Raw genomic sequence first — 56,747 nt, forward strand, 5'->3', positions numbered from 1 at the left:
TATCGAGGGTTACGTAAAAGGGTTTGCCGTGCGAAGCGCAGCCAACATTTCCGTGTCTGGCAGCGATGTCTGATTGCCGCCGAGTGTTGTGACGTGCGCAAATTTAAAGCGTGGCTGTTTTGCTGCTGCGCAAATGTGAGGCACAAGTGCTGCTGATTAAAAAATGGACGGTGCACGAAAGTAAAGAAATAAAACTTTATATACAGTAACTTATTTCATTTCTTCTAAAGTGGCACGCCAATTGCTTCTCTAAAAACGCACCGGTCAACGGCGACCGGGGTGAGAGAAGCGCGTGATATGCGCTTTTAAAGACATCGACGTCGCAAGGTTTTGCTGCCCGGATCGCTCTGACGCTCCGCTGGTGCAAACACCGAGCGGCGTTTTTTTATTTCCGGCTTTTTTCGCAAACAAGAACGTCACTTCCCAAGAGTGGCCAGACAAGGGGAACATGCGGATGACCAAAATATTCTCGGGCTCCATCAGCCGCCGCACCATCTTGAGGACTACGGCCACAGCCGCCCTCGTCACCGCTGTCCGTTCAGCCTTTCCGTCCGGCGCCTTTGCCGCCACCGCTGAGCCAGAGGTGAAAGGTGCGAAGATCGGCTTCATCGCGCTGACCGATGCCGCACCGCTGATCGTGGCGGCGGAAAAGGGGCTGTTTGCCAAACATGGCATGCCCGATGTCGAAGTGCTCAAGCAGGCATCCTGGGGCGCAACGCGCGACAATCTGGTTCTCGGCGGTGCGGCAAACGGTATCGACGGTGCGCACATCCTTACCCCCATGCCCTACCTCATGCATACCGGCAAAGTGACACAGAACAATGTGCCGGTGCCGATGACGATTCTGGCGCGTCTCAACCTCGACAGCCAGGGAATTTCCGTCGCCAAGGAATATGCCGAAACGGGCGTACAGCTGGATGCCTCGAAGCTGAAGGCCGCTTTTGAAAAGAAGAAGGCCGAAGGCAAGGAAATCAAGGCCGCCATGACCTTCCCTGGCGGCACGCATGATCTGTGGGTTCGTTACTGGCTGGCAGCCGGTGGCATCAATCCCGACAAGGACGTGTCCACCATTGTCGTTCCTCCGCCGCAGATGGTTGCCAACATGAAGGTCGGCAACATGGACGTTTTCTGTGTGGGTGAGCCATGGAACGAGCAGCTCGTCAATCAGGGCATCGGCTTCACGGCCTGTACCACGGGTGAACTGTGGAAGGGCCACCCCGAGAAGGCGTTCGGCATGCGCGCCGACTGGGTGGAAAAGAACCCGAACGCCACGAAAGCCCTGCTCATGGCCGTGATGGAGGCCCAGCAATGGTGCGACAGCATGGACAACAAGGAGGAAATGTCGGCCATCCTCGGCAAACGCCAATGGTTCAACGTGCCGCCAAAGGATGTGCTCGGTCGTCTCAAGGGCAACATCAATTACGGCAACGGCCGAACTCTGGAAAACACCGGCCTGCAGATGAAATTCTGGCAGGACAATGCCTCCTATCCGTTCCAGAGCCACGACAGCTGGTTCATCGCGGAAAACATTCGCTGGGGCAAGTTTGCACCCGATACCGACATCAAGGCGCTCGTCGGGCAGGTCAACCGCGAAGATCTGTGGCGCGAGGCTGCGAAGGAACTCGGCGTTGCGGATCTTCCGCAGTCCACATCGCGCGGCAAGGAAACCTTCTTCGACGGCAAGGTCTTCGATCCGGAAAATCCTTCGGCCTATCTCGACAGTCTTTCCATCAAGGCAGCCTCCTGAGGAGGAGTCGCGGTCTCGCTCCTTCCCTGCTGATTGATGGCAGGGTGAGGGGCGAGACCTCAGCCACAACCGAAATCCAGAGGAATTGCAAATGACTGCATTGGCCCGGAAATTCAAAGAACAGCCGCAGAATCCGTCTGCGCAGAAAGCAAATGTGGTGACGTTATCGGCCAAGCCCGCACAGCGTTTTCATCTGCAAAAGTGGGCCGCTGCCGCTGCCCGCAACATCGTCCCGCCGATGGTCGTGCTGATCGTTATGCTCGGCATCTGGCAGGTGCTTTGTTCCGCCCCCGGTGCATCACTGCCGCCGCCAAGCCAGGTTTTTGAAGAAAGCTATGACCTCATCGTTTCGCCTTTCTTCAACTTCGGCTCGCAGGATATCGGCCTTGGCTGGCGAGTATTGGTGTCGCTCGAGCGCGTCGCATACGGTTTCGGGCTGGCGGCTATCGTCGGCGTCGTGACGGGCGCGATCATCGGCCAGTCGATCTGGGCAATGCGCGGCCTCGATCCGATCTTTCAGGTGCTACGCACCGTGCCGCCGCTGGCATGGTTGCCGCTTTCGCTGGCTGCGTTCCAGGACAGCAATCCCTCGGCGATTTTCGTGATCTTCATCACCTCCATCTGGCCGGTCATCATCAACACGGCTGTCGGCGTGCGCAACATTCCGCAGGATTATCGCAACGTCGCGCAGGTGCTGCGGCTCAACCAGATCGAGTTCTTCTTCAAGATCATGCTGCCATCCGCCGCACCTTACATCTTCACCGGCCTGCGTATCGGCGTCGGCCTGTCATGGCTCGCCATCGTCGCCGCTGAAATGCTGACGGGTGGCGTCGGCATCGGCTTCTTCATCTGGGATGCATGGAACTCGTCGCGCCTGCCCGACATCATCGTCGCTCTCGCCTACATCGGCGTCGTCGGCTTCGTGCTCGACAAGCTGGTGGCGGCACTCGGCAAAGTCATCACCCGCGGCGCTGCGGCAAACTGAGAGGACGGAATATTATGAACGCCTATCTCAAGCTCGATCATATCGACAAATATTTCGACAAAGGCGGCAGCCGTGCCGAGGTGCTGAAAGGGATCAACCTTACTATTGGCAAGGGCGAGTTCGTTTCCGTGATCGGCCATTCCGGTTGTGGTAAGTCCACGATGCTCAACCTTATCGCCGGTCTGACGAAGGTGTCGGCGGGTGCCGTTCTGCTGGAGAACCGCGAGGTCAACGAGCCGGGACCGGAGCGCGCCGTCGTGTTCCAGAACCACAGCCTGCTGCCTTGGCTTTCTGTTTACGAAAACGTCAATCTCGCCGTTGAGAAAGTCTTCAGCAGAACCAAAACCAAAGCCGAGCGGCATGAGTGGGTGATGCGCAATCTGGATCTCGTGCAGATGGCGCATGCCAAGGACAAGAAACCGTCTGAAATCTCCGGTGGCATGAAGCAGCGTGTCGGTATTGCCCGCGCGCTGGCGATGGAGCCGAAGATCCTTTTGCTGGATGAGCCGTTTGGCGCGCTGGATGCCCTGACCCGGGCGCATCTGCAGGATGCCGTGATGGAAATCCATGCCCGGCTTGGCAACACCATGGTCATGATTACCCATGATGTCGACGAGGCCGTGCTGCTTTCCGACCGCATCGTGATGATGACCAATGGTCCTGCCGCCCATATCGGTGAAGTGCTTGACGTGCCGTTGCCGCGGCCGCGCAACCGCATCGAGCTTGCATCCGACAAGACCTACCTCAAATGCCGCGAAGCCGTGCTGAAGTTCCTCTACGAACGTCATCGCTTCGTCGAAGCCGCGGAGTAACGCCTATGGCCCAGAAACTCGTCATCATCGGCAATGGCATGGCGCCGGGGCGCATGCTGGAAAACCTATTCGAAACGGCCCCCGGCCTTTACGACGTCACGATCTTCAACGCCGAACCGCGCGTCAATTACGACCGCATCATGCTGTCCCCGGTCCTCTCCGGCGAGAAAGCCTATGACGACATCATCATTCACAATGACGAATGGTATGCGGCAAACAACGTCACGCTGCACAAAGGCGCGAAGGTTTCGCAGATCGATCGCGACAAGAAGACCGTCACCAGCGAAAACGGCATTACCGTTTCCTACGACAAGCTGGTCATCGCCACCGGCTCCTTGCCTTTCATCATTCCGGTTCCCGGCCACCAACTGCCCGGTGTGCTACCATATCGCGACCTCGATGACGTCACGAAAATGCTGGAGATCGCCAAGGGCAAGGGCCGCGCCATCGTTATCGGCGCCGGTCTTCTCGGCCTCGAAGCCGCCTATGGCCTGAAGCGTCAGGGCATGGATGTCACGGTCATCCACCTGATGCCGACGATCATGGAGCGCCAGCTTGATCCGGCAGCAGCCTATCTGCTGGAAAAGGCACTGAACGAGCGCGGCATCGACATCATCACCAAGGCCAACACCAAGCGCATCCTCGGTGAAGACAAGGTTGAAGGTATCGAACTGGAAGACGGCCGCGTCATCAAGGGTGATATGGTCGTCATGGCAGTCGGTATTCGCCCTGCTGCCGGACTTGCCAAGGAGGCAGGGATCGCCGTTAACCGCGGTATCGTGGTGGACGATGGCATGATGACATCTGACGCTTCGATTTACGCACTGGGAGAATGCGCGGAACATCGCGGTATATGCTACGGCCTCGTCGCGCCGCTTTACGAAAGCGCCAAGGTGCTGGCCGACCGCCTGACTGGCGGTCATGCCGAATATCACGGCTCTGTCACCAATACGAAACTCAAGGTTACAGGCGTCAATTTGTTCTCCGCGGGGGATTTTGCCGAAGGTGACGACCGCGAGGAAATCGTTCTGCGCGATGCCACCGCTGGTGTCTACAAGCGCCTGATCCTCAAGGAAAACCGTATTATCGGTGCGGTTCTTTATGGCGAAACGGCAGATGGTTCGTGGTTCTTCGATCTGATGAAGAAGGCCACCGACATTTCCGCCATGCGCGAAACCCTGATCTTTGGCCAAGCCTATCAGGGAGGGTCCCCGCTGGACCCTATGGCGGCCGTTGCAGCCTTGCCGGATGATGCGGAAATCTGCGGCTGCAACGGCGTCTGCAAGGGCAAGATCACCTCGACCATTACGTCGAAGGGATTGACATCGCTGGATGATGTGCGCGCCCACACCAAGGCGTCCGCCTCCTGCGGTAATTGTACGGGCCTTGTCGAGCAGTTGATGACGCTGACGCTCGGCGACAGCTACAATCCCGCCGCCGTTCAACCAATGTGCAAATGCACGGATCTCGGCCATGACGACGTGCGCCGTCTCATCAAGGCCAAGGGTCTGAAAACCATTCCGGCCGTCATGCAGGAGCTGGAGTGGAAGACCTCCTGTGGCTGCGCCAAATGTCGCCCGGCGCTCAACTATTATCTCGTCTGCGATTGGCCGGATGAATATGCCGACGATTACCAGTCGCGTTTCATCAATGAGCGCGTTCACGCCAACATCCAGAAGGACGGCACCTATTCCGTCGTCCCGCGCATGTGGGGCGGCGTCACCAATGCGGGTGAACTGCGTGCCATCGCCGATGTCGTCGATAAGTTCGAGATTCCTCTGGTGAAGGTGACAGGTGGTCAACGTATCGACCTTCTCGGCATCGAGAAGGAAGACCTTCCCGCCGTATGGGCTGAGCTCGGCAAGGCCGGTTTCATCTCCGGTCAGGCTTATGCCAAGGGGCTTCGCACCGTCAAAACCTGTGTCGGTGAACAATGGTGCCGGTTTGGCACGCAGGACAGCACCGGGCTTGGTATCCGCATCGAGAAGTTTATGTGGGGTTCGTGGACACCGGCGAAACTGAAACTCGCCGTTTCAGGCTGTCCGCGCAACTGCGCGGAAGCGACCTGCAAGGATATCGGCGTGATCTGTGTCGATTCCGGTTTCGAAATCCACTTCGCGGGCGCTGCGGGTCTGGACATCAAGGGTACGGAGGTTTTGGGGCTGGTTCCGACCGAGGACGAGGCGCTGGAGCATATTGTGGCGCTGACCCAGATGTACCGCGAACAGGCACGTTATCTGGAACGCATCTACAAGTGGGCCAAGCGCATCGGCTACGACGAAATCCGCCGCCAGATCATGGGCGATGCGGACAGGCGCAAGGGCTATTACGAGCGCTTCGTCTTCAGCCAGAAATTCGCGCAGGTCGATCCATGGTCAGAGCGCGTATCCGGTCATGACAAACACGAGTTCAAGCCGATGGCGACGCTCGGTTTCAATCAGGCAGCGGAGTGAAGCAGATGGACAGAAACTGGATCGATATCGGTCATATTTCCGACATTCCGCTGCGCGGCGCGCGTTGCGTGAAAACCCCGATGGGCAAGATCGCCGTGTTCCGCACGGCGGAGGATCAGGTCTTTGCCATCGAAGACCACTGCCCGCACAAGGGCGGCCCGCTTAGCCAAGGTATCGTGCATGGCGCTTCGGTGACGTGTCCGCTGCACAATTGGGTCATTTCTCTGGAAACCGGCAAAGCGCAGGGAGCCGATGAGGGTGAGGTGAAAACCGTTCCCGTCCGCAATCTCGACGGGCAGCTTTCCATAGCGATCGAGGCGTTGATGATGGCGGCGGAGTGACCATGGCAAAAGAGGTCAAGACCACCTGTCCCTATTGCGGCGTCGGTTGCGGCGTTATCGCCACCGTTGCCGATAACGGTGCAGTAGCGGTCAAGGGCGATCCCGAACATCCGGCCAATTTCGGCAGGCTCTGTTCCAAGGGGTCGGCTCTGGCGGAAACCATCGATCTGGAAGGGCGGCTGCTTCACCCTATGGTCGCTGGCCGCCAGACGGGATGGAGTGAAGCGCTTGACCTCGTGGCCTCGAAATTTTCCGAAACCATTGCCGAACATGGACCTGATTCGGTTGCTTTTTATGTCTCAGGCCAATTGCTGACGGAGGATTATTACCTCGCCAACAAGCTGATGAAGGGCTTCATCGGCTCGGCCAATATCGATACGAATTCCCGTCTCTGCATGTCGTCCTCCGTTGCCGGTCACCGCCGCGCTTTCGGGTCGGATACGGTGCCGGGCACTTACGAGGATCTGGAACTGGCAGATCTGGTGATCCTGACCGGCTCCAATCTGGCATGGTGCCATCCGGTGCTTTATCAACGGCTTGCTGCTGCAAAAGCTGCCCGTCCGGAGATGAAGGTCGTGGTCATCGACCCGCGCCGGACGATGACGGTCGATATTGCCGATATACATCTTTCCATTCGTCCCGATGGCGATGTCGCGCTGTTTGCCGGTTTGCTGGGTTATCTGGCGGCTGGTTCTACGGTTGACCGGACCTATGTGAACAGCCACACGGCGGGTTTCGATGCTGCCGTGGAAGCCGCAAGCGAACACAGCCTGTCCGAAATCGCCGAAGCCACGGGCCTGACGATTGCCGAGCTTATTCGCTTTTACGAACTGTTTGAAGCGACCGAAAATGTCGTGACCTGCTACAGCCAGGGCGTCAACCAATCGTCTTCGGGCACGGACAAGGTCAACGCCATTATCAATTGCCATCTGGCGACCGGCCGTATCGGCAAGCCCGGCATGGGGCCGTTTTCGCTGACCGGGCAGCCGAATGCCATGGGCGGGCGCGAAGTCGGCGGGCTTGCCAATATGCTTGCGGCGCACATGGCGCTGGAAAATCCGCAAGATAGAGATCGCGTGCAGCGCTTCTGGCAGGCGCCGATCATTGCGGATAAACCCGGATTGAAGGCAGTCGATCTTTTCATGGCGGTGGCGGATGGCCGCATCAAGGCGCTCTGGATCATGGCCACCAATCCTGTGGTTTCCATGCCGGATGCGTCGATCGTTGAAGCAGCGATCAGCCAATGCCCCTTCGTCGTCGTTTCCGAGATCATGGCTACGACCGATACCTCTCGCCACGCGCATGTGTTGTTGCCATCGCTCGGCTGGGGTGAAAAAGACGGCACCGTTACCAATTCGGAACGGCGCATTTCTCGCCAACGCGCCTTTCTAGCTCCAGCCGGGGAGGCAAAGGCCGACTGGTGGCAATTGGCGGAAGTTGGCCGTCGTATGGGCTTCGGGAGCGCCTTTTCCTTTACGAATCCGGCAGCGATTTTCGGTGAGCATGCTGCGCTTTCAAGCTTCGAAAATGCAGGTAGTCGCGATTTCGATATCGGCGCCTGCACCAATATCGACCCCGCGTCCTACAACGATATGGCACCTTTCCAGTGGCCGAAATCCGAGGGCACGCATGCGGCGGAAACCCGGTTTTTTGCCGATGGCCGCTTTTATCATGCCGATGGCAAGGCGCGGTTCATTTCAACCGCCCTGCCGCAGCCGCGCGATGCGTCGCCAGACTATCCACTAACGCTGAACACCGGCCGTATTCGCGACCAATGGCATACGATGACACGAACCGGCAAAAGCGCACGTTTGACGGCGCACATCGCCGAACCCTTTGTCGAACTTCACCCCCGCGACGCGCAATCTCTCGGTATCGAAAGCGCCGACCTTGTGACGTTGCAAAGCCCACACGGAACGGTGCTGCTGCGTGCGCTGGTCACCGAACGTCAGGCACGCGGTTCGGTCTTCGCGCCAATGCACTGGAACGATCAGTTCGCCTCGCTGGCGCGCATCGATACGCTCGTCGCACCCGTGACCGATCCCCATTCCGGTCAGCCTGCTTCGAAAAACGTTGCGGTCAAAGCCTCCCGCTTCCATGCCGCCGCCTATGGTTTCGCGATTTCCCGCAAGCGTCCGCAAACGCTCGGTTGTCGCTACTGGGCTGTGGCGAAAGCGGAAGGAGGGTATCGCATGGAGCTTGCCTTTGAAAGCTTGCCGGAGGACTGGACCGCGTGGGCACGCACCGCTTTCGGTCTTGATGTACGGATCGAGCCGCTTGGTTACAATGACCGCCAGACCGGCGACGTGCGGCTTGCCTTTTTTGACGGCGAAACGCTGCTGGCGGCACTCTTTATTGCCAAAACGCCTGTGGCCGTTGCCCGCAACTGGGCGATATCGCAGCTTTCCGCCCGCCATGAAGATCTGCGCATGCGCTTTGCGCTGATTGCGGGGCGTCCGGGCGCGGGGCGGCCTGATCCGGGTGCCACCGTCTGCTCCTGCTTCAATGTCGGGGTGAACCAGATTACCGGAGCGATCCGGGATGGCTGCCACAGCGTCGAAGCCATCGGCAAGGCGCTGAATGCGGGAACCAATTGCGGCTCCTGCCGCGCCGAGATCAGGGGGATCATCGATGGATGCCTTAAAACCGCAGCGGAATGAACCGGCGAGAATGGAAAAGCTGGCCAAGCTTCCGGTCTTCTGGGGGCTGGAGGGTAAGCGTGTTGTTCTGGCGGGTGGATCGGACGGAGCTGCGTGGAAGGCCGAGCTTCTTGCCGCCTGTGGCGCGGACGTCCACGTCTATTGCCAGGGAACCGGACTCTCGCAGACATTCGCAGCGCTGATCGCCGCGACGCCTGCACTGACGTTGCATGACTGCCACTGGCATTCAGGGATATTTGAAAACGCCGAACTGGCGTTGGCGGATTGCGAGACGGATGAGGAGGCCGCAGACTTTTACCACGCGGCGCGCACCGCAGGCGTGCCGGTCAATGTCATCGACAAGCCAGAGTTCTGCCAGTTTCAGTTCGGCTCCATAGTCAACCGCTCTCCGGTCGTCGTGTCGATCTCGACGGATGGCGCAGCACCCATTCTGGCGCAGGCGATCCGTCGACGAATCGAAACCCTGTTGCCACACACGCTGAAACAGTGGGGCGCACTCGCTCATGCTATCCGCGAGCGTGTGAATATCCGGCTTTCACCCGGAAACGTCCGCCGTTCCTTCTGGGAGAAATTCGTCGACCATGCTTTCACCGAAAGCCCGGACGGTGATGTCGAGGCGCGGCTGCTCGGCGATATCGAACATCAGGCCCATTCCGTGCGTCCGCAACATGGGCAGGTTACGCTTGTTGGTGCAGGCCCGGGCGATGCCGAGCTTTTGACGCTAAAGGCTGTGCGTGCGCTTCAGGCCGCAGACGTCATCATGTTCGACGATTTGGTGTCGGACGACGTTCTGGAACTGGCAAGGCGCGAGGCGAAACGAATGCTGGTCGGCAAGCGCGGCGGGCGCGAAAGCTGCAAGCAGGAAGACATCAACGAAACGATGATCCGGCTCGCCAAGGCCGGAAAGCGGGTCGTGCGGCTGAAGTCCGGCGATCCCATGATCTTTGGACGAGCCGGTGAGGAGATCGCCGCGCTACGGGCGGAAAACATTAATGTCGAGGTCGTTCCGGGCATCACGGGGGCAAGCGCCATGGCCTCCCGGCTGGGCCTCTCGCTGACGCATCGCGATCACGCCCAGTCGGTCCGATTCATCACAGGCCATTCGCGGCAGGGAAAACTGCCCAGCAATATCGACTGGAAGTCACTGTCTGACCCTTCGGTGACGACGGTTTTCTACATGGGTGGACGCACGGCTGCCGGCATTCAGTCGTCCCTTCTGGCGCATGGTATGCCCGCCTCCACGCCCGTGGCGATCATGACATCAGTCAGCCGCCAGAACGAAAAGCGCTGGCAGGGAATCCTGGAGCAGCTGCCCGAGGCCGTGGAGGAGCTTGGTGTCAACGAGCCTATCCTTATCGGAATAGGTGATGCGTTCGGTGCGAAAGCTGCGGTCCCGGTCGACCTTGGCCAGCCAATATATCACCGGTCCGCATCGACGATGAGGCGATAACCAACGCCCGGCTCGGTCTGCACGATTTTCGGCTCCGCCGGATCGCGTTCGATCTTCTGCCGCAACTGGCCGATGAAGACGCGCAGATAATGCAGGTCGTCACCATGCGCCGGTCCCCAGACGGATGTCAGCAGAATGCGGTGCGTGACGACCCGTCCGGCATGGTGGGCGAGAAGCACCAGAAGATCGTATTCCTTCGGCGTGAGACGGATCGGGTTGCCGTCCCGAGAAACGAGCCGTTGCACCATATCGACCGTGAGCCCGTCCGCATGGATGACCGAGAGCGGCTTGCTATCATTGCCGCGATGGCGCATCGCAGTGCGGATACGTGCCGTCAGTTCACCTATGCCGAATGGCTTTTCGATATAATCGTCGGCGCCGAGATCGAGTGCAGCGATCTTCTCCGTTTCGCGGTCGCGAGCAGAAAGAATGATGATCGGGATGGTCGACCAGCCGCGCAGACTCGTGATCACGTCCTTGCCGTCCATGTCCGGAAGGCCTAGGTCGAGAATGACGATTTCGGGGGCAGCCGTGGCGACAGCTTTCAGGGCGTCCGCACCATTTTCGGCTTCTACGACCTCGTAACCCGCAGCCGCGAGTGCCGGTCGCAGGAAACGCCTGATCTGCGGTTCGTCATCAACGACAAGAATTCGGCCAAGTGTCATGGTGCTGCCTTATCCGGGTTCTTTTCCTCTATCGGAAACCGCATCACGATGCGTGTTCCTTTTTTGCGAACAGCCGGGCTTTCGGCATGAACGCGCCCGCCCATCGCCTCCACGAAACCGCGTGCGATGGAAAGGCCAAGCCCGGTGCCGGGTGCGCGGCCATCCGCTTTGGAGCGTCGATAGAACTTTTCAAAGATCCGGTCGAGATCGGCGGCGGGAATTCCCTTGCCGAGATCGGTTACGGAAACCACCACTTCCTTGCCGTCCTTTCGCGCATAGACGTTTACGGGCTCGCCACCACCGTATTTGGCGGCATTGTCCAGCAGATTAAAGAGGACCTGTTCAAGCAGAACGCTGTCGCCACGCAGAAATGGCAGATCCGTTGCGATGCCGGTTTCAAACGGCTGCGACGGAAAATACTTACGTGCTCTTTCCGTCGCCAGGCGGATGACGTCGCTGACATCCACCCATTCACGTTTTGCCTTGAGCGTACCGGCGGTAATCCTCGTCATATCGAGCAGGTTGGCAACGAAGCGGGTCAGCCGCGCGCCTTCCTCTTCGATGGATTGAAGCAGATCGTCACGGCTTTCCGGTGGCATGCGGTCGCCGAGTTCGCGCAGGCTCGTCACCGCGCCTGTGATCGTTGCCAGCGGCGTGCGAAGGTCGTGCGAAATGGACGACAGCAAGGCTTCCCGGTAGCGCTCGCTTTCCAGCCGGGCGGCCTGCTGGGCGCTTTCGGAGGAAAGGCGTGCGCGGTCTATGGCCGTTGCCGTCTGGTCGATGATTGCGGACAGCATGCGCTCGGCATTGGAGTCGAGCGGTTCCTCACCGACTTCATAACCGCAGACGCCGACGACGCCATGCGGACTGGTCAGCGGTCTGAACTGGAATCGGCAGTTGGGCAGAGTGCCGGTGCCTGAACCGGCAGGTTCCTTGCGCTCGTTCGCCCAGCGCGCAGCGGCAATTTCCGTGACGCCAAGCTCCGTATCCGGTGGCCATGCCGCAGCCGTTTCCAGCGCGTCACCGTTCGGCCGCAAAAGGACTACATTTCGGCGGATACCCGCCTGCAATTGCGTGACGGACGCCCACAGAACCTCATCGACATCGGCTGTGCCGGAAAGCTTGCGAGCAAAGTCATAAAGTGCCTGCATGGCCGACGCGCGCGAGCGCGCCATGTTGGCCTGTTCGCGGATTCGTGATGCAAGGCTGCCTGCCAGAATGGCGGCAGCGATAAAAACGAAAAGGGCGAAGACCTCATGCGGCGCGGCGATGGTGAAGTTGTACCGCGGGGTGATGAAGAAAAAATTATAGCCGAGTGCCGAGAGCAGCGCCGCAAATATTGCGGCGGTAAACCCGGCATAGGTCGCAGCACACAGAACGGCCAGCAGGAACAGCAGCGAGACGTTAGGCAGATAAACGAGGCGATCAATAACCGTGCCGACCAGGATTGCAGGCAGAACGGACAGTGCTGCAATGCCAAACGGTGTCGCAAGTGCCGATATCCGCGGTCGGGATGGCTTGGTCGCCGGCTTCGGCATAATCTTGTCGTCTGCCGTGACAAGATGCAGACCGATACCGCTGGCCTCCCGCGTCAGGGCATCGGCCAGACGCGTCCGGAAGGGGAGGCGAAACCAAGCGCGTTTCTGCGATCCGATGACGATCTGGGTTGCATGTTCACGCCGGGCAAGCTTCAGGATTTCAGTAACGAAATCATTGCCGGTGATGCGTTTGGTTTCAGCACCAAGCTGCTCGGCCAGGCGGAATGTCTCATCGATACGGCGAAGGCCGTCCTCGTCCATCGTTTCCCGGTCATCGCGGGAAATACTGACAACGAGCCATGGCGCGTTGAGGCCGGAGGCGAGGCGGCTTGCAACCCGCACGACCTTTTCGGAGAGAGCATCCGGTCCAATACAGACCAGAAGTCGCTCACCCGTTGCCCAAGGCCCTTCGATGGCATTCTGGCGCAGGTAGTCGATCATCTGATCGTCCACCCGGTCTGCGGTGCGTCGTAGAGCGAGCTCCCGCAGGGCGGTGAGGTTGCCAAGGCGGAAAAAACGGTCGGCAGCACGACGGGCACTTGCCGGAAGATAGACTTTACCTTCCTGAAGCCGGGTAATCAGCTCCGCCGGCGGCAGGTCCACCAGCAGCACCTCATCGGCACGCTTCAGCACCGTGTCGGGAATGCGCTCACGCACATTGACGCCGGTGATCTGCGAGACAAGATCCGAGAGGCTTTCGAGATGCTGGATGTTGAGCGCCGTCCAGACGTCGATCCCGGCGGCGATCAGTTCCTCGATATCCTGATGGCGTTTCGGATGGCGGAAGCCCTCCGGATTGGAATGCGCCAGTTCGTCGACGATGATGATGCTTGGCCGTCTCGCCAACGCAGCATCGAGGTCGAATTCCTCGAGCGTCTTGCCGCGATAGGAGACGACAAGGCGCGGCAAGATTTCCAGGCCTTCGAGCAGGGCGGATGTTTCGTTGCGCTCGTGCGTTTCCACCAGACCCGCAACGATATCCGTGCCCTCGCGCTTCAGGCGCTGGGCACGGTTGAGCATCGCATAGGTCTTGCCGACGCCGGGGGCCGCACCTAAAAAAATCGTCAGCTTGCCCCGGCGGTCTTTCTCCGCCAGGGCAAGCAGTGCATCGGGATCGGGGCGGTTCGTATCGTCTCGCTCGTTTGGTGGCATCCGTATCAGCTCTTGAGCGCGTCCAGCGCAAGGTTAAGCTCTAGCACATTCACAAGTGGTTCGCCGATAATTCCCAATGCCCGTTTTTCGGTCTGGCTATTAACCAGCGAGCGGACGGTTTGTGGCGGCAGACCACGAGCGGTGGCCACACGCGCGATCTGGGCATCGGCGAATTCCGGCGAAATATGCGGGTCGAGGCCGGAACCGGAAGTGGTCACGGCGTCGCCTGGAATTGTGTCTCCGATGCCGGCTGTTTTCAGGCGTTCGATATCGGCTGCAACACGGTCGCGAAGTTTCGCCGAGGTTGTACCGAGATTGGAGCCGGAGGAAGCGGACGCATTGTAAGCATCGGGTCCCGTCGCCGAGGGGCGGGGCCAGAAATAACGGTCGGACGAAAAGTTCTGACCGATCAGGGTGGAACCGACCAGCGTGTCGCCACGATAGATCATGCTGCCGTTGGCCTGTGCGGGCATGAGTGCCTGCGCGATGCCGGTGACGGCAAGCGGAAAGCCAAGGCCGGTCAGAGCCGTCATGAGGATGATGAGAACGAATGCGGGGCGAAGTTGGTTGAGCATGATTACACCAGATGCAATGCCGAAACGGCGATGTCGATGACCTTGATGCCGGCGAATGGCAGGACGAGGCCGCCAAGTCCGTAGATGAACAGGTTACGGCGAAGGAGAGACGCGGCACCAGCGGGGCGATAGGCAACACCTTTGAGTGCCAGCGGGATCAGCGCGATGATGATCAGTGCGTTGAAGATGACGGCGGAGAGGATCGCCGACTGTGGTGAGGCAAGTGACATGATGTTGAGTGCGCCGAGTGCTGGATAGGTGGCGACGAAGAGCGCCGGAATGATCGCGAAATATTTCGCGACGTCATTGGCGATGGAGAAGGTCGTCAGCGAGCCGCGCGTCATGAGCAGCTGTTTGCCGATTTCGACGATCTCGATCAGTTTCGTCGGGCTGGAGTCCAGGTCCACCATGTTGGCGGCTTCGCGGGCCGCCTGCGTTCCCGTCTGCATGGCAACGCCGACATCGGCCTGCGCCAGTGCGGGTGCATCGTTGGTGCCGTCGCCGCACATGGCGATCAGGCGACCGCCCTGTTGCTCACGGCGGATATAGGCCAGCTTGTCCTCCGGCGTCGCTTCCGCGAGGTAGTCATCCACGCCCGCTTCCGACGCGATGGCGGCGGCAGTGACCGGGTTGTCGCCGGTGACCATCACCGTGCGAATGCCCATGGCGCGCAGCGCTGCGAAACGTTCCTTGATGCCGGGTTTCACGACATCCTTCAGGTGAATGACGCCAAGCAGCCGGTTTCCGTCAGCCACGCCGAGCGGCGTGCCGCCTGTGCGGGCGATGCGTTCCACGGCTTGCGTGAACTCCACGGGGACTTCCTTGTCCGGGACGCCAGCAAATTTCACGATCGCATCAATCGCACCCTTGCGCAGACGATGTGCCCCCATGTCGACACCTGACAGGCGGGTCTGTGCCGTGAACGGAATTGTCGCATCGACCGTAACCTTCGGTACGGTCAGGCCGAACTCGCCCGTTGCCAGTGCGGCGATGGAGCGGCCTTCCGGTGTTTCATCGGAAAGGCTGGCGAGAAGGGCGGCTTCGGCGATCTGCTGCTGGGTCACGCCCGGTGCAGGAATGAAGTCCGCTGCCATGCGGTTACCGAAGGTGATGGTGCCGGTCTTGTCGAGAAGCAGAGTATCCACGTCGCCAGCGGCTTCGACGGCACGGCCGGACGTGGCAATGACGTTGAAGCGTACGAGCCGGTCCATGCCAGCGATGCCGATTGCCGACAGCAGGCCGCCGATCGTCGTCGGAATGAGTGTGACGAGCAGTGCAGCGAGAACGGTGACGGAAAGCACGGTGCCGGAGTAGCCCGCCAGACCCCAGATCGATACGACGACGATCAGGAAGATCAGCGTCAGGCCAGACAGGAGGATCGACAGGGCGATCTCGTTCGGGGTCTTCTGTCGTTCCGCACCTTCGATCAGCGCGATCATGCGATCGACGAAGCTTGCGCCCGGCGGTGTGGTGATGCGGATCTTGAGCTGATCGGAAAGGACCTGCGTACCGCCGGTGACGGCCGAACGGTCACCGCCGGATTCGCGGATGACGGGAGCGGATTCACCGGTGATGGCGCTCTCATTGACGGAGGCGACGCCTTCGATGACTTCACCGTCGCCGGGAATAAGTTCGCTTGCCTCGACGATGACCACATCGCCGACCTTGAGCATGGTCGCCGCGATTGTTTCCGCCTGTCCGTTTGGGCCGATGCGCCGTGCGGTCAGGTCCGAACGGGTTCTTTTCAGGCTGTCGGCCTGTGCCCGCCCACGGCCTTCCGCCACGGCTTCCGCAAACGTGGCGAAAATGACCGTGAACCAAAGCCATGCGGCGATCTGGCCGGAAAACGTGGCGTTTCCGGTATTTGCCACCAGATCACGAATGAAGAAGAGCGACACCATGGCCGCGACGGCTTCGGTGACGAAAATGACCGGATTGCGCACGAGCTGGCGCGGGTCGAGTTTCACGAAAGCATTCTTTGCAGCCGGCACAAGGATGGCCGGATCGAAAAGGCCCGGTTTTGCGGGTTTGTGAGACATGTTCACTGTCCTTTAGAAAGTCTGGCCGGCAAGCATCGCGAAATGTTCGACGATGGGGCCGAGAGCGAGCGCCGGGAAGAACTGCAGCCCGCCGAGGATAAGAATGATGCCGATGAGAAGGCCGACAAAAAGCGGGCCGTCTGTCGGGAAGGTGCCGCTTGAGGCCGGCACGCGGACCTTTGCTGCCAGCGAACCGGCAATGGCCATGACCGGAACGACATAAGCGAAGCGGCCGAGCAACATGGCAATGCCGAGCGTGGTGTTGTACCAGGGCGTATTGCCGCTCAATCCGCCGAACGCTGAGCCGTTGTTGCCGGTTGCGGAGGTGTAGGCATAGAGGATTTCCGACAGGCCATGCGGGCCTGCGGTGCCGATGCTGGCGACAGCCGATGGCAGGACGGCCGCAATGGCGGTGAAGCCCAGTATGGCGACCGGCAGGATGAGGACCGCCAGCATGGCATATTTCATTTCTCGGCTTTCGATCTTTTTGCCGAGGAATTCCGGTGTGCGACCCACCATCAGGCCAGCCACGAAAACGGACAGCAGGGCAAAGACCAGCATGCCATACAGGCCGGAACCGACGCCGCCGGGCAGGATTTCACCCAGCTGGATCAGGAACATTGGCACTAGGCCGCCAAGCCCGGTGAAGGAACCGTGCATGCCGTTGACGCCGCCATCCGAAAGGCCGGTGGTGACGGCAGCGTAAAGCGCCGTCATGGCCTGGCCGAAGCGGACTTCCTTGCCTTCCATGTTACCCTGTACGGCATCGACGCCGAGCGCGGTCAGGATGGAGTTGCCGGACGATTCCGCCCAGTAGATCACGGCGACGCCCCCGATGAGCAGGATTGCCATGGCAGACAGCAGAACCCAGCCCTGACGGCGATTTCCGACCATCTGGCCGAATGTGTAGACCATCGCGGCGGAAATCGACAACATCGCGAAGATGTTCAGGTAATTGGCGAATGCGGTCGGGTTCTCAAACGGATGCGCGGCATTGGCGTTGAAGAAGCCGCCGCCATTCGTGCCGAGCTGCTTGATGGCTTCCTGGCTGGCGACAGGCCCAAGCGAGATGACCTGCTGTGCGCCTTCCAGCGTGGTTGCGGTGACGCTTGCGGCAAGAGTTTGCGGCAGGCCCATGGCAACGAAAGCAATACCCACGATGAGCGCGAGTGGCAGAAGGATGTAAAGTGTCGCGCGGGTCATATCGACCCAGAAATTGCCAAGCGTTGCCGTCTGCGAACGCGCAAATGCGCGGGTGAGCGCGATTGCGAGTGCCATGCCAACGGCGGCCGACAGGAAGTTCTGTACGGTCAGGCCTGCCATCTGGCTGAAATGGCTCATCGTCGTCTCGCCTGCGTAGTTCTGCCAGTTGGTGTTGGTCACGAAACTGACGGCCGTGTTGAACGCGAGATCGGAGGGGACGTTGGCAAAACCCTGTGGGTTGAGCGGCAGAAATGCCTGGAGGCGGAGGATGGCGTACAGGACGACAAAACCGGCAATCGAAAAGGCAAGCATCGACAGCGTGTAGCCAAGCCAGTTTTGCTCCTTCTTCGCGCTGACGCCCGCGAGCATGTAAAAGCCCCGTTCGACGGGCGTGAAAAGCGGTGAAAGAAAAGTACGGTCACCGTCAAACACCTTGGCCATGTAAAGGCCAAGCGGTTTGACGGTCACGAGCACGGCAAGAAAAAGGAGGCTGATCTGTAGCCACCCGATGATAGTCATGAGGATTCTCCCGGAAGGGTCAGAAGCGTTCGGGACGCAGCAGCGTCACGACGAGATAAATGGCGAGTGCCGCAGCAACAGCGAGGCCGATCAAGGGTTCGATCATTGCATGCCTCACAGACGGTTGAGAGCGCGGGCATAAAGCGCGAACATGATGAACGCGCTGATACCCGCGACAATGAAGATGACGTCGGACATTTCCGTTTCTCCGTTGAATTCAGGAGGAGAAAATAGGCCCGATCCGGATCAGGGTTCGATTGGGAATCCGCATTGGCGACATAAGGAAAACATAAGGATTGCGGCCGCGTGCTGAATTTGGCGGTTGCCGAGCGAATTGCTGTTTACTTTGCTCGGTGTTGCCCATCATTTCCTTTCCCGGAGACACCAACAAGATTATGCCACGAGGAGGATGTGATGAAAGCGCTGGTTCTGGAGGAGAAAGGCAAGCTGTCGTTACGGGAGTTCGACATTGCCGCTACGCTGGGGCCGAAGGATGTCCGCATTCGCACGCATACCGTGGGTATCTGCGGTTCGGACGTACACTATTACACGCATGGCAAGATCGGCCATTTCGTCGTCAATGCACCGATGGTGCTGGGACACGAAGCCTCCGGCACGGTGATCGAAACCGGCGCAGACGTGACGCATCTCAAGGTTGGGAACCGCGTTTGTATGGAGCCCGGCATTCCCGATCCGACCTCGCGCGCCGCCAAACTCGGCATCTATAACGTCGATCCGGCCGTAACCTTCTGGGCAACGCCGCCGGTGCATGGCTGCCTGGTGCCCGAAGTCATCCATCCCGCTGCCTTTACTTACCGGCTGCCGAAGAATGTTTCCTTCGCCGAGGGGGCGATGGTCGAACCTTTCGCTATCGGCATGCAGGCTGCACTTCGGGCCCGCATTCAGCCGGGTGACGTCGCGGTCGTCACTGGCGCCGGACCTATCGGCATGATGGTGGCGCTTGCAGCACTGGCAGGTGGCTGCGCCAAGGTGATCGTTGCCGATCTGGCCCAGCCGAAACTGGATATCATCGGTGCTTACGAGGGTATCGAGACGGTCAATATTCGCGAGCGTTCTCTGCCTGAAGCTGTCGCCGGGGCGACCGATGGCTGGGGCTGCGATATCGTTTTCGAATGCTCGGGCGCTGCGCCTGCAATCCTTGGCATGGCGAAGCTAGCGCGGCCGGGTGGTGCCATCGTATTGGTTGGAATGCCGGTTGATCCTGTTCCGGTCGACATCGTCGGGTTGCAGGCGAAAGAGCTGAGGGTCGAGACGGTTTTCCGTTATGCCAACGTCTATGACCGGGCTTTGGCGCTCATCGCGTCAGGTAAGGTCGATCTGAAGCCGCTGATTTCCGCCACGATCCCGTTTGAGGACAGTATTGCCGGTTTCGATCGGGCAGTGGAGGCCCGCGAGACGGATGTGAAGCTGCAAATCCTGATGCCGCAATAAGCCGGGTAGCATTTTTCGTTGTCCGTAAAATTCACATCGTGAAGGGGTGAATCTTGGAATAAACTTGCTTGAAGAAAGTAAGGCAAAATCCAAGAGTGAAATGGGGAAGACTGCCGTCATCAACTTTTCAAATTGAAGAGGAGTGCAACATTGAGCCTTCGTATCAACGACCTAGCGCCGGATTTTACCGCTGAGACGACACAAGGAACCATTCATTTTCATGAATGGATAGGCAGCGGTTGGGCGGTGCTCTTTTCCCACCCGAAAAACTTTACGCCCGTCTGCACCACGGAGCTCGGTGCGGTCGCCGGACTGGAAGATGAATTCAAGAAGCGTGGCGTGAAGATCATCGGCATTTCGGTCGATCCGGTCGACAGCCATGCCAAATGGAAAATCGATATCAAGACGGCGACCGGCTTCGATGTCGAATATCCGCTGATCGGCGACCGCGATCTGAATGTCGCGAAGCTTTACGACATGCTACCTGCGGCTGCCGGTGAATCGTCCGAAGGGCGCACTCCTGCCGATAACGCCACCGTGCGTTCGGTCTACGTCATTGGCCCGGACAAGAAGATCAAGCTGATCCTCACATATCCGATGACCACGGGCCGCAACTTCCACGAGATCCTGCGCGCGATCGACTCCATTCAGCTGACCGCCAAGCATCAGGTGGCCACACCTGCCAACTGGCAGCAGGGTGAGGACGTCATCATTACGGCCGCGGTTTCCAACGAAGACGCGACGACCCGGTTCGGTTCGTTCGATACGGTTTTGCCGTATCTGCGCAAGACCAAGCAGCCGACGGCGTAACAGCGCATTCTGTTGAAAGACATCCGCGAACAGAACGACCGCATTCGCAAGGGTGCGGCCGTACTGTTTTCAGGATCTTAAACAAAGCTGCCCGGTGCTATGCTTTTGCTGGAAACGAGATCGGAGAGCGCCTGGACCAGATCGGTGTCGGCGTCTTTGCTCGGCTGCAGCACGAACTCCACATCCTCGAGCGGGGGAAGCACACCGGCAGGAAGTTCTTTCAAGCCCGTCGGCGCCATGCTGCGTGGCTGAACGAGAACGCCCATGCCTGCTCTTGCCGCTGCGGTTAGGCCGCTCAGGCTGCCGCATGTGCAGACGATGCGCCAGACGACACCGGCTCCATCCAGCGCTTCCTGCGCTGCCTTGCGGGTAATGCTTGGCGGAGGGAAGGCGATCAGCGGCAGGGCATCGGGGCGGTTTACCACGCGTTCGGGATCGCGCGCCAGCCACACGAGAGGTTCACGGTAGAGAAAATGTCCAAGCTTGTCGCCAACACGACGCTTGGCCAGAACGACATCAAGTTCACCATTGTCCTGCATCTGGTAGAGCACGCCGCTCAGTGAAACGGTCAGTTCCAGATCAACCAGCGGGTACAGGCGGATGAACTCCTCCAGAATGACCGTCAGACGGCTGGCGACGAAGTCTTCCGAAACGCCAAGCCGGAACCGGCCGCGCAGGCGGCTTTCACCAAACAGCGACGCCACCTTGTTGTCGAGGTCGAGCATGCTGCGGGCGTAGCCCAGCAACGCTTCCCCTTCGCCGGTGAGCTTCACATGATGGGTGTTGCGAGCGATCAGTTTACGGCCGAGAGCGGCTTCAAGTCTCTGAATATGCTGACTGACGGTCGATTGTCCTATTCCCAGCCGTTCCGCCGCGAGCGTAAAGCTGCCGGTTCGCTCCAGCATGACAAAGCTTGCAAGGTGTTGGAGATTGAGCATTTATCGTAAATCGCAATAACTGTTAGTCTTTGCATTCAATTTCATGATGAGCAATAATTGTCATCGGTTCAAGTAAATTCGTTCAGAAAGAATTCCGATGAGTCGCTTCCTACCCGATCGCTTCACCATGATGCTGGTCGCCACCGTGCTTCTCGCCTCTGTGCTGCCGATCAGCGGTCAGGCGGCGGACTACTTTGGTCTGGCTACAAAACTTGCGATCGCCCTGCTGTTTTTCCTTCACGGTGCGCGGCTTTCGCGTGACGTCGTTATCGCGGGTTTGCTGCACTGGCGTCTGCACCTCGCCATTCTCCTGGTCACATTCGGGTTGTTCCCGCTGCTCGGTCTGGGAATAGGCTTCATCCCGACCGATATCCTGCCCCAGCCACTTTATATGGGCATCCTGTTTCTCTGCGTGCTGCCATCCACCGTTCAGTCGTCCATCGCCTTTACCTCGATGGCGGGTGGCAATGTGCCCGCTGCAATCTGCTCGGCTTCCGCCTCGAACATTTTCGGCATGTTCCTGACGCCGCTTCTGGTCGGAGTACTGTTCACTGTCGGCGGACATGGTGGGGGCTTTTCGCTGGATGCATTCCTGCAGATTTTCCTGCAGCTGTTGCTGCCATTCATCGTCGGTCAGGTTCTGCAGCCGTGGGTCGGCGACTGGATCCGGGCGCGCAAGAAGCTTCTGGCGCCGGTTGATCGTGGTTCCATCCTGATGGTTGTTTACCTCGCATTTTCCGATGCCGTCATCGAGGGCGTCTGGCATACCTTTTCGCTGCGGGATATTGGCGTGGTCATCGCCATCAATATCATCCTGCTGGCACTTGTTCTTTGCACGACCATGTTCGGCAGTCGCCTTCTGGGTTTCAACAAGTCGGATGAAATCACCATTACCTTCTGCGGTTCGAAAAAGAGTCTGGCCAGCGGTGTTCCGATGGCAGGTGCCATTTTTGCCGGACAGAGTATCGGTGCAATCGTTCTGCCGATAATGCTTTTCCATCAGATCCAGCTCATGGTCTGCGCGGTGCTTGCGCAACGTTACGCTCGCAAGGCGCATGAAAAGGCCGCTGCTGCCGAAGCGCTTGCTGCAGAGGCCGCGACGGCGGCTACCCGCTGAACGGACAAACAAAAACGGCCTCCTTTCGGAGGCCGTTCGTTATGAACGCGGTGCTAGGCTTCAGTTGACCTGAGCCGGTGTGACCTGCGCTTCGATTGTCTTCGGCGCTTCGGCGATATCGGAGGAAATCGCGATGCGGCGCGGTTTCATCGCTTCGGGAATGTTGCGAACGAGATCGATGTGAAGCAGGCCGTTTTTCAGCGAAGCGGTTTGTACTTCGACGTGATCGGCAAGCTGGAAGCGGCGTTCGAAGGCGCGCGTGGCAATGCCGCGATAGAGGAATTCACCCTCGTTTGCCTTGTCTTCCTGAGACTTCTCAGCCTTGACGGTCAGGGCGTTGGCACGGGATTCGATGCTGAGTTCGGTTTCATCGAAGCCAGCAACGGCCATCGTTATGCGATAGGCGTTTTCGCCGGTTCGTTCGATGTTGTAGGGCGGATAGGACTGGGCCGTTTCAGGCTGTCCGATGCCGTCGAGCATCGAAAACAGGCGGTCGAAACCGACGGTGGAACGGTAGAGCGGGGAAAAATCAACGTGACGCATGGTGTCCTCCTTGTGAGCGACTGTTTGCGGTTAAGCCGGACATCCCTTTCTGGCGATGGCCGGTTTATGGAACGGCCCCATTCTGGCGACCGTGACAAACAGGTGGGTATCGCTTTGCTTCTCGTCAAGACCACGATGAGCTGGCGATGCGAGGACGGTTTTTACCGGCGCACTCCCTCGATCAACATGTCGAACTGGACCACGTTGGAATAGATCGGTGTTCCCACATCCATGGCGTAGCGTGAACGGAAAACGTCACCTGTGACATGGAAGGCGATGCCGGAACCGTTCCAGCGCATCAATTGCACAGTAAAGGTTTCTTGGCGCTTGTGGCCCTTGGCGGTCAGCTCTCCGGCAACGAGGGCGGTATCGGGTCCGGTCTGCGTGATCTGGGTCGAACGAAACGAGATTGCGCTGTAGTTCTGCGTATCGAAAACTGCCGTTGACTTCAGGAAGGTGTCGATGCGCTGCTGTCCCGTCTGGACGCTATCCGGCACCAGCGCGAAGCTCACCGTTGAGCGCGTCACGTCGCCCGCCTGAAGATTGAAGGTGCCTGAAAATTTTTCGAACGTGCCCTTGATGCCCCCGCCGGTGCCGACCTGCCCAACGGTAAAGGTGATGCGAGACGATGGCTGTATCACATAGCGTCCCGCCACGTCGTCGAAACTCGGTAGACTCGCCGCCATCGCGTAAGCCGGCACGCAGACCAGAATTACCGATGATACGGTGAACCTTGGAAGAAAATAGGTTTTCATGGGCGTTCCTCCGACGAGGGTGGACGCTTGCGTCCCAGCATCCGCAGCAGCACTGCATCCCGTTTCCACATGTGATGATAGATTGCCGCAGCGGCATGCAGCAGAACGAGGCCAAGCAACATGTAGGCAAGTGTGGCGTGCACGTTTGACCACAGCGTTTCAGCCATGTCCGAGCGGGTTAGCGGAAGGTCCGGCACGACATACAGGTTGAACAGAAAGGTCGGAATGGCGAGCGGAGAAACCGACGCAATCGCCCAGCCCGCAAACGGCACAGCGATCGCCAGCACAAGCAGGCAGCGGTGGACGACGGCGGAGGCGAAACGCTCCGTTGTTCCAAGCTCCGCAACCGGTGCGACGGGTGGCGAGAGGACCCGATGCAGGCCGCGAATGATGGTCAGCGCCAGCACCAGCATGCCGAAGGATTTGTGCCATTGGAAAAGCGAGAACTGCAAAGCCGGATCGATATCTGGCCGGGTCATCGCGTAGCCGAGAGCAAGAAGGCAACAGATCAGAACGGCGATGATCCAGTGCAGGATGATCGAGAATGGCCCGTAGGCTTTCTTGAAGGCTTTCGCCATGCGACAACCTCCCGTCGCACAAGGCCTGACGATCCGCCTTTTCTTTTCCGGCTGCAAGTCATTTTCCTGTCAGAAGGCAAGTGCTTCCCGGATCGACCATCATCAAAGCTGAATTTCCAATGAATATGTGGTTACGGCAGTGTTCAGTTTGAGGGGGATAGAACGTCATGCATCGGAGCGATGCTTCGAAGACAGAAGCAATAACGTCCCTTCTTCTTCTTCTGTCTTTCTGGCCGGAACCGCGACTGCATTAACCGTCGGTTCCGGCAATTTTTTCTTTGACGTGCCCGTTTCGCCGACCTATCCGATAGAGGTACGACAGCCGGAAAAGATTCATGACCGAAGCCCTATTGCGCGCCAGCGAAAACAACCCGGTTCCTGAAAACCACACGGTTGGTTATTTCACGGGATATGGCGGCAAACAGCTTCGATATGCAATTTTTCGCGCCACCCGCCAGCTTGCGCGGGGAACGGTCGTGCTGCTGCATGGTCGAAACGAGTGTATCGAGAAATATTTCGAGACGATCAATGACCTGACCGCGATGGGGTTCTGGGTTGCAACCTTCGACACCCGCGGGCAGGGCGGTTCGGAGCGTCTGCGGAAAAACGATGCCGGGCATGTGCGGCGCTTTGCCGATTATCAGCGCGACATAAACCTGTTTCTCGAGCAGATCGTGCTTCCCGATACGCGACTGCCGTTTTTCATGGTCGCACACTCCACCGGCGCGCTTTCCGCACTGGCATCGGCGCCTAGGCTCTCCAACAGGATAGAGCGGTTGGTGCTCAGTTCGCCATTCGTTGCCTTGGGTGAACAGCAGTCGGTCCCGCCATCGATCATCCGGCTTGTCTCCACCGTGTTCAGCCTCGTCGGCCTCGGTGGTGTCCAGCTTGGCAAGGATCAGCGGGAGCGTGACTTCGACGGTAACCCGCTGACATCGGATGCCGCGCGCTTTGCGCGCAATCTCGCGCTTCACAAGGAGCATGGCGATCTCTTCGTCGGAGCGCCGACGGCCCGCTGGCTCTATGAGGCGCTGAAGACCATGAGGCGCGTCAACCGCCAGGAACACTTGACGAATGTCATGATACCGACACTCGTACTGGCGCCTATGCTGGATACGATCACGCCCTACAAGGCGCAGGAAGAGCTTTCCCGCAATTTCCGTGCGGCGCAACTGCTTCCCGTCACCGGGGCGCGCCATGAACTGCTGCACGAACGCGATATCTACCGCAGGCAGGCGCTCGCGGCGATCGACGCATTTTTCGCGCCGGAGTGAATTCTCCCTATAGTCTGGATAGAATGGCGAGTGCTTCCTCGTGCACGGCCTTCGAGCCCGCAGCAATGATTCGTCCACCATTTTCCGGTCGTCCGCCATCCCAGGTGGTCATGATGCCACCGGCCTTTTCGATGACGGGAATAAGTGCGCCGACATCGTAAGGTTTAAGGCTGGTTTCAATCACCAGATCGATGTGGCCAGCTGCCAACAGGCAATAGGCATAACAATCCACGCCGTAGCGGAACAGGCGAACCTTGTCCTGCACCTCCTGATAGAGGGGAGCTTCCTCTGCCGTGAAAATATGCGGCGAGGTTGTGAACAATACGGCATCGGAGAGTGATGTGCACTCCCGCGTGCGGATCTTGCGCTCGCCATCAGGTCCGAAATACCAGGCGTTGTCACCATCGGCAAAATAGCGCTCCCTGGTAAAGGGCTGGTCCATCATGCCCATGGCTGCGCGGCCGGCGGTTTGAAAACCGATCAGCGTGCCCCAGACCGGAACGCCTGAGATGAAGGCCCGGGTACCGTCGATCGGATCGATGACCCAGACGTGTTCGCGATCCAGCCCGATATTGCCGTGTTCTTCACCCAGTATGCCATGCTGCGGAAAGGTTGTTTCGATGAGGGCGCGGATGGCCGTTTCCGCCGCCTGATCACCTTCTGTCACCGGGTCGTAGCCGCCATCCTGCTTGTTGGTGACGGCAATGCCGGTACGGAAACGAGGAAGCGTCTCAGCGCTCGCGGCGTCGGCAAGTTTGAAGAAGAAATCCCGGTCGGGCAGCATGCGAACCTCATTCCCTGAACAATCTGTGCTGATCAATAGACCGGAACGATGCACGTCGTCCACTCATGTCTCGATTCAGGCCGTTTCCATATTTTCAGCATAAGATGAAATAATGTGCAATAAACAAATTGATTGACAATTGTGCAATTATTGAGTAGCTTCAAGCTACAGTCTTTGACTGTAAATACCCTCCTTGGGTGTTTCCTCCCTAGACTTGACCGCGCGCAGGCGCGGTTTTTTTTGCGCAGGTTTTTCCGCCGCGCATTTGCCATGTCGTTGGGTGAGGGGAATTACTCGGCTGCCAGAGACGTTTCGATTGCGTACTCCGAAACGAATGCGCCGATCTGGCGCATGAAGATTTCCAGCGACGCCTGAATGGCGTGGAAATCCGCATTCTTCGCGAGCGTTTTTTCATCCACGTAGAGCCCGCGGTTCACTTCGATCTGCAAGGCATGCAGGGAACGGATCGGGCGTCCATAGTGTTCGGTGATGAAGCCGCCAGCATAGGGCTTGTTGCAGACTGCGATGAAGCCCAATTCCTCCAGGAAGTGCAAGGCGGCGCGGGAAACTTCCTGCGATGCGCTTGTGCCATAGCGATCGCCGATGATGATATCCGGCCGTATATTCGATCCCGCAACCCGGATGTTGCCAGGCATGGAGTGGCAATCGATGAGAACCGCCATGCCGAATTGTGCATGGGTACGTGAGACTAGTCTGCGCAGGCAGGCATGGTAGGGCTTGTAGATGGTTTCCACCCGCGTCAGGGCTTCCTCGACCGGCAGGCGATGTGCGTAGATGTCCATATTCTCCGCAACGATGCGTGGCACGGTGCCGAGGCCACCCGCCACACGCATCGAGCCTATGTTGGCATAGGGCGGCAGAGCGCCGTCGAACATGCGTGGGTCGAGTTCATATGGCTCGCGATTGACGTCGAGATAGGCGCGCGGGAAGTTCGCCTTCAGCATCGGCGCGCCGATATCGGGTGCTGCCCCGAACAGCTCGTCAACGAAGTGATCCTCCGAACGGCGGATCTCATGCGGACCGAGGCGCGAGGTCTCGAGAAAGGAGACAGGATAGCAACGGCCGCTATGGGGTGAATTATAGACGAATGGCAGGGTTTGGACGGCAGGCTCCGTTACCTCAAACAGCTCGTATTCGCCCGTTATCCAGTCCATTCAGCGCCGTTTACCATGTCGTAAATCTATCAGAATGCTTATGTTGCCAGTTCCCTTGAGGCAAGTCCATACTATCGCCCAAACAGCGCTATACCGATTCTCGCGTTCACAGGATATTTACCCTGAAAACCCTACAATCGGACTAGGGTATTCCAAACATCGAGCAGTTACGGTCATTTAAATGAATCAGAAAATCCTTCTTGCTGAAGACGACAACGATATGCGGCGCTTTCTCGTCAAGGCGCTGGAAAAGGCTGGCTACCAGGTCTCTTCCTTTGACAACGGCGCAAGCGCTTACGACCGTCTTCGCGAAGAGCCTTTTTCCCTGCTCCTGACAGACATCGTCATGCCGGAAATGGACGGAATCGAACTGGCGCGCCGCGCCACCGAACTCGATCCCGACCTCAAAGTGATGTTCATCACGGGTTTTGCAGCGGTCGCTTTGAACGCCGATTCGAAGGCTCCCAAGGACGCGAAGGTTCTTTCCAAGCCTTTTCATCTTCGCGACCTCGTTGACGAGGTCAACAAACTCCTTGTGGCGTAAGGGTTCTGAAAAAACTTCAAAAAAACGACACAAAACCAGTTGACGGCGGCACTGCCATATGGTCTATGCCGCCTCACGGAAGGGCGTGTAGCTCAGCGGGAGAGCACTACGTTGACATCGTAGGGGTCACAGGTTCAATCCCTGTCACGCCCACCATCCTAATTAGTTGATAAGTAAGGGCTTCTGAGAAATCAGAAGCCCTTTTTATTTTGTGCTCCAAGGGTTCATCGAACCTGTAAGGCAAGGAGGATGTGCTAAATTCCTCAGGGAAAAAACTGCACCATCCTTCATGCACCAAGTGCCGTTGCGGCGAGCCTCCTGCCATAAGCGACAGTCGTTTTTCCAACCGGAAGGCGGGCGCGCTGGTATCTCAAAAGTGCCGCGGAAAGATCGTCGGTTTGGCGCAGGGCGTCACGCAGCGCCATGGCATCGCTGGCCGCCTTCGAGACGCCCATCGCCGTGTGGGGGCGAGCGACGAAAGCTGCATCACCTATCAACGCCAGATGGTGCGAGGCGATCTGTTCTGCCTCATAATCGAAAATTCCCTGAATGGACGGAGTTTCCTCTGACCGGACCGCAAGCGCCAGCTGAGGCGGTAGCAGCGCGAAGGCATCGTCGTACAGTGCGGCCTTGCGCTCGGTTGACAGTTCGCCACGTGGCAACGAATATTCAAACCGCCTGCCGTCCCGGCCGGTAAAAGTACGGGGCAGGTCGTCTGCCGAAACGGGCCGATACCAGACCCAGTTGTAACGTCGCTGGCCCTTCTCTGTTTCACCATGAGGCCCAGGCACGAGATAACCGAGAACATGGATTCCCGGTGATAGGTAAAAGGTGAAACGGTCCAGCAGCACGTTTGCCTCGTCGGGCAACCGTGTTTCGGCAATCAGGCCGCGCCATGCGACGTAACCGGAATAGAGGTTCGCCGGATGACGGTTGAGGCTTCCGCGGATCGTCGAGCCCAGACCATCTGCGCCGATGACCAGATCGGCGCGCTCCCGGGTGCCGTCTGCGAATGTCAGGGTCGCCCCGTCATCGTCTTCATGAACCTTATCGACGTGTTTCCCGAGAACATAACTGCCTGCGGCGAGGCGTGCCGATACACGTTCGAACAGGTAGTCCCATGAGACCTGCATCTGAGGCATGCCCAGGCGCTGCGCAATTCGACCGGCAGCATCGAGGTAGATCCGCTCTTTCGCAACCACGCCCACCTGCGCGACGTCTTCGCAGCCGATCTGCTCAAGAACCTCGAAAAGGTCCTGCTGTGGCACCAGCCCCGCGCCGCGTCCGGCAAGGCCGGAGGACGAACGCTCGTACACTTTTACATCATGCCCTTCCTGCTGGAGCAGGATGCCTGCGAACAGGCCAGCCAGAGATCCGCCTGCAATGCGAACGGTCAATCGTTTCATGGCGCTCTGTCCTATTCTTCCGCAGCCGGATGATGGAGAGCGCGATGGTCGATCAGTCGGATGGCCGATGCGATCAGTGCAAGTGCGGCCCCCAGAAGGCTGACACCGCCCCAGCCTGCTTCTGCCCATGCGATCGTCGCAAGCGCGGCTCCGGCCGAGCCGCCGAGGAACATGGCGGTCATGAAGATCGTGTTCAGTCGGCTTCGTGCCTCCGGATCGAGCGCATAGACAATGTGCTGGTTTGACACCAGCGTACTCTGGACGCCAAAGTCGAGGATGATGACACCGATGACCAGTGCGGCAAGCGATCCCCACAGACCGAATATGCCCCAGGAAAGCAGCGTCAACAGCACACCGACCCACAGCACGTAGTGCGGGCCACGGCGGTCGGCGATGCGTCCGGCCAGCGGTGCGGCAAAAATACCGACCGCACCGATGATCCCGAAAAGACCGGCGACATCCGCGCCCAGGTTGAACCGCGGTGTTTCGAGGTAGAAGGCAAGAATTGTCCAGAAAGCCGTGAATGAGCCGAAAAGTGCCGCCTGCATCAATGATGCCGTCCGTAACTGCCGATGTTTGCTCCAGAGATGGGCAAGCGAAATGATCGCACGGTGGTAATGCATTCTCGATGTGGGTCTATGGTCCGGCAGCGTGAAGAACATCAGCGCCGCCGCCGCAAGCGCAAGTGGAACGCTGATCCAGAACATTTCTCGCCAGCCAGCGTGCTCGCCGACAAAACCGGACAGGGTTCGGCTGAACAGGATGCCTGAAAGCACGCCGGCCATGACGGTGCCGATTGTGGAGCCGCGCTTTTCCGGTGTCGCAAGTATGGCTGCGAAGGGCACGATCTGCTGCGCAACCGTTGCGCTTGCGCCAACCAGAAGGGAGGCGCCGACAAGAAACCATGCCGAAGGGGCGATGGCTGCTATTGCAAGGGCGAGAGCAAGGAGGATGAACTGGCCGATTATGAGTTTGCGACGGTGAATGATATCCCCGAAAGGTAACAGGAAGAACAGGCCGAGCGCGTAACCTAGCTGGGTGGCGGTCGGGACCAGCCCGGTCACTGACGTCTGCCCGAGATCGTTTTCGATGATGCCGAGCATTGGCTGGTTATAATAGATGTTTGCAACTGCGACGCCGCTGGCGACAGCCATTGAGTAGAGGCTACCCCGACCAAGGCCGGTCGACATATTCCGATGATGGGTCACGCTGGAGATAGTCATGTGTTTACCTTCGATCCGTTCGAAGCCTTGTGCTGGGTGAGGAAGACCGGCGGATCAGCGTTGCGGATCCGCCGACAATCTTGGGCAGTTCAGCCCGGCATGATGGCCGGTTGATCTGCCGGGAATTTTGCCAGATCTTCGAGGCTGATCTTCAGATGCTGAGCCACGAGCGACGGTGGTGTGTGGGTCAGCCAGGATGACAAACTGACTTCCTGGTATTCGGCCGTCTTGAAAACCGCAACAAACTGAAGGTCGGTCGTTCCGGTGTTCTCGATGATATGGCCCTGGCTTCTCTTGACGTAACCGATATCGCCTGGCCGGAAATCAGCCGTCTGGCTGCGTGGACCCGCATCGAACACCGTCATGCGGCCTTCGCCTTTGATCCAGTATTGCCATTCGTCGGCGTTGGGATGCCAATGCATCTCGCGGACGGCACCCGGCTTGATCGTCTCGATGGCAGCTGCGATGGTTTTGGAAACCGTGAAAAGGCTGCTGTCTGCGAGATGGATCACGCCCGAGGCATTTTCCTTCAGCGGCTTTGATGCTGCCAGCTTGTAGGTGAAAGGATAGGGAGGGAGGCCGGCGCCAGCGACGGCCTCCTGATCCTGCGAAAGCGGACCGGGTTCCTTGCCCTGAAAGATCCAGAGATCCTGCAAGGGAATGTTGCGGAACGCATCCTGCGGAACGCCGAAGTTCTTGGCCAGCAGTTCAGGTGCGGTATGCGCCAGCCAGTCGGTCAGCAGCAGCGTGCCGTATTCGGATTGATCTCCTTCATCGAACACGATGACGAACTCACAGCCCTCGGGTCCAAGCCCTTGGAGGGAGTGGGGAAAACCGGCTGGAAAATACCAGAGATCGCCTGCCTCCACATCCTGTACGTAGGCGCGGCCCTGTGCATCCAGCACGGTGATGCGGCAACGACCGTTGGTCATGATTGCCCATTCAGCGGCACGGTGCCAGTGCATTTCCCGCACGCCGCCCGGTCCCAGTCGCATGTTGACGCCGGAAACGGCATCCGAAATCGCGAAATCGGATTTTGTCACCTGCCGTGCCCAGCCACCATCCTGAATACGTTTGGGGGCGTTGTTGAAGGACCCCCAGAAAAGCTGCATGTCCCCGACATCGGTTGCGGGTGGGTTCTCGAAGGATGGAAATTGCCCGTTGATGGCCGGGTTTTTCGGGCCGGGATCACTCAGCCCCGCCGGATTTGCATTGATAGCGCCCTCCGGGGGCTGGTCCGGATTGCCGAAAGATGCCGCTCTTGCGGTGCTGGCCGCAAGCGCCGTACTTCCGATGGCGCCGATGGCAAGGACTGCGCGTCTCGATAAAGTTTCCATCCTAGAATTCCCTGTTTATCGTGGGTTGAGAAGAGGCGTCGAACAGACGGGACTGCGAATCACGTTCGAGCGAGGCCATTCGGCCGATCAGTTCCGCATTTAAAAGCCGGTGCTGAAGCTGACAGAAGGCTTTGGGGTCAAGGGCGTCATGCCGATCGGTTTTTCTGGCGGCACGGGCCATGACGCATGACGTGTCGTCAAAGAGCGACGGAGAGTGCGCGCTTGCGGCGGCCTCGTCGTTGGCTTTCGCTACGACAGTGACGCTTGCCAGCCTGTCGATGGTCTGCGGGCTGAGGATCCGGAAGGTAATGGCCGAGGCCATCTGCTCGGAGGCCGCAAGTGCCGGTTGCGGTTCGTCCAGCAAAAGCGCGCTTCCAGCAAGCAGTGCGATGGCGCCCAGTGCGGTTATGGCGGCTAGTTCAAATCTGCGAGGTTTTCGCGGATTTGCCTTCTCGCTGATGGAGGTCATGCCGTGCTCCATGAAAAGAGTTTATCTTGTCACGGTCGCGCTGCCTGGGAGGAAGGCGCCGTTCTGGATAAAAGGCTACGGCGAGGTGGGCGCTCCGGCATCTATACACTGGTGTAGTTTGCATGTGCGGAGGTGTTGGATGCGACGGGAGAAGAGGTGGAGGCTGTACCATCAACAGCGACGCGTGCCCGGACGGCATGCGTCTGAGCACAAAAAATGGCGATAGATGAACGGTATGGCGTCGATGAATCAGGGCGCCGGAAGCGCGTTTTTCACGCTGTTCGCCAGGTTCTGTTCAACGGACGTGTAGTCGATCGTCTTTATCGATCCTGTTCGCTCAACTTCGCAACGGAACGTGTAGGACTGGTTCGACTGGCTGCTGAAAAGGTTGGCGGTCAACGACAGGACGCCGTTCTTTTCCGAGATCTGTACGTTGGAAAATGACAGCAATGACCTTACTCCTCTGTGGTGAGTAAACGATGGTGCGGTCAGGAGCCTTTGACCAGTGCGGATTCCAGGCAGCCCATCAATTTGCCGATGTTGACCGGCTTGCGAAGAAAAGCGTAGGCGCCACCGCTCAATGCGGCATTGCGTGTCCGGTCATCCTCGTAGGATGTCACAAAAATCATCGGCGGATGATCGCCATGCCGGTTCAGCTCGGCCTGCAATTCGATCCCGGTCAATCCCGGCATCTTCACATCCACAACGATACAGTCGATTGCCGCCCGTGACTTGAAGTTCAGGAATTCTTCAGCTGAGGCAAACAGGCAGCATTCGTATCCGAAAGACTTGATGAGGTCATCCATGGCTTCACGGATGGCCTGATCATCGTCAACGACGGCAATTACGGGAACGGGGGACAATGAGGCGACCTTTTCTGTTTTTCGTTGCCTCTTCTATGCGCCCGTCAATGCCGAAAAGATACCATACTAAGATACAGGTGGTCGGTGCCGCTAACCGAGCATCTCTACCTTTCGAACAAGATCGGCCACCGACCGCGCTTCCATCTTGCGCATGACGTTGCCGCGGTGCAGTTTTACCGTCACTTCACTGATGCCGAGTTCGTAAGCGATCTGTTTGTTCATCAATCCACGGACCACAGCGGCCATCACTTCCCGCTCCCGCGGCGTCAACTGTTCAGCAAGTGAACTCACGGCCTCATTCTGGGCGCTCTCCCGCCGCCGCGCTGCGTCGCGCTCCATCGCCGTTGCCACGGCATCCAGAATGTCCTGTTCCTTGAATGGTTTGGTCAGAAAATCGACGGCCCCCGCCTTCATCGCCCGTACGCTCATCGGAATGTCGCCAAACCCAGTCATGAAGACGATCGGCATCTGGTTACCAAGACGATCCATCTGTGTCTGAAAATCAAGGCCGCTGATGCCCGGTAAACGCACGTCCAGAAGAAGACAGCCGGGGCGGCTCAGGTTGGCGTTTTCCAGAAACGCGGCCGTGCTCTCGAAGGCTTCGGCATCGAACTTCATCGAACGGAAGAGATCGGTCAGCGCTTCCCGCATCCCCAGGTCGTCGTCTACGATGAAGACGACTGGCGTAGAGGAATCTTTCAGCGCCTTGCGAGGGTCAGGCATGGTCCATCTCCGGGCGCACTGGCATCGAGATGGCAAAAACCGCTCCGCCGAGAGGGTGGTTGTCGCCATCGAGCTTACCGCCGCGTGCTTCGAGTGTGGTGCGGCAGATGGAGAGCCCCATACCCATCCCGGCCGCTTTTGTGGTGAAGAAGGGTGAAAACAGCTTGTCTTTCACATCGGCAGCAATCCCGGGTCCATTGTCGCGCACGATCACGCGGATGTGGTTGGCGTCCTGGCTTTCTTTTCGCACGGTGATGACACGATTGTTGATACCTGCCTCGTCCATCGCCTGAATAGCGTTCGTAAGCAGGTTGATGAGAACCTGCTGCAACTCGATCTTGACCGCTTTCACCGGCGGTGTGTGTTCTTTTTCGATCCTGATTGTCGTTCCGCTGCGCTCGAGGTCATGCTCGAGCAGGACGAGGGTCTCGTCGAGGAACTCGTCCAGTTCGAAAATCTCGAGCTTTCCGCGTGTCTGTGCCAACTGGCTTCGCGTGTTTTCGATGATTTCGCTGGCCCGCTGGCTGTCACGGATCATGCGTTCGGCCGAGCGGCGTGCGGCTGCGAGATCTGGCGGGTCACGGTCCAGCCAGCGCAGCAGCGTCTGGGCATTGACGATGATGGCGCCAAGAGGCTGGTTCAGTTCATGTGCGAGGGAGGCTGACATCGCGCCCACGGTTGCGGCCTTGGTCGCCTTGGTCAGTTCGGCCTGTGCCTCGGCCAGCGCCTTGAGCGCCAGTTCACGTTGAGTAATGTCGACCATGCTCACCACCACTCGGTTGAAGGCGGCGCTTTCGGCCGGAAAGTTTATGGAAAGAAGCACCAGCTTGTCTTCTCCGCCCGCCGTGCGCACGACGACCTTGTCTTCGAAGAAGCGACGATTATCAACGATGGCCTGCAGGACGTCGATGAACTTGTCCACCGACGGCGTGATGGACTTTTTCAAGGCATCGTTGATGGAATCGCTGTGTCCCATCATCTCCTTGCCTGCTTCGTTCGACGCAACAACCGTTATGAGGTCGATGCACCGCTCCGTAAAGCCGGGATTGGCGCGTGCATGCTCCCGCATATCGACGATACCCTGTTGCTTCAGGTTCATGAGCACGGCATGGAGCCTTGAATAATCACGCTCCCAGAGGGCTACGCGTGTCCGGTCGAAGATTGAACGATAACGTTCTTCGCTTTCTTTCAGCGCTGCGTTGATGGAAAGAAGCGCCCGACGGGAGGTTTCCGTTTTCAAGAGCAGTACCGTCGTGACGATAAGGGCAGCAAGAGCGACAACAAGACGGACGACCGATTGCAGATCGGCGTCCTGCGAGTGGGTCATGACGTAGGAAAGCAGGGTCAAGACAGCGCAGACACAAGCCGTGGCAACAAGCCCGAACCGTGTCGTCGCCTGTGCGGCCAGCAACATCGTTATGACGTACAGCACCGCGATCGCGCCTTCTATGTCGGTGTATGTATCGACATAGAAGACCGTAGCGCAAAGCGCTGCTGCGGTGACACCGAAAGCAAAATGGTGTCCTCCGCCATCCAGTTCGCGCGTGCGAAATATCTTTGACGCAACCGACATTATTCCCCCGATGCGATTTTTCGCGACAATAAGGCTTTTGGAGCACAACCTGACCTATACATAGGTGTTGGTTGCACACATTGATACGCGCGAGGATATCGGGAATATTGCGCTGCGGTCTTGAAAAATACACTCCATTTTTTTCGGTTTTGCTTGTCTTGTGAGATTGTGTCGATCAACGCGGCGGCGTTTGGATAACGCCGGCCGCTCGACCACCAGAACTCAGGCCTCCTTGCTATCCGCCTGTACGCTTTTGACGAGCCTTGCGGGAGCCGGAACGAAGGATACGTGGCCACTGCTGCGGAGCTGGACCCAGTAACCCAGCGCCATGAAGACAGCGCCTCCGACCAGATTGCCAAGCGTTACCCAGGTGAGATTGTGCACTGCACCCTGGAAGGTTACGCCAACAGGATGTTCGCCCATCAGCGCCATGGAAAAGGTGAACATGTTGGCGACGGAATGTTCGTAACCTGCGGCGACAAAAATGGTGATCGGCCAGAAGATCAGCATGATCTTGGCGGCGGCGTTTTCCGTGCGGCCTGCCATCCAGATTGCCAGACATACCAGCCAGTTGCACAATATGCCACGCGCGAACAGTTCCGTTGAACCGGCGGACATCTTGGCGGAAACCGCGGAGAAGAATGCCGCGCTGCCATCGCCAAGCAGGACACCGCCACCCGCGATGTGAAACAGGGCGGCGAGAATGGCGGCGCCGATGAGGTTGCCTGCCCATGCTGCTGCCCAAACGAGAAACGTATCGGCAATGGATGCCCGGCGCGTCAGTACCGCCAGTGGCATGTACATCGCCGTCCCCGTAAACAGCTCAGCCCCTGCAAAGACGATGATCGTCAAAGCGGAGGAGAATACTACCCCCATCACCAGATGGACCCATGCCGCATCCACATGTGCGCTTGCGGTGAACATGAGGATGTCGCCGAAACCGATATAGGCGCCAGCCATGGCGGCACCCGTCAGGAATGCGAAAAGCTGGGTGCGGACGACAAGCGCCTTGTGCGCGCCGGATTCGGCGAAGCTCGTAATGGAATCCTGATACATGATGAAATCCTTGCATCTTGCCGTCCGCGGACGGCTGTTTTCGATGCAGAAAGGCTAGTCCCTCGTTTCCATCGGCTGAATCATACCAAGGTGTAGGCCATCCAGCAGGAGTGCCCGAAGAAAAAAAGGCCGTCTCCGGGCGGTAGGAGACGGCCTTGGCGGATCGAGGGGAGATCCGCGACTCCGGAGGAGGGGAGGGACACCGGAGCAGATGGCTTTGAAGAGCCAATCGCCTTCGGGCGGGGTGAGGCGATGACCGGAAGCTAACCCGTAGCCCCTTCTGCCGAAACTACACTTAGGTATCGGCTCGACTGTACGAGCTGGCGATTTCGTCCACACGGCTCTTCTTCATATCTTCGGCGCAGATCAGACAGCCTCACTACGAGCGCCCAGCAGTTGGGCGGTCGATCGCACCAAGGAGAACGATCATGGACTCGATCACAGCTACTAGAACCCGTAAACTTCCGCTTTCGACCCCGACCGATCTTGGGGGCGATGCGACCCGCGAAATCTCCGCTGCTCTGACGGCGTTGCTGGCGGATGTTTTCGCTCTTTATATCAAGACCAAGAACTTCCACTGGCATGTTTCCGGTCCGCATTTTCACGATTATCACACCCTGCTCGACGAGCAGGGTGCGCAGATCTTCGCTATGACGGACGACATTGCCGAGCGCGCCCGCAAGATCGGTGGGACGACCATCCGCTCCATCGGTCATATTGGCCGCGTTCAGCGCCTTCTTGATAATGACGCCGATTTCGTCGGCCCTGACGACATGCTTGCCGAGCTGCGCGAAGACAACAAGCAGCTTGCTGCAATCCTGCGGCAGACGCACACCCTGACGTCAGCGCACAACGATCATGCGACGACCAGCCTGATTGAAAACTGGATCGACGAAACAGAGCGCCGCACCTGGTTCCTGTTCGAGACGACGCGTCGCGGGCGCTGAACGCCCGGTCCGCGCCATCCCGCGCAAGGCTTCTCCCATACGACCCGGAGACAATGAAATGATCGAAAACTCGATCGAACTGGCAATTTCCAGACGGCATGTCCTGCTGGCTGGTGCCGTGCTTTCCACTGCGATGACGATACCGTCGCTCGCCTTTTCCAAAAACACCCGCACATCGAACGAAGGAGTATTTTCCATGAGCGAATCATTCGTCAGAACCAAGGATGGCGTTGATATCTATTTCAAGGACTGGGGTCCAAAGGACGCGCAGCCGATCGTTTTCCATCACGGCTGGCCTCTGTCCTCCGACGACTGGGACACGCAGATGCTGTTTTTCCTTGCCAACGGCTACCGCGTCGTTGCCCATGATCGCCGCGGCCATGGCCGTTCGCAGCAGGTCAGCGATGGTCACGATATGGACCACTACGCAGCCGATGCCAGCGCCGTCATGGAGCATCTCGACCTGCGGAATGCCGTGCATATCGGCCACTCCACCGGTGGCGGCGAAGTCGCCCGTTATGTCGCCAGATATGGCCAGCCGCAGGGGCGCGTCGCAAAGGCCATTCTTGTTTCGGCCGTTCCGCCGCTGATGCTAAAAACCACGTCGAATCCTGGTGGCACGCCGATCGAGGTCTTTGATGGTTTCCGTGCTGCACTTGCTGCCAACCGTGCGCAATTCTTCCTCGATGTTGCCTCCGGGCCGTTCTATGGCTTCAATCGTCCCGACGCCAAAGTCTATCCGGCGGTTATCGACAACTGGTGGCGTCAGGGCATGATGGGTGGCGCGAAGGCGCACTATGATGGCATCAAGGCCTTTTCGGAAACGGACCAGACGGACGACCTGAAGGCAATAACGGTTCCCACGCTCGTAACGCAGGGCGACGATGACCAGATCGTGCCGATCGCCGATGCCGCCGAGCTTGCCATCAAGTACCTCAAGAACGGCACGCTGAAGGTCTATAAGGGGTATCCGCACGGCATGCTCACGACCCACGCCGATGTCATCAACCCTGATCTGCTTGCCTTCGTGAGAGGTTGACGCTCTGGAATTTCCCGCCACCTGCGGACCATGCGGGTGGCGGGGCGATCCCGATCACGCAGGAGAGAGCAATGCCGATATCTAAGCCCTCTGACGATCCCGCCCTTCGTGATGGCATCGCAAGCCTTCCTGAGATGGAAAACATTCAGCTGGAGCTTCCTCTGCTGCAGCATTCACCTGCACAAGAAGAAGCCCGATTTGAGGACGAGGCGAGCGTCCCTGCGTCTCAACCCGTTATCCGGCTTTGATCGTGGCTGATGCGCGATTTGGAGCGATAGGAGAGCAAAGTCATGTCTGACCCGAAATCTAGAACGGCACTTGAAGCGGGAACGCCTGCGCCTGCTTTCAGCCTGCATTCCACGCCTGACCAGTTGGTGACGCTGGACGATCTGCGCGGCGCGCCGGTCATATTGGCGTTTTACCCTGCTGACTGGAGTCCCGTCTGTGGTGATCAGATGGTTCTCTATAACGCGGCGCTACCCGCCTTCCATGCCCGGGGTGCGCAACTGGTCGGTATTTCGGTGGATGGCGTGTGGTGCCATGCGGCATTCGCTGCTGCACGCAACCTGCACTTTCCCCTGCTTTCCGACTTCGAGCCGAAAGGCGACATCGCCCGTCGCTATGGTGTCTACCGTCACGATGATGGCGTCACCGAGCGCGCGTTGTTCGTGATCGACGCTAACGGGATCATCCGTTGGAGCTATGTCTCTCCGCTCGGCATCAATCCGGGTGCCGACGGCATTCTGGATGCGTTGGACGATCTGGCCGTCAATGAACCATCAAAGGAGGCTCGCGCATGACCAGGCTCACCATCCCCGTCAATGATCAGGATCATATGCAGGGTCCACGTTCCGCAGCCGTGACGCTGGTGGAATATGGAGACTACGAATGCCCCTATTGCGGTGAGGCCTATCCCGTTCTCAAAGCTGTAAAGAACGCCATGGGCGACGATCTTTGTTTTGTGTTTCGGAACTTTCCTCTCGCTGATATGCATCCACATGCGGTCCGTGCTGCGGAATTTGCCGAAACGGCGGCCAACCATGGGCTTTTCTGGCAGGCGCACGACCTTCTTTATGAAAATCAGCAGTCACTGACGGAAAATGATCTGCGTCGTTACGGAGAGCGTTTGGGCATTCCGTTCGCGGAGGTGGGTAGAGACGTGGCAAGCCGCTTTGACCGGAAGATCGAGAATGATTTCGAGGGCGGATTGAGAAGCGGCGTCAATGGCACCCCAACATTGTTCATCAACGGCTTGATATATAACGGTCCGCGTGACACCGAGACATTGATTGCGGTTCTTCGGCAGATGGAATAGCTGGTGCGCTGCTCTAAGAATGCATAATTCGACGCCACATTGACGCAAATTCGTATGTCCGAAGTAACACTTCGTTCAGTGATTTTATGGAATCTGCGCGCGCAGGTTCCAAGGTTTCCTCGGCGGAGCCGGTAGAACAAGCGGATCTTTTTCCTGCGCCGCCTCGGTGGCCTGAAGCAGGATAGCCGCTTGTCGCCCTATGAAGAGGGTACAGCTACCAGCGATGTATTGTTGTATGTTTCTCCGGTCACCTGAGAGAGGGCTAGGGGGAGCGCTTGCCTGAGGCTATTCATGTCTTTCTTGAAGAATACCACGATAAAAACGAAGGTCGTTTTTGTCATATCACTGATGAGCTTGTTGTCCCTTTGCGGTGTAAGCTACGTAAGCTGGCAATATAAGAACACGGATGATGTCTACAGCGATTTTATCGCCAATGAAGGGCTTGCTGCCGTTCTGAACGCCAGAACCAGCGGAAACCTCAACGCGCTCGCCATCCAGACGCTGCGCTTCACCATCAACGAGCCCAACAGCAGCTACTTCAATGATGCTGTCAATACTTTCAAGAGTAATCGCCAGCAGCTTGAGGAACGGCAGAATCAGATCATGCGGCTGGTTCCCTCCCGTACGGATGCCGCTCGTAGTATCTTGAAGGGCGTTGCCGAAGTCGAGGTCATGGGCAACAAGGTCATGACCCTGATGCAGGCCGGACAGCAGGCCGAAGCAAAGCAGTTGTCGCTCTCTGTCCTTGGGAAAGTCACCGAAGTCGGGACGGAAATCAGCGCAGGCAATGATCTGCTCATCAAGGTCATGAATGACGGCAGTGCGCTGCTCACCGTCGAGACGAATGACACCATCTGGACAGGTCTGGTTGCTATTGCGATTGCTTCGCTGGCCTTGATCGGTCTCGGTCTGTACATTTCTTCGCAGGGCATCACGGCACCCATCGCGCGACTTCGCGAACGTATGGTCTCCCTGGCGGCAGGCGATACGGATAGTGAAGTCGACGGCATGGACCGTAAGGACGAAGTTGGCCAGATGGCTGCTGCCGTCCAGATCTTCCGGGAAAGCGCGATCGAACGTATCCGTCTCGAGAACGAGACAGAGGCCAACCGGTCTATGTCCGAAAAAGAGCGGATCGAACGGGAGAAGCAGAAGGCGAAAGAATCCGCAGATGTACAGTTTGCTGTCGACAATCTTGCGACGGCTCTCTCCAAAATCGCCAAGGGTGATGTCACCTACCGCATCGTTCAGCCATTCGTATCCAGCCTAGATAGCATTCGCGGCGACTTCAACCGTGCTGCTGAACAGCTGCAGTTGACCCTGAACCAGGTTGCGCAGAATGCTCGTGGTATCGATGCCGGTGCGAACGAGATCCGCGCTGCCGCTGACGATCTGGCCAAGCGTACTGAGCAGCAGGCCGCTGCCGTGGAGCAGACCGCCGCCGCCCTCGAAGAGATCACCACGACGGTGAAGGACTCGACCAAGCGCGCCCAAGAGGCAGGTCATCTCGTTGGCCGAGCACGGGTCGGCGCAGAAAAATCGGGCGAAGTCGTTCAGAAGGCTGTCGCCGCGATGGAACAGATCGCAGCATCCGCCAACGAGATTTCCAACATCATTGGCGTAATCGACGAGATCGCTTTCCAGACAAATCTTCTGGCACTGAATGCGGGCGTCGAAGCAGCCCGCGCCGGTGAAGCGGGCAAGGGCTTTGCCGTTGTTGCGCAGGAAGTCCGTGAACTGGCGCAGCGTTCCGCAGGTGCGGCCAAGGAGATCAAGAATCTCATCACGACGTCGAACAGTCAGGTTCAGGAGGGCGTGCAGCTGGTTGGTGAAACCGGCAAGGCTCTGGAACTGATCGTTACCGACGTGCAGGAAATCAACCGGCATGTCGCGGCAATCGCAGAATCCGCTCAGGAACAGTCCTCCGGTCTTCAGCAGATCAATACGGCTGTGAACCAGATGGATCAGGATACGCAGAAGAACGCTGCGATGGTGGAAGAAAGCACCGCTGCGAGCCATGGTCTTGCACGTGAGGCGTCTTCTCTCAATCAGCAGCTTGCCCAGTTCAAGCTCTCTGACGGCGGTTACAGCGAAGCATCCGCTCCGGTGCGTGCGGCATCGCCCGTCGACAGGCCAGCCGCTTCTCCGGCTCGCGCTCTCGGTGGACGCATCCGGGCCGCCTTCTCCGGCAATGCCGCGCTGAACACGTCGGCCGACAGCTGGGAAGAGTTCTGATGACCGGCGGCGTTTCCAACGTCTGTCTGGCGTGAGAAACTGACCGCATCGATAAACGCATCAGGCCCGGAAAGTCTGCAGACTTTCCGGGCCTGATGTTTTGGGTTCAGCCTACAGTCATGGTCAGGAAGGGCGTTGTGCCCGGATGCCCTCGACGGGAATTTCCTGCGCTCCAAACTGGTCGTCGCCCAGGCCCAGCATGCCTCCGCTGAGATTGGCGACGGGGCAGCTGTGATTGGGAAAAATGAGGATAGGCGTGCCGTTGGCAGGGCGTTTTCCTGAATAGGAGACAAACGCGTGCTCCTCTGACAGTTTCAGGACCGGTAGCGGGCTTTTCTCGCCCGAAATCCACGCTTCACCATAGCTGCTGGTCGCCGAGGTGCCATGTGCTCCGAGATCCGAGGACAACGTTTTCGACCCGACATTGGCGATGGCGTAGTGCTCGTTTGCCGAAACGATGCGGGCAGCGACGCCGAGCGCAACATCAGCACGGCTCGCGATGCCGAGGCGAACGGCCGTCAGGTCGAGGAATGCATAGTTTCCGGGACGTACCTCATCAACGCCTTCGAACCCGGCATTGGCCAACAGGGTCGGCGTGCTGCCGATGGAAACACGGGGAACGACGATGCCGCTTTTCTCCACACGGCTCCGAAATTCCGCAAGGAGGGACAGTTCCTCGGCTGCAACGGCACGGATGGCATCCCGGCCTGCCGCGCCATAGGCATGACCGGCATGGGAGAGCAGTCCGGCAAAGCTCAGATGCGGATCGCGATCGATCGCTGTGGCGAGCTGCAGTCCGGCATCTGCCTTTGGATCGACGCCGCAACGGTGCAGCCCGACATCGACCTTGACGAACACCTGGACACGGAAGCCGAGCTTCTGGCCTGCTGCGGTGAGGGCGGCCACGCCAGTCTCGCTATCTGCGATGAAGCGCAACCTGCGGGGATCGCCAGCCAAGGTCAGGAGGGCCGCAATCGTCTCGGGTGAAATCAGCGGGTAGGCGATGGTGATCGGATCAAGCCCGGCCTCAAGCAGCATTCGTGCTTCGTGCGCGCGTGCCACCGTGAAGCCTTTTGCACCCTGATCGCGCTGTGCCTTTGCGATGGTGAGGCTCTTGTGGGTCTTCACATGCGGGTGCAGCTCAGCCCCCTCACCGACGATCTCCGCCATGGCCTTGAGGTTGCGGTGCAGTGTCGGAAGATCGACAACCACCCGTGGCTCGACAAGCTCATCGAATCCTGGAAACCGGCTTGCCAGATCCGGATCCGAGCAGGCTAAAACAGCAGAGGACATGCTCACACTTTCCTTGAAGTGGCGGGAGAAAGCCCCGCCTCAGAAGACCACCGGATGCGTTGCGCCGGTCTGCACGTTGACCAGACCCTGGGGGGCATGATCGCTCGGTGCGACCAGAACCCAGCGCCACGGGGCGCAGGTCAGGGTGGCGAAGGCCAGGCGCTCCGGAAAGCCGGGGAACCAGCGCGGCATGAAGGTGGGCTCATACATCCATTCAATCTTTTCGCCCGCCGCATAGAGTGCCTGCATTTCTTCATGCAAGGCTTCCGCCGGGCGGCAGCTCATCAGGCCCGCCACTTCGTAGCGCACACGGGCAACAACTTCACCGGCATGTACCAAGGCCCAGCCGCCGTCATTGTCTGCAACCGCATTGACAGCTTTTGCCATCGCCTCGTCGGAAGAGCCAACGCACCAGATATTGTGCTTGTCATGTGCCATGGAGCAGGCAAGCGCCGTGTCCGGGGTTGACGGTCCGCAACCGAGCCAGAACATCTTTGACACGCCCGCATTGCCGGAGAATCGGTCGATGACGGAAAACTTGGTGATGTTGCGGCTTTCGTCTCGCTGCACGAGACCGTACTTCACGGGCAGATCGAAAGTCAGGAAATCGTCCGACCAGTGGAAGGGTCGAAGAACGGCAGCCGTCATCCTATCGCGACCCGCTTCTGCCTTTATGGCGAAATCGTCCGCCGTCAGCGCACGGCCGATGTTGACTGTCTTCGTTGCCCATTCCGGCCAGTCGATGCGCGGCACGTCAGGTAGGTAGGTCTTGCCGTCCGAAACCTGTTTTCCGTCCGCCCAGACTTTTGCGATTTCGAATGTCTCGACATCGGATAACAGGACGATATCGGCATAACGGCCGGGCGCGATAGAGCCGACCCAGGGCGTTAGTCGCATGTGGCGGGCAGGGTTGATCGTCACACACTGAATGGCGATTTCCGGTGCCAGACCAGCCTGAATTGCAAGGCGAACGTTATGGTCGGTGGCGCCCAGTTTCAGCGTGTCGGAGGCGGAGCGGTCGTCGGTCGTCAGCGCGATTTGCGACCAGTCGGTGAGGCCACGCTCCAGAAGTCCCTTGATGACTTCCGGCAGGCTGTGCGGCCTCAGTTCCATGAACAGGCCATGCGTCAGCTTTTCCCAGAACTCTTCCACCGTCCATGCTTCATGGTCGGAGGAAAGACCAGCGGCGGCGAAGGCATTGATCGTCGGCACGTCGCGGATACCGGCCGCATGGCCTTCGACCACGGCACGTTTTTCGAACGTGGCACGGATCATGCCCCAAAGCCGGTCGTAGGACGGATTTTCCGGGTTCCAGACGGCTGGCCAGTCCATCACCTCGTCAAGACCGGCCGTCATCAGGCTGTCCTTTAGGAAAGCCTTCTGTTCGTCGTACCCGAAGTCGCCACCGCCATGCTCATATGCGGTGGGCGGCACGGCGGAGCCGGGCAGGGGGAAAATCTTCAGCGGCGAACCGGCTTCACGCGCCTTCAGCCAGAATTCCAGCGTCTTGGCGCCATTGACGTTGGAAAACTCGTGGCTTGCCTCGCAGGTCCAGGTATTGCCACGCGGCAGAACAAGGGCAGCTTCCCATTCCGGCGTCAGATGTGAGCTTTCGATATGCTTGTGGACTTCGCCAAGGCCGGGAACAGCGGCAAGATCCGGCTCGTGAATACGGGTGATGACCTCGCCTGGATAGCTGCCTGCCTTGCCCACATAGGCAATTCGGCGGTCCTTGATGATGATTTCCTGGTCTTCGGCCCAGGTGCGGGTGGCCACGTCGAGCAACCTGCCGACGCGCAGGGCGACGTCCGCTTGCTCCTTACCCAGTGCAACGAGCGTCAGGCGCTGGCGGATCTTGATCTCGTTGGCTGCCTCGATGTTGATGTCTTCGAGAGTGGTGTTTTTGGTCATGCGATATCCTCGCCGGAATTGGTCGCGTTTGCGGGGCGTTCCAGGCAAATTGAGAGAATGCGGGCGATGTTGTCGCCGTTTGAAGAGAAGCCGTGTTCGCTTGCACCGTCGAAATAAACACTGTCGCCGGTTTTCAGCACGATTGGAGCGTAAGGCTCCATGAAGAAGATCACTTCGCCATCGAGCACATAAACGAACTCTTCGGCCCTGTGGGCGCTGCGAACCGTCTTGCCGTTGCTGGCACGCTTGGGGATGTCAATGACCATCGGCTGCATCGATTTTGCGGCAAGGCCGGAGGCGAGCGCTTCGTAGGCGCCCATCTTGTTGACATAGGTGGTACCTTCACCAGAGCGGGTAATGACACGGGCGGCCGAGGCGAATTTCTGGGTGGAACTGCCGATCAGATCGGAAAAATCTATGCCGAGCCCATCCGCCAGACGCACCAGCACGCTGTAGGCAGGGGTGGACTGGTTGTTCTCGATTTTTGACAGTGCGGAAATGGAGACGCCGGTGCGGCGTGAAACTTCGGCCAGCGTCCAGCGGTTTTCGAAGCGCAACCGTGATAGGATTGCACCGACCGGCATACCGATGGTTTTTTCCGCAGTGCGCCCGTCGACTGCAACCGGCATCTGCTGCGTTGCCTCGTTTTCCGCCATCTGTCACCTTCCCCAAGCTGGTCGCTTTCAAACCTCGACGATTGGTCCTTTGCGCTCGACGATCAGACCGTATTGCGATGGTTCGCGGTGTCGAGCGAAATCGAAGATCGTGCGCCGGTACAGGACACCCATGTCGAGGTCGCATTTCGCGCTGATGATCTCGTCGTCCGTCGTCGACGCCATCGCGACGATCTGGCCGGATGGCGCGACGATCATCGACAGGCCTATCATGTTGGTGCCTTCCTCGCAGCCTGCCTTGGCGGCCGCCGCGACCCATGTGGCGTTCTGATAGGCGCCAGCCTGCAATGAGAGCTGATGATGGAAGCCGGTCAATTGGTCGAAGTCGAAGACGCCGGTGTGATTGTCCGGCGTGTTGTAGCCCACGAAGACCATTTCCGCGCCCTGCAGGGCCATGACCCGATAGGTTTCCGGCCAGCGGCGGTCGTTGCAGATGCACATGCCGACGATGCCGTCCATGGTCCGCCAGACGGGGAAGCCCAGATTGCCGGGCTCGAAATACCTTTTTTCCAGATGCTGCGCATCGCGTCCCGGAACGGGCTCGGCGTGACCCGGAAGGTGGACTTTGCGATATTTGCCAACGATTTGGCCTTTGGCATCGACAATGATCGACGTGTTGAAATAGCGGGTGCGCCCGCCTTCGTCGGCCAGTTCGGCGTAACCGATGTAGAAGCCAATGCCGAGTTCCTTGGCCTCATCAAACAGCGGTTGCGTCTCCTGCCCGGGCATCTCCCGTTCGAAATAGCTGTCGATTTCTGCCTGACTCTCAATAACCCAGCGCGGAAAGAAAGTGGTGAAGGCAAGTTCAGGAAAAACGACAAACTCGGCGCCACGGGATTTAGCCTCCCGCAGCAGCTCGATCTGGCGTTTGACGACCTGGGTACGCGTATCGGCGCGGGAGATTGGCCCCATCTGCGCGCAGGCAATGTTGATGAAACGGCTCATCGCGTCACTCCTTTTTGCCGGGAAGATTTTCGAAGGGCAGGATCGCGCTGTAAAGCGGGTTGATGGTCAGGCTCACAGCCGTACCAGCTTCGAACGGAGCCTCGATTGCCCCCAGTGCAACCAGCGTGCCTGCCGAGCTTTCACAATGGTACTGGTAACTGCGGCCCAAAAAGGTGCGCAGCCCGATGTTTGTTGCGATACCTTCGCCGGTGATGAGGGGCGTCAGGCCTTCCGGGCGGGTGGCGATCAGGCCGCGGTCGGGAATGTCGCCATATTCCGCACTCGAGAGTGTGACGCGGCTGCCGCCGTCAAATTCGACCTCCACGTTGCCTTCAGCCTGCCGATCCACGACACGGAAGGGAAGAATGTTCTCGAAGCCGACAAAGCGGGCAACGAAGGCGTTTGCCGGACGGCGGTAGAGAACCTCTGGCGTGTCGAGTTGCACGACACGGCCCGCGTCCATGATTGCCACCTTGTCGGAAATCGAGAAGGCCTCTTCCTGATCGTGCGTCACATAGACTGCGGTGCGCTGACCGGCCATCTGCAGACGGCGGATCTGGACGCGCATGTCGACGCGCAGCTTGGCATCCAGGTTCGACAGGGGCTCGTCAAACATCATCAGTGGCGGGTCGATGACAAGCGCGCGGGCCAACGCCACACGCTGCTTCTGCCCGCCGGACAGGGCGGACGGCAGGCGATCGGCAAGATGCGCCATGCCGACGATATCAAGCATCTCCATGGAGCGTTTGTGGCGCTCAGCGGGCGCGATGCCGCGTTGTTTGAGCCCGAAACCCACATTGTCGATGACGCTGAGATGCGGCAGCAGCGCATAATTCTGGAAAACGAGGCCGATGTCGCGCTTGTGCGATGGCAGGTTCGTCAGTTCCCGGTCGCCAAGCCGGATCGATCCGGTGGAGGGCTTCAGGAAGCCTGCGATCAGTCGAAGCGTCGTCGTCTTGCCGCAACCGGAAGCGCCGAGCAGCGAAATCAGTTCGCCACTTTTGACGGTGAGATTGAGATCATCGAGGATGCGGGTGGTGCCGTAATGGGCGGAGACGCCGGTGAGCGAAAGAGTAGGGCTGGTCATCGGTCTATCTCATGACTTTCGACAGGCCGAGCGTGCGTTCGACGATCACGATAACAATCGCCGTCAGAAGCATCAGGAGCACGGAAACGGCCGCGACCGATGGATCGAAATGCTGCTCGACATAGGTAAACAGGTTGATGGGAAGCGTGCTGACGCCCGGTCCGGTTAGGAAGAGCGAGACGGACACGTCGTTCATCGAGGAGATGAATGCGAGAATGAAGGCCGCGACGATGCCGGAGCGGATATTGGGCAGCACGACAGTAAAGAAGGTTTTCAGCGGCGCGCAGCCAAGCGAAATCGCGGCTTCCTCGGCGCTGAAATCGAAGCTTGCGAGGCTCGCCCCGATAACGCGCACCGCATAGGGAATGGCGATGATCGTGTGGCCGATCAGGAGCGCCGTCATGATCGGCAGTTCCAGTGTGACGATCACACTCTTCAGGAGCGAAAATCCGAACACGATTTCCGGCACCAGCACCGGCAGGAAGAAAATCGAGCCGAACCAGCCAGGAATGACGGAGCGATGGCGAACCAGCGCGTAAGCCACGGGGATGCCGACCAGCATGGCGATGCCGGTGCCGACCGTTGCGACGATCAGGCTGGTCTTGAAGCTCTCGATGAAACTTTCGTTTTCCAGCACGAAGGCATACCAGCGCAGCGACAGGCCCTGCGGTGGAAAGGAGAGAAAGGTGCCCGGCGTCAGGGAGGCGCCGAAGATGATGAACAGCGGCGCCAGCAGGAAAATGAAGACCAGAACGGCCATGATCCGGGTAAAAAGGGAAGTGTGGTCGATCATCGCCTGGTCATCCTGCCGAAGGGTTGAGACGTCGCGCCGCGAACTGGCCGAGGAGAACGACTGCGAAGGTGATGGCGACCATGACTACGGCGATGACGCCGGCGGCATCCCAGTCGAAGCTGATCATCGCTTTTTCATTGAGGAGCGTCGGCAGAATGGTTTCGGCTTCGCCCCCTAGCAACCTGCCGGTCGCAAAGGCCGCAAGACTTCCGGTAAAGACGAGGACGCCGCCGACCAGAAGGCCCGGAGCGATCAGGGGCAGCGTGACCTGACGGAAGACTGCGCGCGGCGATGCGCCAAGCGATGTGGCGGCATCGATGATGCTGCGGTCGATCGCTTCGATGACGCCGATCAGCGACAGCACCGCCAGCGGAGTGAACAGATAAACGAGACCGAGGATCAGCGACATTTCCGTAAAAAGCAGCGGCATCGGCTCATCGATGATGCCAAGCGACATCAGCGTGGAATTGAGGAGGCCGTTACGGCCAAGAACGATCATCCAGGCAAAGCTGCGCACGATGGCGCCGGTCAGCAGCGGAAAAACCGCGCAGACAAGCAGGATCTGCCGCCACAGTCCGTTGGCGCGGGCAATCACGCTTGCCGCGAAATAACCAAGGAACATAGAAATCACCGAGGTGATGAGCGCAACACGGATGGAGCGCACGATGACGGCGATGTTGTAGTCGTAGCTGAAGAACTGGCGATAAAGTGCGAAACGATCGCCCGCGGGGCCGATCGTGCCGGTGAATGTATCAGCAACTGGCAGGACGAGAAGGCCGAGGACGATGAGCGTCCCCGGCAGTACCAGCAGATAGGGTAGAGCCTTACCGGGCCGGATGTTCATTGGATGATATCCACTGTTCAGGCTTACTTCGCGAAGATGTCGTTCCAGCGACGTTCCCAGTCGGGCTTCTGTGCCAGAATGGCCTTGAAGTCCGGCTTGCGCAGCTTTGCGATCGCTTCATCGCCATAAGCCATGTCCCCTACCTTGTCGGGAGTGATGATGACGTTCTTGTTGACCGGACTGTCGCCGACCGCCACGAACTTCTCCTGGACTTCCTTTGAGAGCTTGTAGTTGATGAACTGGTACGCCAGTTCGGGGTTCTTGGCCTTCGCACCGATGTTCAGCGTGTTGAAGATCGCATAATCGCCTTCGGACAGCGGAGCCCATTTGGCGTTCGGAACGGCCTTGTGGATAGCCGGTGCGGCAAAATCCTGAACGGCGGCGATCACAACTTCACCGGTGGAGAACAGGTTCACCAGCTCCGAGCCGGTGTTGTAGGTCTTGCGGACGTTTTCCTTGAGTTCTCCAAGGCTCTTGAATGCGCCTTCAGGATCCTTGAAAGCGTCGACGCCCGCGCGCTCGCCGGCGATCACGGCGGTCAGCGGTCCGGTCGTGGTGTTGAAGCCCGGAATGGCGACAAGACCCTTGAACTCAGGACGCCACAGGTCTTTCCATGAGGTGATCGGTTCCTTGACCTTCGAGGCGTCGTACATGATGCCATAGTGACCGGCAACGTAGGCAGGGCCGTAGTCATCGCCTTGAGGTGCCTTGGCGATGTCGTATACTTCGGCGAGATTTGGCAATTTCGAGCGGTCGATCTTCGCGAAGACGCCCGCATCGATGCCCTGTTGCGTGAAGGCGTCGGTGATGAACATCACGTCCACGCCGCCGCGAACGCGCATCTTGTTCAGGCGGTCGGCATTGTTGCCGGTGTCGATGACGATCTTGCAGCCGCAGATGGCCTCAAACGGCTTGTAAAGAAATTCGTTGGATTGCTCCGGTGTATAGCCCCATTCGGAAACGACGAGGGTTTTTTCCTGGGCGAGCGCCGCAGGTGCGCTGGCCGCAAGGGCGACGAGCAAAGAGGTCAGGGTGGATGCGAGGCGCATGGGCAGGCTCCGATGGGGTGTGAACAACAGGAGGGCATATTTTTCTGATGCCTACGCTATAGGCATTCCCTTTTCCTGTGCAAGAAAAATTTTCTAGTTAGAGAAAAAGAGCGTGCTCAATTCACCACTTTCTGATGGCTTCATATGTTCGCGCAGATCGCTGTCGTGCCGGGAATGGTTCCTAGTGCTCGCTAACGGGTAATCAGGCGGCTTCGTTACACCGAAACGTGGTTTGGGACACTGCCCAACCGTTCGAGCGGCTGATTATCAGTTCGGCTCTGCCTACGCGCCATAATGCGCCCGTGCCTTGACGATTTCCCCGTGATTGTCGTTCGCCCATCCGACGAGTATTTTCATCGGTGCCAGAAAAGAGCGGCCAAGGTCGGTCAACGCATATTCGACGCGTGGCGGCACCTCGGCATAAACGGTCCTTGCGATGAAGCCGTCCTGCTCAAGACGCCGCAACGTTCTTGAAAGCATCTGTTTCGAGATGTCGCCGATGGCGCGCAGGATTTCGTTGAAGCGCCGGACGCCGTTCTCCAGGGATTCCAGAACCAGGAGGCTCCATTGGTCGCCAATACGGTCCAGCACGTCACGTATGGGGCAGGGCTGATCGAAAACGAGCGGCTCGCTCTCTGTCGGTTTTATCGCCAATTTCATTCCTTTCTCGGCGCATGTGGTCATCGCGGTGTGACCAGATCATCGGAAGATGACTTCTTGCGCGAGCAATTCAACTGTCCTAGCAAATTACATAGGTCTACATTTTAGACCAGTTTAAGATTGACGCCAAGGAGCTATCGATATGACAAAAGTCGCACTGATCGGTGCATCCGGCAATGCCGGATCGCGTATTCTCAAGGAACTTTCTGATCGAGGTCATCAGGTGACTGCCATTGCTCGTAGCCCTGAAAAAATTGCAAAACTGGCGAATGTCACCGCGGTGAAAGGCGACGTGTTCGACAAGGACGGTTTGACGCATCTCCTGAAGGGCCACGATGTGGTAATCTCTTCCGTACACTTCACTGCAAGTGACGCGGATCTCCTCATCGCAGCGGTGCGTGCATCCGGCGTCAAGCGTTATCTCGTCGTCGGCGGTGCCGGTAGCCTCGAAGTTGCACCAGGCGCACGTCTGGTCGATCAGCCGAACTTTCCGGCGGAATACAAGCTTGAGGCGTCAAAGGGCGCTGATTTCCTCGATACGCTGAAGACCGTCGAAGATCTGGACTGGACCTTCATTTCCCCCTCCGCAATGTTCGTTCCGGGGGAGCGCACCGGCAATTTCCGCCTGGGCAAAGATACCCTTCTCGCCAACGAAAACGGTTCCAGTATTTCGTTCGAGGACTACGCCATTGCGCTTGTCGACGAAATCGAGAAGCCAGCGCATGTGCGCCAGCGCTTCACCGCCGGCTATTAAGATCGCAAAAGAAAAAAGGATAAGCACCCATGGCACAGTTTCTGAAGGTGCTTGCTCCGGCCGCTTTGTTGCTTGCAACGGCCGTCATACCGTCCTTTGCCCAGACTGCTCCACGCGATCTTGCCAGGGAGGAGGCGAACCGGAAGCTCGTCGTCGAGTTCTATGACCGCTTCTTCAACAGGCATGAAACGGAAGAGGCCTCGAAGGTCGTCGCTGACAACTACAAGCAGCACAATCCTGAAGTGCCGGATGGCAAGGAGCCTTTCGTCTCTTTCTTTACCGGTTTCTTCAAGGAGAACCCCAACTCCAGGGCCCGCATCGTTCCACGGATGGCGATCTGGTCTGGATTCACGTTCATTCCACGAATTCTCAGGAAGACCGTGGTCAGGCCGTTGCCGATATCTTCCGGGTGGTCGACGGCAAGATCGTGGAACACTGGGACGTCATCCAGAGTGTCCCCGGGGCAGTCTGCCAACGAGAACACCATGTTCTGAAAAATAGAGGCCGGGCGTCAGCGCCCGGCCTTTTATTCGTCTCTCCCAAACATCTACCTTGGTCAGCCGATGGCGATAGCCGTCTTGGTCGTTGCCGATTTGAGGGCGGCATCCGCGAGTTTGAGGGCAAGCAGGCCATCGGTGATCGATGGGGACGGGGCCATGTTGTTTTCGATGCAGTCGATGAAGGCGGCAATTTCCGCCGCATAAGCCGCCGTATAGCGCGTCATGAAGAAGTCGTGCAGCGGCGGGCGGGTGTAGCCTTCGGCATTGGCAATCTCGATGGAGACGGGACGCTGGTTCTCTGCTGCAGCCGAACCGAGCGAGCCGTGCACCTCGATACGCTGGTCATAGCCATAGGTGGCGCGTCGAGAGTTGGAAATGACCGCCTGTTTGCCGCTTTCTGTGGTCAGGATGATGCTGGCGCTGTCGAAATCGCCCAGCGCGCCGATTTCCGGGTTCACGAGAACGGAGCCGGTTGCGAACACGCCGCTTATCTCTTCACCCAGCAGGAAGCGCGCCATGTCGAAATCATGGATCGTCATGTCGCGGAAAATGCCGCCGGAAACCTTGATGTATTCGCCGGGCGGCGGGCCGGGATCGCGGCTGGTGATCGTAACCATTTCCACCTTGCCGATGCGGCCATCGCCGATGGCTTTGTGAACAGCCTGAAAATGCGGGTCGAAACGCCGGTTGAAACCGAGCATCACCTTCGCCCCGGTTTCCCGAACGACTTTCGCACAGGCTTCCGCGCGCGCGACATCGAGATCAACGGGCTTTTCGCAGAAAATGGCCTTGCCCGCACGGGCGAACCGTTCGATCAGGTCGGCATGCGTGTTGGTTGGCGTGCAGATGATGACCGCGTCGATATCCTTGTCCGCAAGCACATCCTCTATGGTGCTGACCACGCATCCGGTCTCCTGCGCGATTGCCTTTGCGGCATTTTCCATCGCGTCGACCACGGCAACCAGCTTCGCTCGGCTGTCCGTCGCGATTGCCTTGGCGTGAACCTTGCCGATTCGGCCAGCGCCGAGAAGTGCCAACTTCGTAACCATCATTCCTCCCGTTACTCTTCCATATGGCCACCCTTCACTCCCTGAAAGGCAGAATGTAGAATTTCCAATCTAGCAATATGGAATATATGTTCCATTTTGCTAGATTGACAGGAGAGGCATGTCAAGCAGATTTAAATCTGCAGGGAGGTCGGGAGGCTTACCCCGGCTTGCCGGTCGGGAAGCGCGTAAACCTCCACCGGTGTCTCGAGCCCGCGAAGAAGCCATGGGCCGAGATTTTCGAGTTCTCCGACGCATCCGGCCGTCTGAACGAACTCCCTGGAGAACAGTACCGGTCGCCCGGTATCCTTGGTCAGGCTTTCAAGGCGTGAGGCGATGTTCACGGCCGGACCTATGACCGTGAAATCCAGACGGGTTTTCGAACCGATATTGCCGTACATGACATCACCGACATGAACGCCGATACCATAGCCTAGACTCTCATGGCCCTTCTGGCGGTTGATCTCATTGAGGGCTGTCAGGCTGATTTGCGCCTTTTCGATTGCTTTCAGGAGGTTATGGCAGGCTTCCGGATTGCTAAGCGGAAAAATTGCCAGCAATCCGTCGCCCATGAACTTCAGGATTTCGCCGCCAAACTCCTCGATCGGGTCGCACATGGCGTCGAAATAACCGTTCAGCAGTTCTATCACGTCGTCGCGCGGCCAGAGGTCGGAGATATGGGTGAAATTGCGCAGGTCGCAGATCAGAATTGCCGCGCCCACCGTGGTGCCGCTCCCGCGCGTCGTTGCGCCATCGAGAATCTTTTCTCCCGCGTGTGGTCCGACGTAGGTTTCCAGCAGCGTGCGTGCCATGCGGTTCTTGATGCGGATTTCGCTTACGAGTGCCAGCGCCGGGATAAGGTTTTTCAACGTGGCGACCTCAGCTTCCGAAAAGCCGCCCGGCCGGTCGCTGGCGAAGCTTGCCACATGCCTCTTTCCAAATGTGTGTTCTATCGGCCAGGCACAGTAGTCTGTCATGCCATCTGCGATCAGATCGTCATATATCGCGTAGCCTGCGCCATTTCTCACGCCTTTGTTCAGCCTTTGGCGAACCTCGTCCGCACCACGATGGATTTCGCTGATGGGGCTGTGGATGTACTCAGGTGAGTTTTCCGATCCGTAACCGTATGTCTCGATATCGGCAGATGGAATGCCGGGCGTCCAAAGTATACGCGCACCAAGCCATTGCGGGTGGCGGACCTGAAAGGCGAGAACGGCCCGCGCGACGGAAACTCCGCTGTTGCGTAGTCTTTCACACATGGTCAGGAAGATTTCGTCGATGAAGCGTTGATCCTTGGTGCCGGTGATCAGCCAGTCCAGAATCTCGTTTTTTTCCGCAGGCCACAGGTTTTCCGGCGGGATAGAGATGAGATCCTGTGCGTTCTCACGGAATGTCATGGGTAAGTCCCCGAGGTTCGGCATGCTTTCCGGCGGAACGGACCGCTTCCGGCATATGCCTTTGAAGCAAGTCATGTGGGGCGGGGAACGGAAATTTTAAGAGAGAGCTTCGGAAATAGTTTTGCGTATTCGCAAGAACGTGGCTTCAAACGCCGCCAGAATATTCCATCCGGAATATTCTCTCAGGCGGCGGTGAAACATGTTCGTATTTCGCAGCGATCAGATGACGGCTTCGAAAGGAATATTCAGGGCATTGGCAACCCGCTTGATCCGCAGTGGATCGCTATCCGAGCCCTCTTCGAGCGCCCGGATTTCCGTCGTCGTGAGGCCGCAGGTTATGGCTAGCTGGTCGACCGTGTAACCAGCCTGATTTCTTGCCGCCAGAATTTTTCTGGCAAAGGGTGCGCTTGTTTCCTGATCGGAATCTGGCTGTGAAATGGAAATGGTCATGATTTGCATCTCCCTCGTGATGGACACTTAAATGTCGCCGGCGGAAAAAGGTTGCCGGAGTTGAATGCGACTGCGTTGCCGGAGAATAAATTGGGCTGCAACGCAGCGAGGAAGATAGCCATTTCGACCTGCTCCGCAATAGTTAAATTTTGTTAAGAATCGTGATCGGCGGATAGTGAAAACTTTTCAGGCGGTTACTCTGGGTGGTCCAAGGGTGATGTCCGTTCTTAGAGCATTCCCCAGGCGCGGAACCGTCCTCGGCCTGTTACTTCCCGAAGTTCCAGCTGATTGGCTAGCCCGACAGCCCCTTGCGGCGTCGTTCCGAGTTCCTTGACGATCATCGATGCAGATACGACCGGACGGGCAACAACAAGGTCGATCAGGGCGGGCAGCCGCGAGTTCGAGCGCCTGCCGACCAGCTTTCGCAGCATCCTTTCGCGGGCGTTCATCAGTCTGTCATGCTCTTTCATGCCGCCAAGGGCGGTTTCATAAAAGCTGTCCAGCAGCGCTATGATACGATCAGTCTGGTTGCTGGCGTGTCTTCGTTCCCGTGGAATGGCTCTAAGGCCAGCACTCAGAGCTGGCAGATGGTCCGGTGAGACGCCACCATCGCGCAGGAAAGCCGCGCTCAGCAATCTTCCGAGCCATGGGCTACGCTGCAGAACTTCAAGCCGGCTCCATGCGTCGAGCATGATTGCGGCGCGCAGGACGGTTGGAAGGTCCGCGCTGTCATCGCGGACCTGCTGCCATTCGCGCAGCCTCTCTTCCTCGTCCCAGTCGGCATCGCGGATCAGTAGATGGCTCTCATTTGCCGGGAGACCGGCAGGGATATCGCGTCCTCCCGTTACGGCGTCCAGTGTTGCGGCGCTGCGAGCGAGCAATGCGTCCAGCTCGGAAAACGTATCCTGTAAAGGTGCGTCCTCGCTGTCGTTCTTCTGGTCCGTGTCCTCGAACGCATTTGCGATCGGCATCCCGATGTCAGTTTCTCCTGACAACTCCGTTGCTCTGCCGCGCAGGCGCGAAAGTCCTGCGGGCGTAAAGCTCCATCC

54 protein-coding genes, 1 tRNA gene and 1 pseudogene (2 of these 56 only partly in view) are annotated in these 56,747 nt (G+C 58.5%); 22 read left to right on the forward strand and 34 right to left on the reverse strand.

Going from position 1 to position 56,747, the window contains the following annotated elements; translation table 11 throughout:
* The 8 genes from N7578_RS05705 to cysG form a co-directional block, all read left to right on the forward strand.
* Positions 1-73 carry the 3' portion of a CmpA/NrtA family ABC transporter substrate-binding protein gene (locus N7578_RS05705; protein ID WP_311109320.1) on the forward strand. It extends 1,220 nt beyond the left edge of the window, so the window shows 73 of its 1,293 coding nt (coding positions 1,221-1,293); the start codon falls outside the window, past its left edge; the stop codon is at positions 71-73.
* A gap of 381 nt (positions 74-454) precedes the next feature.
* Positions 455-1,747, forward strand: a complete 1,293-nt coding sequence (locus N7578_RS05710) for a CmpA/NrtA family ABC transporter substrate-binding protein (protein ID WP_311109321.1) — start codon at positions 455-457, stop codon at positions 1,745-1,747.
* A 91-nt stretch (positions 1,748-1,838) separates the two neighbouring features.
* Positions 1,839-2,732 carry a nitrate ABC transporter permease gene (ntrB, locus tag N7578_RS05715; RefSeq protein ID WP_311109322.1) on the forward strand — a complete coding sequence of 298 codons (894 nt, stop codon included), beginning with the start codon at positions 1,839-1,841 and terminating at the stop codon, positions 2,730-2,732.
* A 14-nt stretch (positions 2,733-2,746) separates the two neighbouring features.
* A complete protein-coding gene (locus tag N7578_RS05720; protein WP_311109323.1) occupies positions 2,747-3,544 on the forward strand; it encodes an ABC transporter ATP-binding protein in 798 nt (265 codons plus the stop codon).
* A 5-nt stretch (positions 3,545-3,549) separates the two neighbouring features.
* Positions 3,550-5,997 (forward strand): nitrite reductase large subunit NirB, encoded by a 2,448-nt coding sequence (gene nirB, locus N7578_RS05725; RefSeq protein ID WP_311109324.1) that lies wholly within the window; start codon positions 3,550-3,552, stop codon positions 5,995-5,997.
* 5 nt (positions 5,998-6,002) lie between these two features.
* On the forward strand, positions 6,003-6,338 hold the full coding sequence (gene nirD, locus N7578_RS05730) for a nitrite reductase small subunit NirD (protein ID WP_311109325.1): 336 nt from the start codon (positions 6,003-6,005) through the stop codon (positions 6,336-6,338).
* Positions 6,339-6,340: 2 nt separating this feature from the next.
* Positions 6,341-8,998, forward strand: a complete 2,658-nt coding sequence (locus tag N7578_RS05735) for a molybdopterin-dependent oxidoreductase (RefSeq protein ID WP_311109326.1) — start codon at positions 6,341-6,343, stop codon at positions 8,996-8,998.
* A complete protein-coding gene (gene cysG / locus N7578_RS05740; RefSeq protein WP_311109327.1) occupies positions 8,970-10,448 on the forward strand; it encodes a siroheme synthase CysG in 1,479 nt (492 codons plus the stop codon). The genes N7578_RS05735 and cysG overlap by 29 nt, the downstream gene beginning before the upstream one ends.
* Here the strand turns inward: cysG and N7578_RS05745 are convergent.
* The 6 genes from N7578_RS05745 to kdpF are packed head-to-tail and all read right to left on the reverse strand — an operon-like array spanning position 10,418 to position 18,245.
* On the reverse strand, positions 10,418-11,113 hold the full coding sequence (locus N7578_RS05745; RefSeq protein ID WP_311109328.1) for a response regulator: 696 nt from the start codon (positions 11,111-11,113) through the stop codon (positions 10,418-10,420). The genes cysG and N7578_RS05745 overlap by 31 nt on opposite strands.
* Positions 11,110-13,803, reverse strand: a complete 2,694-nt coding sequence (locus tag N7578_RS05750; protein WP_311109329.1) for a sensor histidine kinase KdpD — start codon at positions 13,801-13,803, stop codon at positions 11,110-11,112. Before N7578_RS05750 ends, N7578_RS05745 begins: the two co-directional genes overlap by 4 nt.
* A gap of 5 nt (positions 13,804-13,808) precedes the next feature.
* A complete protein-coding gene (gene kdpC / locus N7578_RS05755) occupies positions 13,809-14,378 on the reverse strand; it encodes a potassium-transporting ATPase subunit KdpC (protein WP_311109330.1) in 570 nt (189 codons plus the stop codon).
* A 2-nt stretch (positions 14,379-14,380) separates the two neighbouring features.
* Positions 14,381-16,417, reverse strand: coding sequence for a potassium-transporting ATPase subunit KdpB (gene kdpB, locus N7578_RS05760; RefSeq protein ID WP_311109331.1), 2,037 nt, complete (start codon positions 16,415-16,417; stop codon positions 14,381-14,383).
* A 12-nt stretch (positions 16,418-16,429) separates the two neighbouring features.
* Positions 16,430-18,139: a potassium-transporting ATPase subunit KdpA gene (gene kdpA, locus N7578_RS05765; RefSeq protein ID WP_311109332.1), complete on the reverse strand. Its 1,710-nt coding sequence runs from the start codon at positions 18,137-18,139 to the stop codon at positions 16,430-16,432.
* 19 nt (positions 18,140-18,158) lie between these two features.
* Positions 18,159-18,245 carry a K(+)-transporting ATPase subunit F gene (gene kdpF / locus N7578_RS23750; RefSeq protein WP_138792259.1) on the reverse strand — a complete coding sequence of 29 codons (87 nt, stop codon included), beginning with the start codon at positions 18,243-18,245 and terminating at the stop codon, positions 18,159-18,161.
* A gap of 308 nt (positions 18,246-18,553) precedes the next feature.
* Here kdpF and N7578_RS05770 point away from each other — a divergent pair, with 308 nt between their 5' ends.
* Positions 18,554-19,591 (forward strand): NAD(P)-dependent alcohol dehydrogenase, encoded by a 1,038-nt coding sequence (locus N7578_RS05770; protein WP_311109333.1) that lies wholly within the window; start codon positions 18,554-18,556, stop codon positions 19,589-19,591.
* 150 nt (positions 19,592-19,741) lie between these two features.
* Positions 19,742-20,401, forward strand: coding sequence for a peroxiredoxin (locus N7578_RS05775; protein WP_311109334.1), 660 nt, complete (start codon positions 19,742-19,744; stop codon positions 20,399-20,401).
* A 77-nt stretch (positions 20,402-20,478) separates the two neighbouring features.
* Here the strand turns inward: N7578_RS05775 and N7578_RS05780 are convergent, their stop codons facing one another.
* Positions 20,479-21,339 (reverse strand): LysR family transcriptional regulator, encoded by an 861-nt coding sequence (locus tag N7578_RS05780; protein WP_311109335.1) that lies wholly within the window; start codon positions 21,337-21,339, stop codon positions 20,479-20,481.
* A 97-nt stretch (positions 21,340-21,436) separates the two neighbouring features.
* Between N7578_RS05780 and N7578_RS05785 the strand changes: the two genes are divergently transcribed.
* On the forward strand, positions 21,437-22,456 hold the full coding sequence (locus N7578_RS05785; protein ID WP_311109336.1) for a bile acid:sodium symporter family protein: 1,020 nt from the start codon (positions 21,437-21,439) through the stop codon (positions 22,454-22,456).
* 60 nt (positions 22,457-22,516) lie between these two features.
* Here N7578_RS05785 and N7578_RS05790 read toward each other — a convergent pair whose 3' ends face one another.
* The 3 genes from N7578_RS05790 to N7578_RS05800 all read right to left on the reverse strand — a co-directional run bounded on the left by N7578_RS05790 (position 22,517) and on the right by N7578_RS05800 (position 24,332).
* On the reverse strand, positions 22,517-22,999 hold the full coding sequence (locus tag N7578_RS05790) for an Hsp20 family protein (RefSeq protein WP_311109337.1): 483 nt from the start codon (positions 22,997-22,999) through the stop codon (positions 22,517-22,519).
* A 161-nt stretch (positions 23,000-23,160) separates the two neighbouring features.
* Positions 23,161-23,754 (reverse strand): YceI family protein, encoded by a 594-nt coding sequence (locus N7578_RS05795; RefSeq protein WP_311109338.1) that lies wholly within the window; start codon positions 23,752-23,754, stop codon positions 23,161-23,163.
* The gene (locus N7578_RS05800; protein ID WP_311109339.1) at positions 23,751-24,332 is read right to left on the reverse strand and encodes a cytochrome b; all 582 of its coding nucleotides are present in this window, start codon (positions 24,330-24,332) and stop codon (positions 23,751-23,753) included. The genes N7578_RS05795 and N7578_RS05800 overlap by 4 nt, the downstream gene beginning before the upstream one ends.
* 335 nt (positions 24,333-24,667) lie before the next feature.
* Here N7578_RS05800 and N7578_RS05805 point away from each other — a divergent pair, with 335 nt between their 5' ends.
* Positions 24,668-25,606 carry an alpha/beta hydrolase gene (locus tag N7578_RS05805; RefSeq protein ID WP_311109340.1) on the forward strand — a complete coding sequence of 313 codons (939 nt, stop codon included), beginning with the start codon at positions 24,668-24,670 and terminating at the stop codon, positions 25,604-25,606.
* A gap of 7 nt (positions 25,607-25,613) precedes the next feature.
* On the opposite strand, the gene hisN is transcribed toward N7578_RS05805, so the two are convergent.
* Positions 25,614-26,390, reverse strand: a complete 777-nt coding sequence (gene hisN, locus N7578_RS05810; RefSeq protein ID WP_311109341.1) for a histidinol-phosphatase — start codon at positions 26,388-26,390, stop codon at positions 25,614-25,616.
* Between the two features lie 290 nt (positions 26,391-26,680).
* Complete coding sequence (locus tag N7578_RS05815) at positions 26,681-27,565, reverse strand: N-formylglutamate amidohydrolase (protein ID WP_311109342.1); 885 nt, start codon at positions 27,563-27,565, stop codon at positions 26,681-26,683.
* 181 nt (positions 27,566-27,746) lie between these two features.
* On the opposite strand from N7578_RS05815, the gene cpdR reads away from it, so the two are divergent.
* Positions 27,747-28,109, forward strand: a complete 363-nt coding sequence (gene cpdR, locus N7578_RS05820) for a cell cycle two-component system response regulator CpdR (protein ID WP_138791964.1) — start codon at positions 27,747-27,749, stop codon at positions 28,107-28,109.
* Positions 28,110-28,190: 81 nt separating this feature from the next.
* Positions 28,191-28,265, forward strand: a tRNA-Val gene (locus N7578_RS05825).
* Positions 28,266-28,396: 131 nt separating this feature from the next.
* Here the strand turns inward: N7578_RS05825 and N7578_RS05830 are convergent.
* From N7578_RS05830 to N7578_RS05870, 9 genes are all read right to left on the reverse strand, one after another.
* Positions 28,397-29,515, reverse strand: a complete 1,119-nt coding sequence (locus tag N7578_RS05830) for an FAD binding domain-containing protein (RefSeq protein ID WP_311109343.1) — start codon at positions 29,513-29,515, stop codon at positions 28,397-28,399.
* Positions 29,516-29,526: 11 nt separating this feature from the next.
* Entirely contained in the window at positions 29,527-30,738 is a 1,212-nt protein-coding gene (locus tag N7578_RS05835; protein ID WP_311109344.1) for an MFS transporter, read from the reverse strand.
* A gap of 89 nt (positions 30,739-30,827) precedes the next feature.
* Complete coding sequence (locus N7578_RS05840) at positions 30,828-32,075, reverse strand: oxalate decarboxylase family bicupin (RefSeq protein WP_311109345.1); 1,248 nt, start codon at positions 32,073-32,075, stop codon at positions 30,828-30,830.
* Between the two features lies 1 nt (position 32,076).
* The gene (locus N7578_RS05845) at positions 32,077-32,544 is read right to left on the reverse strand and encodes a hypothetical protein (protein WP_311109346.1); all 468 of its coding nucleotides are present in this window, start codon (positions 32,542-32,544) and stop codon (positions 32,077-32,079) included.
* Between the two features lie 249 nt (positions 32,545-32,793).
* Positions 32,794-32,994 carry a hypothetical protein gene (locus N7578_RS05850; RefSeq protein ID WP_311109347.1) on the reverse strand — a complete coding sequence of 67 codons (201 nt, stop codon included), beginning with the start codon at positions 32,992-32,994 and terminating at the stop codon, positions 32,794-32,796.
* A 38-nt stretch (positions 32,995-33,032) separates the two neighbouring features.
* Positions 33,033-33,407 carry a response regulator gene (locus N7578_RS05855; protein WP_311109348.1) on the reverse strand — a complete coding sequence of 125 codons (375 nt, stop codon included), beginning with the start codon at positions 33,405-33,407 and terminating at the stop codon, positions 33,033-33,035.
* A 90-nt stretch (positions 33,408-33,497) separates the two neighbouring features.
* Positions 33,498-34,130, reverse strand: a complete 633-nt coding sequence (locus N7578_RS05860; protein ID WP_311109349.1) for a response regulator transcription factor — start codon at positions 34,128-34,130, stop codon at positions 33,498-33,500.
* On the reverse strand, positions 34,123-35,703 hold the full coding sequence (locus N7578_RS05865) for an ATP-binding protein (RefSeq protein WP_311109350.1): 1,581 nt from the start codon (positions 35,701-35,703) through the stop codon (positions 34,123-34,125). The genes N7578_RS05860 and N7578_RS05865 overlap by 8 nt, the downstream gene beginning before the upstream one ends.
* Positions 35,704-35,925: 222 nt before the next feature.
* Positions 35,926-36,759 carry a formate/nitrite transporter family protein gene (locus N7578_RS05870; RefSeq protein ID WP_311109351.1) on the reverse strand — a complete coding sequence of 278 codons (834 nt, stop codon included), beginning with the start codon at positions 36,757-36,759 and terminating at the stop codon, positions 35,926-35,928.
* 428 nt (positions 36,760-37,187) lie between these two features.
* Between N7578_RS05870 and N7578_RS05875 the strand changes: the two genes are divergently transcribed.
* From N7578_RS05875 to N7578_RS05900, 6 genes are all read left to right on the forward strand, one after another.
* Positions 37,188-37,706, forward strand: coding sequence for a DNA starvation/stationary phase protection protein (locus N7578_RS05875; RefSeq protein ID WP_311109352.1), 519 nt, complete (start codon positions 37,188-37,190; stop codon positions 37,704-37,706).
* 58 nt (positions 37,707-37,764) lie between these two features.
* A complete protein-coding gene (locus tag N7578_RS05880; RefSeq protein WP_311109353.1) occupies positions 37,765-38,745 on the forward strand; it encodes an alpha/beta hydrolase in 981 nt (326 codons plus the stop codon).
* Positions 38,746-38,816: 71 nt separating this feature from the next.
* A complete protein-coding gene (locus N7578_RS05885; protein WP_311109354.1) occupies positions 38,817-38,993 on the forward strand; it encodes a hypothetical protein in 177 nt (58 codons plus the stop codon).
* A 42-nt stretch (positions 38,994-39,035) separates the two neighbouring features.
* Positions 39,036-39,545 carry a redoxin domain-containing protein gene (locus N7578_RS05890; RefSeq protein ID WP_311109355.1) on the forward strand — a complete coding sequence of 170 codons (510 nt, stop codon included), beginning with the start codon at positions 39,036-39,038 and terminating at the stop codon, positions 39,543-39,545.
* Complete coding sequence (locus N7578_RS05895) at positions 39,542-40,060, forward strand: DsbA family protein (RefSeq protein WP_311109356.1); 519 nt, start codon at positions 39,542-39,544, stop codon at positions 40,058-40,060. The genes N7578_RS05890 and N7578_RS05895 overlap by 4 nt, the downstream gene beginning before the upstream one ends.
* A gap of 291 nt (positions 40,061-40,351) precedes the next feature.
* The gene (locus N7578_RS05900) at positions 40,352-42,295 is read left to right on the forward strand and encodes a methyl-accepting chemotaxis protein (RefSeq protein WP_311109357.1); all 1,944 of its coding nucleotides are present in this window, start codon (positions 40,352-40,354) and stop codon (positions 42,293-42,295) included.
* Positions 42,296-42,418: 123 nt separating this feature from the next.
* Here the strand turns inward: N7578_RS05900 and N7578_RS05905 are convergent, their stop codons facing one another.
* The 9 genes from N7578_RS05905 to N7578_RS05945 all read right to left on the reverse strand — a co-directional run bounded on the left by N7578_RS05905 (position 42,419) and on the right by N7578_RS05945 (position 51,551).
* Positions 42,419-43,588 carry an alanine racemase gene (locus N7578_RS05905; RefSeq protein WP_311109358.1) on the reverse strand — a complete coding sequence of 390 codons (1,170 nt, stop codon included), beginning with the start codon at positions 43,586-43,588 and terminating at the stop codon, positions 42,419-42,421.
* Positions 43,589-43,627: 39 nt separating this feature from the next.
* Positions 43,628-45,499 carry an adenine deaminase C-terminal domain-containing protein gene (locus N7578_RS05910; RefSeq protein ID WP_311109359.1) on the reverse strand — a complete coding sequence of 624 codons (1,872 nt, stop codon included), beginning with the start codon at positions 45,497-45,499 and terminating at the stop codon, positions 43,628-43,630.
* Complete coding sequence (locus tag N7578_RS05915; RefSeq protein WP_311109360.1) at positions 45,496-46,155, reverse strand: XRE family transcriptional regulator; 660 nt, start codon at positions 46,153-46,155, stop codon at positions 45,496-45,498. The genes N7578_RS05910 and N7578_RS05915 overlap by 4 nt, the downstream gene beginning before the upstream one ends.
* A gap of 27 nt (positions 46,156-46,182) precedes the next feature.
* Complete coding sequence (locus N7578_RS05920; protein ID WP_311109361.1) at positions 46,183-47,118, reverse strand: N-carbamoyl-D-amino-acid hydrolase; 936 nt, start codon at positions 47,116-47,118, stop codon at positions 46,183-46,185.
* Between the two features lie 4 nt (positions 47,119-47,122).
* A complete protein-coding gene (locus N7578_RS05925; protein WP_311109362.1) occupies positions 47,123-48,205 on the reverse strand; it encodes an ABC transporter ATP-binding protein in 1,083 nt (360 codons plus the stop codon).
* Between the two features lie 4 nt (positions 48,206-48,209).
* A complete protein-coding gene (locus N7578_RS05930; RefSeq protein WP_311109363.1) occupies positions 48,210-48,998 on the reverse strand; it encodes an ABC transporter permease in 789 nt (262 codons plus the stop codon).
* A gap of 7 nt (positions 48,999-49,005) precedes the next feature.
* Complete coding sequence (locus tag N7578_RS05935) at positions 49,006-49,842, reverse strand: ABC transporter permease (protein ID WP_311109364.1); 837 nt, start codon at positions 49,840-49,842, stop codon at positions 49,006-49,008.
* 23 nt (positions 49,843-49,865) lie between these two features.
* Positions 49,866-50,891 (reverse strand): polyamine ABC transporter substrate-binding protein, encoded by a 1,026-nt coding sequence (locus N7578_RS05940; RefSeq protein ID WP_311109365.1) that lies wholly within the window; start codon positions 50,889-50,891, stop codon positions 49,866-49,868.
* 282 nt (positions 50,892-51,173) lie between these two features.
* On the reverse strand, positions 51,174-51,551 hold the full coding sequence (locus tag N7578_RS05945) for a helix-turn-helix domain-containing protein (protein WP_311109366.1): 378 nt from the start codon (positions 51,549-51,551) through the stop codon (positions 51,174-51,176).
* 142 nt (positions 51,552-51,693) lie between these two features.
* On the opposite strand from N7578_RS05945, the gene N7578_RS05950 reads away from it, so the two are divergent.
* Both N7578_RS05950 and N7578_RS05955 read left to right on the forward strand, forming a co-directional pair.
* On the forward strand, positions 51,694-52,305 hold the full coding sequence (locus tag N7578_RS05950) for an NAD(P)-dependent oxidoreductase (protein WP_311109367.1): 612 nt from the start codon (positions 51,694-51,696) through the stop codon (positions 52,303-52,305).
* 29 nt (positions 52,306-52,334) lie between these two features.
* Positions 52,335-52,799: pseudogene (locus tag N7578_RS05955) on the forward strand (ester cyclase).
* Between the two features lie 62 nt (positions 52,800-52,861).
* On the opposite strand, the gene iolG reads toward N7578_RS05955, so the two are convergent.
* The 4 genes from iolG to N7578_RS05975 all read right to left on the reverse strand — a co-directional run.
* Positions 52,862-53,854, reverse strand: coding sequence for an inositol 2-dehydrogenase (gene iolG / locus N7578_RS05960; protein WP_311109368.1), 993 nt, complete (start codon positions 53,852-53,854; stop codon positions 52,862-52,864).
* A 131-nt stretch (positions 53,855-53,985) separates the two neighbouring features.
* Positions 53,986-55,248 carry an adenylate/guanylate cyclase domain-containing protein gene (locus tag N7578_RS05965; protein WP_311109369.1) on the reverse strand — a complete coding sequence of 421 codons (1,263 nt, stop codon included), beginning with the start codon at positions 55,246-55,248 and terminating at the stop codon, positions 53,986-53,988.
* Positions 55,249-55,467: 219 nt separating this feature from the next.
* Positions 55,468-55,698 (reverse strand): helix-turn-helix domain-containing protein, encoded by a 231-nt coding sequence (locus N7578_RS05970; RefSeq protein ID WP_311109370.1) that lies wholly within the window; start codon positions 55,696-55,698, stop codon positions 55,468-55,470.
* 227 nt (positions 55,699-55,925) lie between these two features.
* Positions 55,926-56,747, reverse strand: partial view of an RHE_PE00001 family protein gene (locus N7578_RS05975; RefSeq protein WP_311109371.1) — the 3' portion only. It continues 297 nt past the right edge of the window; 822 of the gene's 1,119 nt are visible here — the last part of the coding sequence; the start codon falls outside the window, past its right edge; the stop codon is at positions 55,926-55,928.

Origin of the sequence: Agrobacterium tumefaciens (assembly GCF_031801495.1) — a bacterium.
In the GTDB taxonomy this organism is placed as follows: domain Bacteria; phylum Pseudomonadota; class Alphaproteobacteria; order Rhizobiales; family Rhizobiaceae; genus Agrobacterium; species Agrobacterium tumefaciens_K.

Bases quoted from the DNA above. Each gene is read 5' to 3' on its own strand.
- N7578_RS05710 (WP_311109321.1), top strand. From the start codon at position 455: ATGACCAAAATATTCTCGGGCTCCATCAGCCGCCGCACCATCTTGAGG.
- ntrB (WP_311109322.1), top strand. From the start codon at position 1,839: ATGACTGCATTGGCCCGGAAATTCAAAGAACAGCCGCAGAATCCGTCT.
- N7578_RS05720 (WP_311109323.1), top strand. From the start codon at position 2,747: ATGAACGCCTATCTCAAGCTCGATCATATCGACAAATATTTCGACAAA.
- nirB (WP_311109324.1), top strand. From the start codon at position 3,550: ATGGCCCAGAAACTCGTCATCATCGGCAATGGCATGGCGCCGGGGCGC.
- nirD (WP_311109325.1), top strand. From the start codon at position 6,003: ATGGACAGAAACTGGATCGATATCGGTCATATTTCCGACATTCCGCTG.
- N7578_RS05735 (WP_311109326.1), top strand. From the start codon at position 6,341: ATGGCAAAAGAGGTCAAGACCACCTGTCCCTATTGCGGCGTCGGTTGC.
- cysG (WP_311109327.1), top strand. From the start codon at position 8,970: ATGGATGCCTTAAAACCGCAGCGGAATGAACCGGCGAGAATGGAAAAG.
- N7578_RS05745 (WP_311109328.1), bottom strand. From the start codon at position 11,113: ATGACACTTGGCCGAATTCTTGTCGTTGATGACGAACCGCAGATCAGG.
- N7578_RS05750 (WP_311109329.1), bottom strand. From the start codon at position 13,803: ATGCCACCAAACGAGCGAGACGATACGAACCGCCCCGATCCCGATGCA.
- kdpC (WP_311109330.1), bottom strand. From the start codon at position 14,378: ATGCTCAACCAACTTCGCCCCGCATTCGTTCTCATCATCCTCATGACG.
- kdpB (WP_311109331.1), bottom strand. From the start codon at position 16,417: ATGTCTCACAAACCCGCAAAACCGGGCCTTTTCGATCCGGCCATCCTT.
- kdpA (WP_311109332.1), bottom strand. From the start codon at position 18,139: ATGACTATCATCGGGTGGCTACAGATCAGCCTCCTTTTTCTTGCCGTG.
- kdpF (WP_138792259.1), bottom strand. From the start codon at position 18,245: ATGATCGAACCCTTGATCGGCCTCGCTGTTGCTGCGGCACTCGCCATT.
- N7578_RS05770 (WP_311109333.1), top strand. From the start codon at position 18,554: ATGAAAGCGCTGGTTCTGGAGGAGAAAGGCAAGCTGTCGTTACGGGAG.
- N7578_RS05780 (WP_311109335.1), bottom strand. From the start codon at position 21,339: ATGCTCAATCTCCAACACCTTGCAAGCTTTGTCATGCTGGAGCGAACC.
- N7578_RS05785 (WP_311109336.1), top strand. From the start codon at position 21,437: ATGAGTCGCTTCCTACCCGATCGCTTCACCATGATGCTGGTCGCCACC.
- N7578_RS05790 (WP_311109337.1), bottom strand. From the start codon at position 22,999: ATGCGTCACGTTGATTTTTCCCCGCTCTACCGTTCCACCGTCGGTTTC.
- N7578_RS05795 (WP_311109338.1), bottom strand. From the start codon at position 23,754: ATGAAAACCTATTTTCTTCCAAGGTTCACCGTATCATCGGTAATTCTG.
- N7578_RS05800 (WP_311109339.1), bottom strand. From the start codon at position 24,332: ATGGCGAAAGCCTTCAAGAAAGCCTACGGGCCATTCTCGATCATCCTG.
- N7578_RS05805 (WP_311109340.1), top strand. From the start codon at position 24,668: ATGACCGAAGCCCTATTGCGCGCCAGCGAAAACAACCCGGTTCCTGAA.
- hisN (WP_311109341.1), bottom strand. From the start codon at position 26,390: ATGCTGCCCGACCGGGATTTCTTCTTCAAACTTGCCGACGCCGCGAGC.
- N7578_RS05815 (WP_311109342.1), bottom strand. From the start codon at position 27,565: ATGGACTGGATAACGGGCGAATACGAGCTGTTTGAGGTAACGGAGCCT.
- cpdR (WP_138791964.1), top strand. From the start codon at position 27,747: ATGAATCAGAAAATCCTTCTTGCTGAAGACGACAACGATATGCGGCGC.
- N7578_RS05830 (WP_311109343.1), bottom strand. From the start codon at position 29,515: ATGAAACGATTGACCGTTCGCATTGCAGGCGGATCTCTGGCTGGCCTG.
- N7578_RS05835 (WP_311109344.1), bottom strand. From the start codon at position 30,738: ATGACTATCTCCAGCGTGACCCATCATCGGAATATGTCGACCGGCCTT.
- N7578_RS05840 (WP_311109345.1), bottom strand. From the start codon at position 32,075: ATGGAAACTTTATCGAGACGCGCAGTCCTTGCCATCGGCGCCATCGGA.
- N7578_RS05845 (WP_311109346.1), bottom strand. From the start codon at position 32,544: ATGACCTCCATCAGCGAGAAGGCAAATCCGCGAAAACCTCGCAGATTT.
- N7578_RS05860 (WP_311109349.1), bottom strand. From the start codon at position 34,130: ATGCCTGACCCTCGCAAGGCGCTGAAAGATTCCTCTACGCCAGTCGTC.
- N7578_RS05865 (WP_311109350.1), bottom strand. From the start codon at position 35,703: ATGTCGGTTGCGTCAAAGATATTTCGCACGCGCGAACTGGATGGCGGA.
- N7578_RS05870 (WP_311109351.1), bottom strand. From the start codon at position 36,759: ATGTATCAGGATTCCATTACGAGCTTCGCCGAATCCGGCGCGCACAAG.
- N7578_RS05875 (WP_311109352.1), top strand. From the start codon at position 37,188: ATGGACTCGATCACAGCTACTAGAACCCGTAAACTTCCGCTTTCGACC.
- N7578_RS05880 (WP_311109353.1), top strand. From the start codon at position 37,765: ATGATCGAAAACTCGATCGAACTGGCAATTTCCAGACGGCATGTCCTG.
- N7578_RS05885 (WP_311109354.1), top strand. From the start codon at position 38,817: ATGCCGATATCTAAGCCCTCTGACGATCCCGCCCTTCGTGATGGCATC.
- N7578_RS05890 (WP_311109355.1), top strand. From the start codon at position 39,036: ATGTCTGACCCGAAATCTAGAACGGCACTTGAAGCGGGAACGCCTGCG.
- N7578_RS05895 (WP_311109356.1), top strand. From the start codon at position 39,542: ATGACCAGGCTCACCATCCCCGTCAATGATCAGGATCATATGCAGGGT.
- N7578_RS05900 (WP_311109357.1), top strand. From the start codon at position 40,352: ATGTCTTTCTTGAAGAATACCACGATAAAAACGAAGGTCGTTTTTGTC.
- N7578_RS05905 (WP_311109358.1), bottom strand. From the start codon at position 43,588: ATGTCCTCTGCTGTTTTAGCCTGCTCGGATCCGGATCTGGCAAGCCGG.
- N7578_RS05910 (WP_311109359.1), bottom strand. From the start codon at position 45,499: ATGACCAAAAACACCACTCTCGAAGACATCAACATCGAGGCAGCCAAC.
- N7578_RS05915 (WP_311109360.1), bottom strand. From the start codon at position 46,155: ATGGCGGAAAACGAGGCAACGCAGCAGATGCCGGTTGCAGTCGACGGG.
- N7578_RS05920 (WP_311109361.1), bottom strand. From the start codon at position 47,118: ATGAGCCGTTTCATCAACATTGCCTGCGCGCAGATGGGGCCAATCTCC.
- N7578_RS05925 (WP_311109362.1), bottom strand. From the start codon at position 48,205: ATGACCAGCCCTACTCTTTCGCTCACCGGCGTCTCCGCCCATTACGGC.
- N7578_RS05930 (WP_311109363.1), bottom strand. From the start codon at position 48,998: ATGATCGACCACACTTCCCTTTTTACCCGGATCATGGCCGTTCTGGTC.
- N7578_RS05935 (WP_311109364.1), bottom strand. From the start codon at position 49,842: ATGAACATCCGGCCCGGTAAGGCTCTACCCTATCTGCTGGTACTGCCG.
- N7578_RS05940 (WP_311109365.1), bottom strand. From the start codon at position 50,891: ATGCGCCTCGCATCCACCCTGACCTCTTTGCTCGTCGCCCTTGCGGCC.
- N7578_RS05945 (WP_311109366.1), bottom strand. From the start codon at position 51,551: ATGAAATTGGCGATAAAACCGACAGAGAGCGAGCCGCTCGTTTTCGAT.
- N7578_RS05950 (WP_311109367.1), top strand. From the start codon at position 51,694: ATGACAAAAGTCGCACTGATCGGTGCATCCGGCAATGCCGGATCGCGT.
- iolG (WP_311109368.1), bottom strand. From the start codon at position 53,854: ATGGTTACGAAGTTGGCACTTCTCGGCGCTGGCCGAATCGGCAAGGTT.
- N7578_RS05965 (WP_311109369.1), bottom strand. From the start codon at position 55,248: ATGACATTCCGTGAGAACGCACAGGATCTCATCTCTATCCCGCCGGAA.
- N7578_RS05970 (WP_311109370.1), bottom strand. From the start codon at position 55,698: ATGACCATTTCCATTTCACAGCCAGATTCCGATCAGGAAACAAGCGCA.